The sequence below is a fragment of the Pseudoalteromonas sp. CO348 genome (assembly GCF_004208845.1).
In the GTDB taxonomy this organism is placed as follows: domain Bacteria; phylum Pseudomonadota; class Gammaproteobacteria; order Enterobacterales; family Alteromonadaceae; genus Pseudoalteromonas; species Pseudoalteromonas maricaloris.
The window spans coordinates 115,344-173,014 of the sequence record NZ_SGPI01000038.1 but is presented as its reverse complement, the minus strand read 5'-3'; the positions used below and the strand labels follow the sequence as shown (position 1 = coordinate 173,014).

Below are 57,671 nucleotides of genomic sequence, written 5' to 3'. Positions count from 1 at the left end.
TGCCAATGGTTCGAGCTTCAAAAGTGCTTGGTCGAGTTTGTCTAAACCTTCTGAAATCGTAATGTCACCACCGCTACACAACTCTTTAGCCTCGGCAACTTTAAGGACAGCATCACTCAAGTCTTCTTTTTGGTATTGGCGTTGATTATTCCTGAAAACTTTATGAAAACTCTGCACCCAAATATATATATACACAGAAATCGCAATTACTAGGATAAAGATCAAAGTAGCATACATTGAAATAGCTAAAGGTGTTGAATACCACGGCGCAGCCACGTTAAAAGTCAGCGCCGTAACGTCACCGTAGCGTCCCTTATTCTCAACCCTAAATAAAATATCGTATCCCCCTGGCTTTAGATTGCTAAGTTGCATTCCTGCAGCTAACAATTTTTGCCATCCAGTATCGTTTATGTTTGCTTCAAACGAGTTGACATGCTGATCTACAAAATTGTAGTCACTAATCGTTATTTCAATAGCTGAATGCTGACTAACCAGTTCAGAAAACTCCAAATAGGTTTTACCATCCAGAGTGACACTTGTTACCTTTGGAGCGTAAAGATCGACTGAAGGTGCCGTTGTGAGCTCAAATATAAAATCTGAACTAGCAGCATAAAGCTTATCGCCCAGAACCTTAAGACTTCCTATCGTAAAAGAGTGCGCTTTTGTTCCAGGTACCAATTTTGTATGATCCGCCCCCCTTTCTATAATGTGGACACCATTGTTGGTCGCTAAATACAAATTGTCATTAAACTCCACAAACTCCTTAACAAAATTTGGTGAACTTAACTTTTGCCAAACTCCACTATTGGGTTTAAACCAGACACCTTTTCCATAAGTCGCTGCAAATAGGCCTTCCTCTGTAACATAGCTATCAGTGACAACTACACCATCTTCAAATAGACTACGCGTCCAGTCTTGTGTATCAACAATCAACAAACCTTGTTTGGTGCTTGCATAGATATAGTTCCCACTATGATTAATGTCTAAAACTTCTAAACTAGGAAGCAATTGTCTAAGCTTTTTATCTACTATCAATTCTAAGTGTGAATCAACTTCTACAACCCCATAACCATTTGTCGCGATATGTAAATTATTATCGATCACTGAAAAATTTAGCACATAATCATCATGGACTTTTGTTACCTTCTTACTCGCTAAATCCACAAAATATGTACCCACATTGGTTCCTATCGCGAGACCGCGATTGAATAGTTGAAAGGCCGTGACCTCAAATGCCTGTGCAGATATTTGATTATTTAACCAAGTTAATGGCTCAAAATGATTTCTGTCGGCTTTTTGAAAAATGCCTTTTGTAGTGCCAACCCACAATTCTCCAGCAACGCCCTCAAGTACGTTGTATTTAGACCCTAAAGACAATTCAGAAGACTTAAGACCAACTTCAATAGGCTCGAATGTGTTTAGACCTAAACCCCACACCCGATTTTTACCATCTACATGTAACTTGCTGTAGTTTTTCTTCTTAGTATTGATACCGGTTCTCGTAATGTTTAGGTCTGAGAGTGTGATTTCATTGACACTATCGTTATCTGTAAAATAGATAAAATAGGGGGCAGCAAATACTATATTATCAGCATTGTGTATTTCCATATTTGAGATAAGCTGCTGCTGTAGGGTAGAGAAGTAACTCAACCTATTATTAACAAAGTAGACAACACCATGCGGTGTTGCCGCTAAATTTCCGTTATCAATGCTTAGTGCTTCAACGGTTTTAATTACACCATCTTGTACTATAAACACACCATCTCTGGTCATTAGGTAGGCCAAATTTGCAAACGCGTCAATGTCTAAAACTCGGCTTGAACTGCTGTATATTGTACTAACTACTCCAGAATCTAGATCAATCCTTTTAACATCATATTTTCCTAAAGTGAAAAGCGATGAATTTGTTAATGCTAGTTTTGTCGCTTCCACAGACGCTATTTTTTTCGATTCTAGACTTGTTAGATTCGTGACCCAAACGTCACCATTAGAGTACAAAGAAAACAAAGTCTTATGTTTCAGTTTAATATCACGAACTAAACCGCTTGGTAATCCAGCTGCTTTACTTAAAGGAAGAAAATGACGACCATCGTATCTATATACTCCATTGTGCGAGGACAAATAAAAATTATCGTTTGAGTCATGAACGACGCCATTTAGATGTTCAAATTGGAACGCTTGCAACTGCAATGAAAGGGCAGTAAGAAATAAAAATACGAAGATACGCATGAGACAATCCATTCATTAAATGCGGCCAACCACAAGAGCTGGCCTTACTTCCTAGTTGACCTCGTACGCATTGTGATCTCTTACACCACAACCCGCTACGACGATAGGCAAATCGATCTTAGTTTCTCCAGATGCCGTTTTATCAACTATATTACGCTCCATTGTAACACTCTTTAAGCCTTTGTTAAGTTTTTGATTGTCATCTTGTGATTTTTCCCAATCAAATTGCTTTTCACGCTCTGCAAGTACAAACAAATAGGTGGGTTTACGAGGATCAGATTCATTCTTTTTATTATTCCAAGAATGCATTACCGCTTCGCCGGCTTCAACACCATATAAATGTGTGTAGGCTGCCGCTAATAGCTGAGCTCCAGAATCACTCATCACCATAAGCGCCGTATTTTTATAGTCGCTACCACAATCGAATGACACGTCTACATTTAATGTAGAACCATCAGGCAACAGCAGATCGGCATTCATCCTAGAAACTCGAGCACGGTCTTCTAGTGGAGTTAGGGCGTTAGCCGCACTAATACAAAACATAGTTGCAGCGATTGGAAGTAGTATCTTTTTAAACATAGAGATTTCCTTTTAGTCATAAAATGCGTCCCTTCATCAACAGTTTCAACCAATACGTTATTGAGTCGTATCTAGAGAGTTTCTCCTACAACAATGACATGGATTGTTTAAGTGTTAGAAGGCCACGCTACGGTATGCAGATCTCGCATGAAAACATAATTTGCAAGGCCACATCTACCATCTTATTTGCAGCTAAAATATCTTCAACTACAAAAGTACTGTGAGCTTAATCTTTAAAGATCTTCTCTCTACTATTGTTGATCTGTAGAGCACCAACTGTAAACACTTAGTTAAGAGCTAATTTTTTATTTTATAATACCAACTCATAGTAGACGATGCTTTTTGCTAATGATTACTACAACGGCTAAAAACGTTACTAGCTTATGGAGATGCAACTTTAATTGTGCTCTGGACAACAGCATGACTGATGATATGAATACTAAAGTTGCTGTTGTAATGCGACGAAAGAAATTAGTGGTGATTTTTCAAGTATCTTCTTTAATTGCATCTTTGGTTGAACAACATCCGTCATTTTGCGGGAGTTTACACTATTTAACATAATATAAATTATAGGATTATTTATACAGTATTGCACAATACGTATCTGAATTACTATAATATGTCCAATACTAACCAATATCGGACTTACATGATTTTACCACTAGTTGATACCTTAAAGCAGCTAAGGTATCAAATCGCCCACCTTGAAGATGATACGCTTGCGCATGAGTATCCTGAACTGACAAAGTTCTTGGCTAGTCATGGTAAATCACTACCGGTACATAACGAGTTGCAGTTCTTATTTCAGTTTTTGTATGTTTACGGTCGTAAGTCTGAAGCAACTTTTAACCGTTTTCGTAATGAGCTTGAGCGCTTTTATTTATGGTCGTGGCTGGTTGCTGAGAAGTCAGTGTTTGAGCTAAAACGCGAAGACATCGAAGCGTATGTAGATTTTGTGGTAGAGCCAGATAAAGCATGGACGCAAACTTCTGTACAGTGGCGTTATAAGCAAAATCAAGGAATCCGTCAGGTTAACGAAAATTGGCGGCCATTTGTTCTCAAAGAAAACGGCGCTAGCCAGCAAACGTTGGCCGCGATGTTTACCGCGCTGAATGTGTTTTACAAGTTTGCTATTTTAGAAGAAAAGTCGTTCGCTAATTTTGTTCCGGTGGTTAAAAAAAATAGCCCTTATTTAGTTGTTCAATCGCAAATCAATCTTCCTGATACGCTGAGTGATTTGCAATGGGAATATGTTTTTGGTGTAACTCGTGATTTAAGTGAACAGCAACCAGACCTTGAACGGAATCTCTTTGTATTAGCTTGTTTAAAGGGTTTGTATTTACGTATTTCAGAGCTGTCAGATCGCCCTCATTGGTCACCGGTAATGAGCCATTTTTGGCAGGATCAAGATGATTTTTGGTACCTAAGAATTATGGGTAAAGGCAATAAGCTAAGGGATGTAACGCTTAGCGAAGACTTAATCAGCTATTTAAAGCGTTATCGGCAGTACCGAGGATTAAGCGCCCTGCCTCGCGTTGATGAGCCCTACCCCATTGTTCATAAACTAAGGGGCCAAGGCGGTATGAACGTTCGTCAATTACGCCGTATTGTTCAGCAAAGTTTTGACTTAGCAGTGGCTAAACTAAAAGAAGATGGCTTTACGGAAGAGTCAGAGCAACTCGAAGCCGCAACTTCACACTGGCTAAGACATACAGGTGCAACACATGATGCGCAACACCGCCCGCTAAAGCATCTATCTGAAGATTTAGGTCACGCTAAAATCGCAACAACAGATCAAATTTATATTCAAACCAATATTAAAGAACGCGCCAAATCGGGTTTGAAACGGAAGATTTAGGCTCTGAGCGTTCGGTCTGGATTTTAAGGAGTATATATGAGCTCAAGCTCATTGGTAATAATTGAAGATGACTTAGGCCTTGCGGAACTGCTTAGGCGCTTCTTTGAAAAACATGGTTTTATCGTGAGTATCCAAAATGATGGAGTGAGCGGATTGGCGCATGTCCTGCAACTTCAGCCAGATTTTGTATTGCTTGATTTGATGTTGCCAAATAAAGATGGTTTCGAGATCTGTAGGTCACTACAAAACAGGTACAATGGTAAATTGATTGTGTTAACCGCGAGTCACGATGATATAGACGAAATTACGCTATTAGAAATGGGGGCTGATGACTTTATTCATAAGCCAGTCAACCCACGAATTATCCTAGCGAGATTTCGAAAACTAGTTCGCTTAGCAGAAGAAAGTGAGAATAAACAGCAAAATGGGCACGTGATCCGTGTTGGCCCCTTCTCATTTAACTCATCGACAAGGCAAGCAAGCCAAGATGGTATACCGCTTGGTCTCTCAGACAGTGAATACACATTATTCCATTTTTTGGCGTCTAATGTTGACTCTATTCTAAGTCGCGACCAGATTTCAACTCAGCTGTACGGCCGCTCATTTGATGGTTTCGATCGTACAGTTGACAATAAAATAATGAAGATAAGAAAGGTTATCGGTGATGAAATGCCCTATCAACACCTCATCACTGTAAGAGGGAAAGGATATATTTTTGTAAATAGCAAGGAAACTGAATGACAAGCATACGTTTTGCATTTGCAAGCTTACTCTTTGTTAGTGTGTTTTTAGTGATAAACCCCCTTTTGACTTCTCTAGCTACAAGTTATTTCTCAAAAGAGCTGAAAAAGGATGTAGAGCTAGATTATCTAGCCTATGTTTATGCTTTAGATGCAGCTCGTCCTGGCTTGGATGATGCTCAGTGGCAAGCTTTACTTGCCCAGATCTCTGAAAAAAGTAATCTAAAAGTACAGACACTAGATAAACCTGCATTTGAGCAAACGACTAAGTTAGTCATCGAAAACGTTTATGATGAGGAATTACAAACCGTAATCGCAAAAATACAAGGTAAAGAGTTAATAGCGTTTTCTGCGCTTGGAGTGCAAGGCTCTGCTGGGGCAATCCTCAATTTTATTCAGTATGGTTTACCCTTAGGACTAATCTTAGTCCTATTTTTGTTGCACTCACTTTGGTTGCAATTTCGACTTTCTAGGTTAGAACATGCTAGTAAATTAATTGCACAAGGATTGTTATCTAAACGTGCTGATACCGGACTTTTAGCAGTCGGACGTGTCAATTACGCCTTTAATCAAATGGCTGAAAAATTAGAGTGTGCCTTTGCACAGCAAAGGAATATGATCAGAGCCGTATCTCACGAGCTCAAAACGCCATTATTCCGACTTCAGCTCAAGCTTGAGTTGCTTGATGTTCCACCAAAGAACAAAAATCTGGTTCGAGAGTTATTTGAGGAATGTGAAGAGCTTGAAATGCTGGTGCATGAAATTTTGGAGTTCAGTAAAGTAGAACAGTTTTCCGCGAAGACCAGCGTTTCCAATTTTGATTTGCGTACTCTAATTAATGAATACATCGTCAATTTAGAAAAGTACTGTAATCACCCTATAATTATAAATTGTCCAAACTCATTATGGATAAGAGCCTGCCAAACAGATGTTAAACGCGTGCTTCATAACTTAATTGTTAATGCTGATAAATTTGCAGTCGAGCAGATCCGTGTTTCACTAAGTTTATGTAACGCTCAACTTCTCTTAACTGTGGAAGATGATGGCATTGGCATTGCTGAAGATAAACATGAGTTAGTCTTCCAAGCCTTTTTTACGGTAGATGAAAGTCGCTCAGGAAAAAGACGAGGTGCAGGCCTTGGCTTGACCATCGTAAAAGAAATTTTATTGAACTATGACGCTGAGGTCTCGGTAAGCAGAAGTGAACTCGGTGGCGCATGTCTAACTATCAATTTGTCCTCAATATTGATCTATTAACTATGACAAACCCCTGACAAATCCGCGACAATCAAATTACTACTTACACTTTAAAATAACTTCATATTTTAATCGATAGGAAGTTATGATGAAAAAATTCAACTTAAGACCGATCACTTTAATCTTGTGTATCGGACTTCCTGGTTGCCACTTTGACGAAAATAAAAGCAGCGTAGAGGTTGTTCAACAAACGCAAAGAAATGAGCTTTGGTATTCGGAACATTATGGTGAAATAAAACAAATAGTTGATGAGCGTCTAGTGACCTGGCAAGTAACAGGCTCCTCTTGCTATCCAATTCTGACATTAGACCCTCTTCCGTTATTTGATGCGTTTAGCGCCAAAAGTGCAGGCTTGCTTACCTATAAACGACCCTACGATTCTGGCCCTGTAAAATACACTGAAATATCCAGTCTCGATGAAGTCTGTAAAGACGGATTTATATCTACCTCAGATAAAAGTGACTATACCTTTGACGCACAGGCAATCTTTGAACTTTTTTGGCTGGATATGAAAAATCACTATGCATTTTTCTCTGAGCGTAATATAGATTGGGACGCTGTTTATAACCAGTATGCTGGGCAGCTAAGTGATGCCAATGAGACAAAACTACTAGGCGTATTTCGTGAAATACTTGAGCTACTAAATGATGGTCACACCAGGCTTTATTTTAGCCTTGAAGAAGAACCGATAAATTTTGAAGCTAAACCTACCCTATCCAAAAGGTTAGAACGAGAAGCGGTTGCTCTAAACTTGAGTGGTGAACTTGCTGAAAAATATATTGAAACGCAAACGAATCAACTACAAATGACGATTGCACAATACCTGGATCAAGAGACAAAGCAAGACTTTATAATGCGTAAGCAGCAAAGTCCAAATGGCCCTAATTGGGGAGTGATTAACACTGGTGGTCAACATATTGGTTATTTGAAACTCTATCATTTTCAAAACTTTATTGATGTAGCAGGTATTGAGCGTCAAGATATTAGTTATGCCAATGCGGCTTTCAACGATTTACTGGATGAAATTTTCACAGACTTATCCCGTACTAATCAGCTGATTATTGATATTCGCGATAATGAAGGTGGCCATGACATACAAGCACTAGAATTAATCAAGCGCTTTATCTCACAAAATACGCTTGTTTGGGATATTAGTACATTTTATGCTGGGGCGTTACATCAGCTGACATCGGTTTATGCAGAGCCTGATAATGACAGGCCATATTATCTTAAAGATATTTATCTCCTAACCTCAAACGGTACTTTCAGTGCTGGCGAAACCTTTGCGTTGGCTATGTCTGCGCTCCCTCAAGTAACACTGGTAGGACGCGCTACAGCTGGTGCTACCTCTGATACTTTTCCACGGATGCTGCCTAATGGTTGGATTTATGAGCTGAGTAATGAGTACTATGAAAATAGTTTGGATTTGAATGTGGAAGTGCTAGGTGTTCCTGTTGACGTTGAAGTCGATCCCTTCGACATCACTTTTAGAAAAGAGAACAAAGATGCGGCGATTGAAAAAGTATTGTCACTACTAAGCTATGAGCCTTAACTATGAAAAAAGGACATCCACTGATGTCCTTTTTATCATTTAAGTGTTTTAGCAAAAAAGCGATGGATTGAACTACTACATTTAACTCAACTAAATAGCATCACTTACGCTTAAAACGAACAATCAACTCGTGCATTTCTTTAGCAGTCGATTCTAGGTCTTTACTCTCTTGATGCACTTTGTCCGCGCTATCTAGGCTGTTGTTTGCAAGCTGTGCAATGTTTACGACTTGCTGATTAATGTCATCAGACACGGTCGCTTGTTGCTCAACAGAAGTTGCAATTTGCATCGACATATCACTAATCTGGATAACAGCTTGGGTGATTTGTTGTAGCATATCGGTGCTTTGATTCAGCTGTTCAATACCATGGAGCGATTCTTCTTGGCCTTGCTGAGCAATATTTACTGACGCTTGTGTGCTGCTGGTTAGCTCTTCAATAATTGCATGGATCTCTTTAGTCGACTCTTGAGTACGCTGTGCTAGATGTCTAACTTCATCAGCAACTACTGCGAAGCCCCTACCTTGTTCACCAGCTCGCGCAGCTTCAATTGCTGCATTTAGTGCTAGCAAATTAGTTTGCTCAGCGATTTGTTCGATAATCTGTGCGGCTGCAGCAATTTTATCAGTTTGCTTAGAGACGCCTTCAACAGAATTGCGGATATCGGCAATGGTATTACTTAAATCACCAAAAGCAATTTTGGTTTTATTAGCGATCTGTTCTGTTTGAGAAGTCAAATCAAGGGAGTTCTGAGCATCTTTAGCACTCAATTGCACGCTGTTAGAGACATCGTTGATGGTTGTTGTCATTTCATTCATGGCAGTGGCAACAAGCTCAGTCTCAGTTTGCTGCTTTTGTAAATCGGCATAAGTTGCTCGCGCTTCTTTACTCGCCGTATGCGCTCCTTTTGATACGTTTTGCGCCGCATGTTCAACACGCGTAAGAATTGTATCTAGGTGTGCCCTTTCGCTCTTTAAGCGGACTTGGATTGATGCCATAGTACCATCCCAAGTCGAATAAACTTGCTCAGATATCTCATCGCAAAAACTGTGCGCCAACTCAAATTCTAGTCTTCTCAGCTGTTCTTTATCGCGCCAAGTTGCATAGGCTGAATATGCCAGCATATTTGCCATCAACCAAAAAAATCCTGCAGACTCAGAAGCAAAATACCAAAGTGCCAGTGACGAGACGATGTTAAATACTGGCCAAACGACACGTAATTTGGGAAGACTGAAACTGCTTCCTTTATTAGTATTTACGTTTGTATAAAGTTGACTTGCCCGTTCAACCGTAGCCCTGTCTGGGCAGCTTCTAACCGACTCATAGCCAATGATTTTGCCATTTTCTGTTATTGGGGTTACATAGGCATCAACCCAATAGTGATCGCCATTTTTGCAGCGGTTTTTTACGATCCCCATCCATGGCTTACCTGTTTTAAGCTGCGTCCACATGGTTTGAAACGCCACAGGTGGCATATCTGGATGTCGTACTATATTATGAGGTTGGCCAACTAACTCATCACGGGAAAATCCACTAACATCAATAAACGCTTGATTGCAGTCAACAATATTACCTTTCAGATCAGTGACGGAGATGAGTTTTACATCGCGAGAAAAGGTTTTTTCTCTTTGGGTTACTGGGTGGTTGGTTCTCATTAGACATGTCCAAAACTAACAAAAAATTGATTTTCCCTTAAAGATTTGCAGGAAAATACGCCCTCAATCCATGAATAGCAATAGAGAAGGGATTAATTAACGATAATTACAACTATAGTGTGAGTTAATTTTAGGCGCAAATTGATTTATGCCAGTTTAGATCGAAATTAGGCTTACTCCCGTATAGCCTTTCTTGTAAAATAATCCTATTAAAATGATAATCTAAGGAGCGTTAGGTGTCTCGCTTTTCAGCCATAACAGATAACCCCCATGAAGGCCGATTTAATTCCAAAACGGGTATTCTTATTACAAATTTAGGTAGCCCAGATGCACCAACGGCTAAAGCACTTAGAGTTTATCTCGCTGAGTTTCTTTCCGATCCCCGTATTGTCGAAATTCCAAGACTAATTTGGTTAATGATTTTGCATGGCATAATTTTACGCGTTCGTCCTAAAAAATCTGCACACGCCTATCAGTCAATTTGGACTGATGAAGGCTCACCTTTGATAACCATTAGTCGAGCGCAAACTGATAAAATAGAGAAGCAATTACGCAGTGAAGGTTTTGAAGGCATCGAAGTTGAGCTTGCCATGCGTTATGGCAACCCGTCAATTGAATCAGGGCTTGAGAAGTTAAGAGAAAAAGGCATCACACGAATTATCATTGTGCCGCTATATCCTCAATACTCCAGCGCGACAACAGGTTCAACCTTTGATCAGATCTCAAAGGTGCTAAGAGGTTGGCGCTGGGTACCAGAGCTGCATTTTATTAATGGCTATCACAAACATCCGCTTTATATTGAATCTTTAGCTAATTCAATTAGAGAAGATCTTGAGGCGAATGGAGAGCCAGATAAATTGGTTTTTTCTTATCATGGAACACCAAAGTTATTTTTAGATAGAGGCGATCCGTATCATTGTTTTTGCCAACAAACGACTCGCTTAGTCGTTGAAAAACTTAATCTTGATAAAGAAAAAGTGATGACCACCTTCCAAAGTCGTTTTGGTAAAGCAGAATGGTTGCAACCTTATACGGACAAAACACTTGAGAGTTTTCCGAGTCAAGGTATTAAAAACGTCGCAATTTTAAGCCCAGCTTTTAGTGCCGACTGCTTAGAAACACTCGAAGAGTTAGAAGTTGAAAACCGTGAGGTATTTGAGTCTGCTGGCGGCGAAAAGTATCGTTATATTCCTGCGCTAAACGACCGTGATGATCACATTAAAGCGATCACAGCGCTGATAAAACCACTGTTGTAATAAAGACGCAGAAGCAATCTGCTATTTCTGAGGTGTGATATCAAAATATCACACCTTTATTTTTCTAATGCACTTTGTGTTTGTTCAGCAAAAGCGTCTGTTGTGAGTAACTCAAGGCAGGCATCTATTGGTTTTGCGGGGCTGTAAAAGAATCCTTGAATGTGATGACAACCAAGCTCTCGTAACTTTTCGAGTTGAGTAAACTGCTCTACCCCTTCGGCTATCACACCAATTCCCAACTTATCACTGAGCTTAATGAGGCAGTCTATCATTACTTGTTTGTTGTAATCAGACATTAAGCTGTCGACAAAGCTCTTGTCTATTTTTAGGTAATCCACTTGATTTTCTATCAAGTTACTTAATGATGAATAGCCAGTACAAAAATCGTCAAGTGAAACCTTTATCCCATGCTCTCTTAGTTGATTAAGCGTTTTCCAAGTATAGCGATTTGTAGCAAGCGATTCGGTAACTTCAATGGTAATTGCTTCATACGGGATCTTGGCTTTTTCAATGGCAGAGGTGATTAGCTTCACCTGATTAATACTGGCTTTAAACTCACTAACAGAGCGATTAATAGAGATCCCAACCTCTGTAAAACCAGCTTGGTGGATTTTTGCTAAGTCTTGACAACTACGCTCAAGTACAAACTGTCCAACTAAATGAATAAGACCAAATTCTTCGGCGATAGGAATGAAAGTACTTGGTGATACCATTCCGTATTCATCATCAAACCAACGTACTAGGGCTTCAAACTTTGTGATGTGGTTGGTATCAGCATTAACGATCGGTTGATAATAAACAGTAAGCGCTCCTTCTTTCAGTGCCTGCTTTAACTTGTCTTTAAGCTTTATTTTATTTAAATAGGCATTTTGAATTGCTGCATTGTGTAATGCTACCTGTCCGCGCTCGGTCTTTTTCACGCTATTAAGTGCATGCGCTGCGTTTCTGAGTAAATTTGCTGCGGTGATCCGAGAGCCAGCTTCAAGCTGTGCAATGCCTGTAGAGCAAGTGACTTCTATGGTAATTTCATTAAATACATAGGGCTGAGAGAGTTTCTGTGAGAGCTTTTGAGCAATCTTTAGCGCGCTTTCTACATCGCTGCGCGTAAGTAGTAACGCAAACTCGTCACCACCGTACCTTGCGATAATATCATTTTGGCGAACCGCATTTTTCAATCGTTTAGCTACAGAAATAAGTACCTTATCGCCAATCTCCGGACCAAAAACATCGTTGACTTCTTTAAACCTATCCAAGCCAATAAAAAGCAGTGAGCAACTTGTATTGTTACTTCTTGAGCCCGATATTTGTTCTTCTAAGCGCTGCATAAAACTACGGCGATTTAATAGCGCGGTTAATGGTTCATGATTAGCGTAGAAGGTAAGTTGAGATTCATTACGCTTCCATTCAGTAATATCTCTAAAGATGCCGACGTAGTTAGCGACTTTACCTTGCTCATCCTTCACCACGCTCAGTGTTAATTCCTCTGGATAAATCTGACCGTTTTTGCGACGGTTGTGGATCTCTCCTTTCCAGTGACCAACCGTACTCAACGACGCCCACATTGCTTCATAGAATGATTTATCTTGCTTACCAGATGACAGCACCGCGGGGTCTTGGCCTAATAATTCGTAGCCGGTATAACCCGTTAGTCGCTCAAATGCACGATTTACCATAATGATTTTATTTTCATTGTTGGTGATCATAATGGCTTCTGTAGCATGCTCGAACACAACATTAGTGAGTTCGAGCTGTTTATTTAGCGATGAAATATAGCTAATATCTTGAATAGTCGCAGTGAATACAAGTTCATCGCTATGCTGCTCATCAGACTCTACTTGACCAATAATTCTTAATAACCCGTAGTGTTCGGTGCGAGAGGTCAACGAAACTTGTAAATCAACATGCCGAGTTCCACCTAGTTTGACTTTCTCTAAAGCTATCCGCAGTCGTTCACTATCTTCTATTGTGAGTTTATCGAGTAATAATGATAGAGATAGAGAATCAGTTTTTGTCTTAAGTAGATGATTAAGATGAGAGGAAAAGTAGTGTTTGTTCTGTTTAAGTTGCCACGTCCAAGTGCATAAGTCTGCTATTTGCTCGCCTTTTGCAAGTTGTTTGAGCAAAATTCCTTGTTTGGTCAATTCTAAATTATGGCTAAGCTCCGTTGAGATCAGGTGTCCTAATTCTTGAAACCATAGTTTTTCTTCTAGGCTGACTTGTTTTTCTTTATTAAACAAACAGACCATTATTCCTATGGGTGTATGATCTAATGCTCGCAAAGTTAAACCAAGATAACCCTCTATGCTTAAAACGCGAAGGATCTCATCCTCTTCATAAAGTTGCTGTAAACCACTTGTGACGCAACATACATCATTGCTTGCTTTAGCATCAAAACAAGGTGTCCCTTCAAGGTCATAAATAATATTATCGACTTCTTCACCATCCGCGAGGTACATCACGGTCTTTACACGCTTATCGTTATCGATAAATTTACCCACAAAACAATGATCCGCATCAAATCGTTCATACAACTGTTTCAATGCAAATTGATATCGCTGATTAGTGGATGTTAAATTGTAAAAATGGCTAAACGTTAAATTCATAGAAGTCTGTATGGCTCATTCCCGACCAAGATTTTTGTTTAATAAATAATAATAGCTTAATAAACTACATAGAATATAAATACAGATCAATAAATTTGCTTTGTGATGAGAAATTGAGTCTAGTGAAGGCAAGATAGCGCCGATTGGCGCTATCTAAGAAGAAAATTTGTTTATCTACAGTTGCGGTTGTACGTCCAAACCATAACCAAACATCACAGCGAGTACCAGTACAGTTGCCGCAGCGACCATGAGTTTAGCCATCAACGGCATACAGAATCTAAACCAATGTGTGTAAGGGACGCCAGCCATGCCGAGTATCCCCATTAATACCGCATTTGTTGGCACTATCATATTTGAGAAGCCGTCACCAAACTGATACGCAAGTACCGCAACCTGTCTTGGTACACCAACTAAGTCGCCTACCGGCACCATCAGTGGCATAGTCACATATGCCTGACCTGAGCCCGACGGAATGAACATGTTTAAAAGCGTTTGGATAAGTAACATACCAACGGCCGAAACTTCTGCAGCGACATAAGAAAGAGGAGTTGAAAGTCCATGCACAATCGTGTGAAGGATTTGACCATCTTCAAGAATAAGGGCAATACCACGAGCTACGCCAATAAGCACAGCAGTAGTGACCAAGTCTGAAACCCCCTCAATAAAACGGTTTGCAGCTTCGTCTGCTGAAAGTTTACCAAGAATTGAAATCACGACACCCCATGCGATAAATAAACCACCTAGCTCGTATAAATACCACCCCTGAGTGGCAATTCCCCAAACTGCACAAACAAGCGTCACAATAAAAGTAAGCAAAATAGTTCTATGACGACCGTTAAGCTGCGGATAGCTTGGCGCAGCCTGACCTGCCAGTGGGCAAGGCACATCTTTCATCATCGAGTGCTCAGGATTTTGTTGTACCTTTTTTGTGTAACTCCATACATGATGAAAGCCAATCAGTACAAATGGAACAAAAATAGCAAATCTTAACCATATACCCGAATAGACTGGTACTTCAGCAATTTGCTGGGCAATTAATACCGTAAATGGGTTGAATGCTGACACACCGTATCCAATACCGTAGCCTGCGATGATCATGCCAACGGCAGTCATGGCATCCAGCTTCATTGCCTTACAGAGCGCAACTAGAATCAGCACAAACGGAATGTATTCACCTGCAGTACCTATCGCACTTGAAGCGATTGCAAAACAAAACACCACCATAAAAATCAGCTTTTGTGGTTTATCGCCATTTTTCTCAAGTAAGCGACCGATCAATGCATCAACAGTGCCTGTTGCACGTGCAATTGCGAGTACACCACCCACTATCATCACAAAGAAGATAACGTCTTGCGCAGCAGCAAAAGCGCGAGGAATAGCTTTTAACAGATCCCAAGGAGTTAGTTGAACTGATTCTTCTGCAATGTGGTAGGTGCCAGCAAGTACAACTTGTCTGCCAGTGTCAGTGGTTGCAGTATCAAAAAAGCCTTGTGGAATAATCCAGGTCGACAGCAATGCAATTAACATCATACCTAGCAATAAGACTAGTGTATGAGGAACTTTCAATGTTTTTGCCATGGAAAGTACAGCTCCAAATTAGGTAACGGTAAAAATTGCAACGCATCTTACCGATATTCGGAGCAGATTTCACTTTTTAATATCGAATTTCCAATTATGCTACATTATGATTAGCTATAACGGCATGCTCTACTCGGTTTCTACCGTTAGCCTTAGCTTGATATAAACTACGGTCCGCTAGTTTAAGTGCGTGATGCAAATCCTCAGAGCACAGCGGCCAATGAGAGATCCCAAGAGAAATCGTGATATGTCCCGCCTCGCCAAACTCAGTTTCAGCGGTACATGCGCGCAGACGCTCAGCGATCCTATCTGCTTTGTCTATATCTACATGCGGTAGAAACATCAAAAACTCTTCTCCACCACTACGACATAGGTGATCTTGTTCACGTGCATTAGTGCGCATCAGCTCTGCGAGTTTTCTGATTACCACATCACCAACATCGTGGCCGTAAGTATCATTCACGTGTTTGAAGTGATCGATATCAAGCGCAATAATGCTAAACGGAGTTTGCTGCTCATAGGCATTCTCTAGCCACTTTTCCATTCCTCGTCTATTGAATAAATGAGTCAGCTGATCTTGCTTTCTTTCATCGTCAAAGCGCTGGATCTGTGCTCCTAAGTTCTTAACACTACTGTGCATTGCCTGATAAAGCCACGCGGCTTCATAATACCATGTGGATACATGTGGAAAATCGATGTTTCTGCCATCTTCCACTTGCTCTGATAACTTAGCTAATCGCCATAATGGCTTAGCAATTAAGGTTCCGAGTCCAAGCACACAAATTAACAAAAATACAGTAAATGGAATGGTAGTTTTGAGTACGTGCCGCATGGTGTTCGATAATTGTGACATCGTGACCTCTAATGGGCGTTGTGCCACGACCCCCCAACCACTCGTCGCTACGGAAGCATACCCAGCTAGCATTGCTACCCCTTGGGTATTGACGATTTGGGCGGAACCTGAAGTTTTGCTGAGTAATGATTCAACGACCTCATTTTTGGTGACGTCTTGCCCAATACGATGATCATCATGATGATAAATGAGTTTACCGTTGGGGCCGGTAACATAAATATAGGTTTTGTCTTGGTGATGATGGTTTGCTAATAATCGGCCTAAGATATTGTCACCTTTAAGATAAATCCCAGCTGCGATAAAACCTACGAATATTCCTTCTTGGTCAAACATTGGATGAGTTGGGCTCACCATCAAATTCCCAGCCGGCGAAACAAATGGACCTACAATAAAAGGGGCTTTTTCACGAAGTGGCAAAGTTTCGACTTCATTTTTGAGTGTAGCTCCTATCACACCAAGTGAACTTGGTTGGGCACCGATAATTTCACCTTTTGCGTTTACTAACACGATAGAGTCAAAACTATGTGTCCTTGTAAGCATTTGACTCAACTCTTTATTAACCACCTCAGGGTTATCTAGCTGCGTCGCAATGGTTTCGCTCGACGCTTTTAGTTGCATCAATACTGATTGCAAGAAGAGATCGGTAACATCTGCTAACTTAGTTGCATAGGCACGATTTGCCTCTAGCGTATCTTTTACCATCACCTGTTTTTGCACTTGGTAGCTCGAAAACAACGCGTTTAGTAACGATGTAAATACGCATAATGTGGCAAGAATGAGTATCAGCTTTTTAAGGTCTAACCAATGTTTTGCTTTATTTATTTGTACCACTAAAAATTCTCTTTAATGTACTTCCATGACATTTTAGCTATTCGTTTGAGTGAAACAGTTAATCTATATCAAACTCTGGTCAGACCAATAACGAATTAGAACGTCCACATTCTGTGTGCCCGTATTATAACCACATGGTTAAAAATATTTAGTTTTTTGAACGGATTATTGGTATTGTCTCAGCTATCAGGTGTAAAATAATCTGAACATAAATACAGCGAAGTTCTTAATGAAGAAAAAGACTACCAATCCACTAGTTGGCCACTTTACACTTGCTTGCCTTGCGCTTGCGGCGATATGGATGTTCGTATCTGATAAAGATGCATTGCTTGTCCTTAATTCCTTGGTTCTTGTCTATATTGTATTTGCTTTAGCAAAACGGTTGATGAAATCTTCCAATAAAAAGTAACTTACTCTACTCACCTAGTTCAGAGCTAAGTTACGCATTAGCCCTGAACATCATAAATAGTTTGTTTTACTGCCTAACCAGCTTTAATAGATTTTCTCCCCTACTATCAAGCTCATTAAGTGGCTTAAGCCCCATAATGTGTGTAAGTGTTGGGTAAACTTCTAAATTGCTAGCTTGTTCTATCGTTACACCCGATTTAAAGGCGGGGCCACTTGCGACAAAAAATGCGGCCATATCAGGTGTTACCTCATACCCATGTGTACCATAATAGCCTTGCTTGCCTTTCTGCATAAAGACAATAGGTGCTTTTGCTTGCAGGATAATGTCACCGATACGAGAGGACTCACCGCCATTAAGTTGCTGTTTTCGCTCACTACTCAACACCTCATAACGACCCTCCGCTTTTTCACGTAACTGCTGTATAAGTGCTTTTGCTTCAAGTTTTTCTTCGCCTAGCGCATAAAGCGACACCCTCGTTCCACTGTTTTTGATAGTCCATTCTTTAGGTATATCTAGCTCTTCGAGGATCACAGCTTTGTCTGGCTCTATACTTGCCATACCATGATCAGAAACGAGTACTAGGTTCACTTTAATTTTGTCCTTTTTCAAAGCAGCGACAAAATCTCCGATTAAGCCATCAACAAATTGTACTGCTTCTCTCGTTTTTTCATGGTCTGGTCCGTATCCATGACCCATAGAATCCACTAGAGAAAAGTAGCTAGCGACAAACAATGGTTTTTCGCTTTTTGGTAATTTTAGCCAATTGTGTATTTCATTAAGACGATTCTTGTAATCGGCTTTCTTTGAATAATGATAGTAATAGTCAGGCGTCATACCATTGATTCTAGCGTCTGATTCTGGCCAAAAATAAGCGGCAGATTTATATCCATGCATTTTTACAAGATTCCATAAGGGAATACCACTTATCCAAGAGCTATCCATTTTACCCATCCCCATCTTATAACACTCATCACGCTTCTTATCGCAAAAGTAATTATCGACGATACCATGATTGATTGGTTTTAACCCCGTAACAATAGACAGGTGATTTGGAAATGTCTTAGTCGGATATTGAGGCCATAGCTTAGTCGCTCGGACGCCCTGCTTCGCAAGATTTGCAATATTCTTTGCATCGTGTTTTTCAATGTAGTCCCATCTAAATCCATCGATGGAGATCAATATGGTTGTCGCGCGCTCAGCAAAGGCAGTGCAACTAAAGATAGATAAGGTGAAAAGGAGGATTCTTAGCATGTATAAATTCCCGTGTCATGTGAGTACCGCTGCAAAAGTAAGAGGCTGTGCAGCATAATCCGTGTGATTGCGGCCGCATTAAATCACAATGATTTGAAATTTATATTGATTTGCGGTCAGTGGATGGCAATTATAGATATTCGGGGAAGGTTAACTTTCACTATGTTGTAGTTGAGCTTAATTAATGCTTGATCTAAGTCAAAGTGACCTTTATATTAAAGTTTCAATAATTACTGAAAGTTTAGAACAATGAACTTATCACCAAAAATAGAAAATTTTGTACTTCATTGCGGCGAAATGGGAAGCCGTTGGGGTTTCAACAGAACTATAGGACAAATGGTTGGTTTGTTGGTTATTAATGAAAAACCATTAACAGCGAACGAAATCGCCGATGCGTTAAAAATTTCACGCGGTAACGTGAGTATGGGAATAAAAGAATTGCAATCTTGGCAACTAGTTAAGGTGCATCATATTCCCGGCGACCGTAAAGAATACTACTCTCCAAACGGCTCTATTTGGGATCTCGCTAACCGCGTATTTGAAGAGAGAAGAAAAAGGGAAATCGACCCAACACTCACTCTACTTCGTGACCAAATCCTAGATAGCGCCAACTCACCTGAAGAAGTGTATGCACAGCAGCAAATGCAATCCATTCATGACCTACTTGAAACCGTCACTAAGTGGTCAGCGGAACTTCAACGCCTATCACCAGAGCAATTGCAATCGTTGATGAAGCTCGGTTCTTCTGTGAGTAAAGTAATAGATTTAAAGGATAAATTATTACGTAAGTCTTAAAGTGCGAGGTGCGTCATGCTTGATACGTTGTTGTTGTCGCGAATACAATTCGCAGCAAATATTAGTTTTCATATTCTCTTTCCCACGATAACCATCGCGTTAGCTTGGTTTCTGGCGTTTTTTAAACTCAAGTATGACCTAACCGAACACCCGGTTTGGTTAAGAGCTTATCGCTTTTGGGTCAAAATTTTTGCATTGACCTTTGCTCTCGGTGTCGTAAGCGGCATTACCATGTCGTTCCAGTTTGGTACAAACTGGCCCGGCTTTATGGAGAAAGTCGGCAATATTGCAGGTCCCTTGCTCGGTTATGAAGTATTGACCGCATTTTTTATGGAAGCAACATTTTTAGGGATCATGTTGTTTGGCATGAAGCGCGTACCACCTAAAGTACATACTTTAGCCACTTTTATCGTCGCCATAGGTACAACGCTTTCCGCATTTTGGATCCTGTCTTTGAATAGTTGGATGCAAACCCCGACAGGCTTTGAACTTAGGGACGGTATCGTATATCCCACGGACTGGTTTGAAGTTATTTTCAATCCTTCATTCGGTTATCGCTTCTTCCATATGTTATTAGCTAGTGCGCTGACGGCTTCATTTTTGATAGCTGGTGTCAGTGCGTATCGGATGCTGAAAAACGATGAAAAACATGCCCCCAAGAAAGCACTAACCGTTGCATTAACAGTTGCGGCGCTGCTTACTCCATTGCAGGCTTTCGTCGGCGATTTGCATGGCCTAAATACGCTAAAACATCAACCACAAAAAATTGCAGCAATGGAAGGGGTTTGGGAAACAGAGAAAGGGGCACCACTATTATTATTCGCAATTCCGAATGAGGAAGAAAGACGCAACGACTTTGCGCTCGGTATTCCTAACATGGCAAGTTTTATTCTTACCCACGACGTTAACGGTGAAATTAAAGGGCTTAATGAATTTAAAGGTGAACACCCACCTGTTAAGCCCGTCTTTTTCGGTTTTAGAATCATGGTTGGGATGGGCATGCTGATGATCTTAGTTGCGTTTGTCACTCGTTTTACATTATGGAAAAAGGGCGAGTTACCTAAGTGGCAACTGAAAACGCTTGTTGCGATGACTTTCTCAGGCTGGGTGGCTACCCTCGCAGGCTGGTATGTCACAGAAATTGGCCGCCAACCTTATATCGTCAGTGGTATCTTAAGAGTTGAAGATGCAGTCACAACAATTGCCTCAGAAAACGTCTTATTTACACTCATTGGCTATCTGACGATATATGCAATCTTACTGTACGCTTATATTCGCACTTTGTTCCACACTGCTAGCAAGTCTGTAGAAGTGGAAGAGTACGACATGAAGGAATTTGCTGAGGAGGTGACTCGTGTTTAATCCGGAATATCTATCTCTCATCTATGCCGGTTTGATGGCACTCGCTGTGCTTGTTTATGCAATATTAGATGGTTACGACCTTGGCGTTGGCATGATGATCCCGCTGGACGATAAAGAAACCGCAGACACTATGATAGCCTCTATCGGTCCATTTTGGGATGCTAATGAAACGTGGTTAGTTTTAGCTGTAGGCCTTGCATTTATCGCATTTCCTCAAGCCCATAGTATGATCTTGCAGGCGCTCTACATTCCTGTTGTGTTTTTACTCTTTGGCTTAATTATGCGTGGTGTTGCTTTTGATTTCAGAGCAAAAGCGAGAGTTAAACGCCAAAGGCGGTGGGACAAAGTATTTAAATTTGGGTCGCTACTCACCTCGTTCGCGCAAGGGTATATGCTGGGGCTTTATGTCATAGGCTTTGAAAATACCCCTCTTGCCCATGCATTTGCGGTCTTTAGTGGAATTGGCGTTGTCTGCGCGTATGGCTTGATTGGTTCAGCATGGCTAATTATGAAGTGTGAAGGGCAATTGCAGCAAGATGCGATTAGCTGGTGCAAAAAATTTGCGAGAGTAGCCTTTGTTGGGGTGTTGCTCGTTTCTATCATCAACCCAGCGATTAATGAGTGGATCTATGAGCGTTGGTTTGACCTCCCGATGGCCTTAGTCGTATTACCAGCCCCGATTATTTGCTTGTCGCTCTTTGTAATTTTAGAACTTGTGTTACAGAAACTACCAAAGTCACCAGATAATGGAGCTTGGTTACCGTTCCTGATTTCAGCATTTATCTTTGTGCTTTGCTTCTTCGGCTTAGTTTATAGCTTTTACCCATTTGTAGTGCCTGGCAAGCTAACCATCTTCGAAGCGGTCGCTGACGCGTCAGCTCTTACTTTCTTATTATATGGCGTAGTCATTGTGGTGCCGACCTTAATTGCATATACGTTATTTTCGTACCGAGTCTTTTGGGGCAAGGTTCAACCTTTGTCCTACTATTGACACTTGCATACATTAGCCCAACCAAAAGGCAGCGAGTTGGACGCTGCCTTTTTTATTGCATTAAGAATAATACTCGCCTCAGCTATATGTCTTCCTGTTTACCAAGCTATATCCCCCAATAAAAAGGCATAAAAAAGCCCGTTGCTAGAACGGGCTAAATCAAATTTTCTAGGCTAAATTTTTGGATAGCCTATACGGTCAGATAAATACCCAACACTTGAGGCAAAATAATAAGATCTATTCCAGTTCATCAAGGCCTTGTAATTATCATAAGCTAGATACATACGGCCATTAGCGTCATCTGGCATCACTAATGCTGCTGTGATATTCACTTGTGGCAAGTCAGTGCCGTCCATTCTGCGAAGACCAAGCGCTTGCCACTCCTGCAATGAACGCTCTGATTTACTCCACTCCTTTAACCATTCGCTGTGCGTTTTAGTACCACGCTTTAAAATGTAGCTATTGTCAAAACCTTCAGGTAGCTTAACTTGGCGACCCCAAGTAAGATCATCGTTCCAGCCCACACTTTTCAGGTAATTGGCTATTGACGCAAAAGCATCCTCTTGCGTCGTCCAAATGTCCTTGCGACCATCTTTATTATAATCAACAGCATAAGACGTAAATGAAGTTGGCATAAACTGAGTTTGACCCATTGCTCCTGCCCACGATCCTTTGAAATCATCCAGACCGATGTGACCATCTCTTAAAATATCCAGCGCAGCCCACAACTGTCTTTTATACAAAGCTTCTCGACGACCATCAAAAGCAAGCGTCACTAACGCACTAATGACTGGATAGCCGCCTTGAATACGACCAAAGTTGCTTTCAAGGCCCCACAGGGCAACAATAAACCGTGCCTGTACGCCATATTCTTTTGCTATTTTTTCTAAAGATTCTTGGTGTTCTTTGTAGAGTTTGCGGGCCTGTTGGATTTTCCATTCAGGGACGCGCTTGGGTAAATAAGTTTCTAGTGTTTCGACAATTTCTGGCTGGGATTTATCAGCCTTAATCACCTTTTCCTTAAATACTGCTGTTGCAAAAGCCTCGTCAACTAATTGTTGTGTATAGCCCTTGTCAATCGCTTCTTGTTTTAAGTTTTTGAGGTATTCATCAAACTTCGCTTGAGTGTTAGCAAAGACTGATGTGGACAAGCAAACTGAGGCTACTAGTAGGGAAATTTTTTTTATCACGAATCTGTTACTCCGTTTTGCTTTCTAAATTCATCAAGCAAGCTTTCTGTATGCGGTGGAAGTTGCAAGTAAAACCCATCGTCAGTTAATTTTTGCTTAACCGTTTCAAGATCAGCAATTCCCAATTTTGTTCTTCTCGCAAGGTCAATAATCATGACATAGATAGGAGTGCCGAAAGTTTCCATTAACGGTGCAGGGACATTGGAAAAATCATCTCTTTTAGTTACAAAAAGATAGGTATCCGCTTTTTTTGGACTTTTGTATATGGCAGTGAGCATTATAAGCCTATAAATTCTTGCTAATCATGGGCGGTCACTATACCATGCTATTAGTAAGTTGTGGAAAGTTTTACTACGCGCTAAAGTCAGCTAGATAAGGCTTTAGCGGCGGTTGTAACAGAAATTTGAGTACATATGGCAAATCAAACATTCGAACTAAAAGGAAATCTATTTACACTCTCTGTGCTGCAGTTGTTTTCTTTAGATCTGACCAAGTTAAGGCAAGATCTTGATAGCAAAATTTCGCAAGCGCCTAAATTTTTTCAAGGTGCACCAATTGTGGTTAATTTAGCTGATGTTCAGGAGCAAACTGTAGAATTCAAAGAGTTAAAGCAAACACTGGTCGATTTACAGCTCAATCCAGTGGGTGTGTGTAGCGGTACTCAAAGTCAGCACGACTTAGCCAAAGAAGCCGGGTTTTCTGTACTAAACTATTCAAGGGATGTGCAACCGAGTACCCCATCACAATCTCAAGCAGCAGAAGTAGTAGAAAAACAAGTTTATCTTCCTGCTCAAATTGTGAACGGAACGGTACGTAGTGGTCAGCAAATTTATGCTAAAGACCGTGATCTGATCGTGCTAGGTGCTGTAAGTCATGGTGCAGAAGTTATCGCCGATGGTAACGTGCACATTTACGGTACTTTACGTGGTCGTGCAATCGCAGGTGCGCAAGGCCAAGAAGACACGAGTATATTCTGTCAGCGCTTAGAAGCTGAGCTGGTGTCTATAAACGGGAGTTATTGGATCAGTGATTCGCTGCAAGGTGAACACTGGGGTCAAGCTGCTCAAATAACACAACAAGACGAATCATTAAAAATTACAGCTTTGGTCAAAGGATAAATCAGATGGCAAAAATTATTGTCGTAACTTCAGGTAAAGGCGGTGTTGGTAAGACAACGTCAAGTGCAGCAATTGGTACTGGCTTAGCGCTAAAGGGTTATAAAACAGCCATTGTCGATTTTGATATTGGTCTTAGAAACCTCGACTTAATCATGGGATGCGAGCGTCGCGTTGTTTATGATTTTGTCAACGTTATCAACGGTGAAGCAAATCTAAATCAAGCATTGATTAAAGATAAGCGCGTTGAAAAACTTTATATTCTTCCAGCTTCTCAGACTCGTGATAAAGACGCCCTCACTCGAGAAGGGGTTGAGCGTGTGCTAAATGAAATGAAAGAAGAATTTGATTTCATCATTTGCGACTCACCAGCGGGTATTGAAGCAGGCGCAATGATGGCATTGTACTTCGCTGATGAAGCCGTGGTAGCAACTAACCCTGAAGTTTCATCCGTTCGTGACTCAGACCGTATTTTAGGTATTCTACAAAGCAAGTCGAAGCGCGCTGAAATGGGCCTAGAGCCGGTTAAGGAACACCTATTGCTTACACGTTATAACCCAGAGCGTGTAGATAGCGGTGAAATGTTGTCGGTAGACGATGTTAAAGAAATTCTAGCGATCGACTTACTAGGTGTAATACCTGAATCAAAAGCAGTACTTAATGCGTCTAACTCAGGGCAACCGGTTATCTTAGACCAAGAGTCTGATGCAGGCCAAGCATATAGCGATGCAATTAACCGCTTATTAGGTGAAGTCGTTGATTTCCGTTTCTTACAAGTTGAGAAGAAAGGTATCTTCAAACGGATCTTTGGAGGGTAAGGTGTCATTACTAGATTATTTTCGTTCTGAGAAAAAAAATAGCGCATCATTAGCGAAAGAGCGACTGCAAATCATCGTTGCGCACGAACGCTCAAAGCGTGGTACACCTGACTACTTACCACAACTTAAGCAAGACATCCTCGATGTTATTCGCAAATACGTAAAAGTAGATTCGGATGCCGTCAACGTCCAGTTTGAACAAAACGAGGATGATTTAGCAGTATTAGAATTGAACGTTACTCTACCTGATGATGAAAAGTAACAGTTTGAGTAAATGTAATAAGGGCTATTTCTATAGCCCTTATTTATTTCGTTTTGCCCATTCTAATTAATCTGTCAAGGGGCTTTACATTGCCCTACTCTTTGCTTAATTATCCGAACTTCAGGTCACTTATTCTTATTTAAGGACAAAGTACCTTTGACCCTTTTTGCAGGCTTAGTATTGTGTTTTGGGCTTGACTTGCGTTTGTTGTGACTGTGATTTTGTTCACCATTTCGCGTTTTTGGCTTAGGCTTAACGCTATTTTGCTTGTCGAGTTCATCTGTTCGATCTTTGCTGTTATGCGCTCGCCTATCTTGCTTTGGACGACCAACCTCACTAACTTCACTTCTAGGCTTATCATGCTGTTTTCCCGCACCAGCACCCGCTGATGCCTCTTGTGTTTTACTCGATGACTCTGTTGCGTGATTGATCGCTCGCATTTCGTTTTCGTTAAGGTGACGCCACTTACCAGAGCTAAGACCAGTTAGATCGATATTCATTATCCGAATACGTTTAAGGTGTGTTACTTCAAATCCTAGATATTCACACATTCTGCGAATTTGACGATTTAAGCCTTGCGTCAATACAATGGTAAATGACTTAGCCCCGGTTTTACGAACTTTACAAGGCTTTGTGACAGTGCCAAGGATTGGAACACCTGAGGACATACGTTTTACAAATCGCTCATCAATAGGCCTATCGACCACAACCTCATACTCTTTTTCATGGTTATTGCCGGCGCGAAGGATTTTATTGACCATATCGCCTTGGTTGGTCAAGAAAATTAATCCTTCGGATGGACGGTCTAAGCGACCAATAGGGAAAATACGCTCAGGATAGTTAATTGCACTGACAATATTACTTCTGATTTTACGCTCGGTGGTACAAGTTACACCAACAGGTTTATTATAAGCAATAAATACAGCCTTTGGCTTTGCTTTCAGAGGCTTACCATCAATGATGATAGTGTCAGCATCAGACACTTTAGTGCCCATTTCTGGTAGAATTCCATTTACTTTGACACGGCCTGAGGCGATTAAGTCATCAGCTTCTCGACGACTGCAGAATCCAGTTTCACTGATGTATTTATTGAGGCGCTTTTGCTCTGTCACGATACAACCACTTTGAGTAAAAACCCGTATTGTAATCGCTTCAACCGCTTTACACTACTGCATTTCTACTTTTGCAAACTTTTTCTTAATAGCTCAGGAGAAAAATGATACTGCTCTTTAGGTTTTCCTCTAAGGCTCATTGCCTTGTAATCAATAGATTGCCAGTTTTTCGCTGACTTTATCCAGTAATAGTCCGCTAGATTTTCCTTGGTGATTACGCTTAAGTCAAACGCAAGTTCAGTGTTATCCCTCCAAAAGGGGTGTCCATAATAATGATCGTACACCGAAATCAACGCCCAAGCCCCCATCATAAAGTGCCCGCCAACGGATGCTTGCATCTCATGATGTTCAATAAGCTCAAAAGTATCCGACAACCAATCAAATCCGCCAAACACTATTTGTGAGGTGCTTGATGCAGCTGCGGTGATAGCTCCCATCGCCATCAAATCTGACGCACGCCAAATAAGGTTTGTTTTTGGATAGCGGTGCAACAATTTCTTAGTCTTATCAAGCGCTTGCTCTTTTGACCACCCAGCGTAGACAGTTTGCTGAACCACCACGCCAACTTCATCAAAAAAGCGCTTTGCACCGTTGCTTCTAATATCTGACTCTGTGCCATAGTGACCATTGATAGCAATAGGATAAATTGTCTCATGACCGTTAGTTTTAGCTTGTTGGTATAGTTTCTTTGCCAGATCGTAACCAGCTTGGTCATTATCATGATGCACTTCCCCAAGCCAATACTTATAGTGTTCTTTTGGATTGCCTATCGCGAGCCTTTCAGGGCCAGAAATCGTTTCTTCTAAAGTAATATGATTGATCCCATATTTTTCTAAAAGCTTTAGGCTTTCTTCGGCACCACCAGGATAATTAATGAGGATTACATAATCGGGAGTAGCACGATAACTCAAATATTTTTTAAGCTCAGCGAGCTGTATAATTCGGTTTCCTTCTCCATAGATCACATCTAATCTTATATCGAATTGATCCGCTGCCGCTTCTGTAATGCCTTGGACGCGCTGCCAAAATGGTTCACCAGGCACAGAAGGATTAACAAACAGTACATTTAAAGACTGTTTAGCATTAACACTAAAACACACCATCCATAGCACTAACCCAATAAGTACTTTTTTAATCATAGCGGGCTCTTCGTAGCACTAGTACCTTCAATAACTTCTCAAATGGACCTTGCTTAAACAGCTTACAATATACCACCGCAAGGGCTAATTGAATTATAGACGCAATTACAAATGCCGCGAAATAATCCACCCGCTCCCAAATGCTGATAGCGCTCGGGTTTATAAAGTAAAAATAGCTTACAAACACCATTGACTGGAGAAGATAAAGCGAAAGCGCGAGACGCCCAACACATTGGAGACTCCAAAGTTGATGTTTTGTACCTCGCATTGCAGCCTTGATTACGACGACATAAAACAACGCAACGGGTACTGCAAGGATCCAATCTATTCCTTCAAAAAACTCCACGCCTAGCTTACGTTCAAGAACAAAGCCGACAAATGACAAAATAATGGCTATCACGGCAAACAAGTTAATTTTATGAACAGGTTCAGTACGCTCTAAATCAAACATTCCACTTCGATATAAACGCATACCGAGTAGCATTAACCCCGCGGTATACCACAAAGTAATAACCGGGATAAGTAAACTGATAATGATAAAGTAAAGACCATTAAGGGTGAGCAGTTCTAGGTAGTTTTCTGGAATTTGCTGCAAAAACTCGAGGTAGACTTCAGAAGTTCTATTTATTTGTGGTTCTGGATCAATTAACAGCAATAAGCTGATAGCAATAGAAGGGACTAAAATGAATCCTATTGCATAGCGGTTTAACTTTTGGTCGCTCGCATCAATAAATTTAAGTGCAACCAATCCACTCAACGCATAATTGAATAAAATATCTCCAGGCCAAATCAACACGCCGTGTAATACACCAAAGATCATTAACCATGTTAGTCGATACATTGCAATGCTCTGATCATCCGTCTTTGCTACCTGAATACATAATGCCGCTCCAAATAACATTGCAAATAAGGTTCTGAATCGACCATCAAAGAAAATACTATTAACCATTGCTAAGAACGGATCAAGATAGTGGGCTGTTTGGGCTGGTACATAGCCCAACTCAAAATTGGCCATATGTACCATATTCATGGAAAGCAAGCCAAGCAGCGCGAATCCGCGGATCGCATCCATCGCAATAATTCTATTCATCAATATACACGGTTTTTATACATATCAGCCCAGTTTATCGCAGCAGCATGAAAATCGGGAAGATTTTCGTCTTTGTAGTTTAGATAACTGCACGCATCCTGCAGTGTCCACCAGCTTCCAGACTCATAGGCTCTAACGATATTTAAAATATAATATAGCGTGTTGGGTTTGCCTATCAAAGCATCATGGAGTTGCTCAGGAAAAGGGAGTTTGTTTACAACCTGCTCCATTGGCCTGTCTAGAATGGCATCAAGCAGAGAAAATAAACCCGTCATAAAACTCATATTGGCAAGTCCTGGCGAAATTTGCTGTGCGATAAGCTCACAAAATCGCGAACGAACGATAGAAAGGCGTGTTAATTCTGTCGGTTTTCCCTCGGCTACGTGGGCTGTCATAATTAAGTTTACAAACTTTTTTACACGCTCGTTTCCTAAATATACCAAGGCTTGCTTTAAAGATTCGATACGACTTTTGATTGGAAATACGCCGGAATTAATTAGCCTTAGCAGTTTGTACGCAAGCGCAGTGTCCTGAGCAAACAATTCGGCTAATCGCGTAATACTCATATTCGGTTTAAGTGCTTCTTCATAAATGAGCATGACAATCACATAATTAATAGTAATGTCTTTTTGCTCAATCATCTTTGGTTTTGCAAAGAAGTAGCCTTGAAAGAACTGAAACCCCATCTTTTTAGCTTGCTCGAATTCTTCTTCGGTTTCGACTTTTTCCGCTAGTAGTTTGATGTTCTTTCGCTCTTTGATCATGTCAATTACTGGCACTATAGTATCCAGCGGATTTTCCATGACGTCGAACTTAATCAACCTAACGAGCTTTAAGAAAGGTTCCCATTCTTTTGAGTATTCAAAATCGTCCAACGCGAGTCTAAAGTTGCTGTGAAATAAGCCTCTTATCCGCTCATAATTTTGTTTTGTTGGCGGAATAGTCTCCAATAGCTCCAAGATCACATCATTTGCAGGGAGAAACTCACACAGCTCCTGACGTAACGAGTCTGGACCAATATTAATTAGCGCTTTCTTTCCCGAAGTGAGATATCGCATGCCGAGGTTAAGTTGATTATTCATTATCAGCTTGGCTGTCGCTGCATCATCTGCAATATTTGGAAAGCTATTTTTTACACCATCGCGAAACAACAATTCGTATGCAACAACTTGTTTTTTACGATTAAATATGGCTTGGCGGGCCACAAAAACCTTCAAACAAAAACTCCTTTGTACCTAAAGTGAACAATCACACTTTTGGTTTAGCAATTTTTAGATTTTAACCCTTTATGATGATAAAGAAAATCAACCTAAGCTATTAAGAATCAAAATAATAGCTTAAAAGATAATGCAAAATGATAAAAAAGAAAGGCCAAAGCTATCTTTTGATACCTTTGACCTAGTTTTTTGTTTAGCAACTGAGCCAATTGCTAAATACTTAACACAGATGCGAAAATTTTTTTATCTACATTTTCGCTATCTATATAATTGTTCGCAGTATTTTTGTGCAACATCAGACCAGTCAAAGCGCTGCATACGAGCTTGCAGCCTGAGTTGTTGATATTTTTCGCTATCGTTCATCAGATCAGCAAGCGCTAATTCAAAAATCGCAATAAACTGACTACCTTGCTCAGCGAGTGTTTCTCCTTCAAAGCAATAGCCTGTTTCATTGTGTTTTACCGTATCATATAGTCCACCCACTTTATGCACGATACAAGGTTGTCCTGCACGCATCGCAAGCATTTGGCTGATACCACAAGGCTCAAAGGAGCTTGGCATTAAAAATAAATCACCTAACGGGTACAGTTGTTCGCCGAGTGCTTTACCATAACCATTTAAAAACAAGACATTGTTATGGCGTGCCATTACTTCGGTAAATAGCTGCTCAAGACTTGGGTCACCAGAGCCAACAATCACAATACGTGCTCCTTGGTGCTTGGCTATTTTTGCGATGTCATCGAGCACAATGCCTGACTGGGTAGGCTGTCTTAAAATAAGTGCTTTTTGATCGGTGAGACGACCAACACTTGTAATTAGCTTGCCACTAAAGGCTTCACCGCGCCAAGCGAGTATGCGTTGGTGGGCAATGTAAAACCGAGATAATACTTGGCTAGACTTCGCCATCCATTGAAACACATGCTGCTCAGCAAGCGCCAAATAGTCAGCAAGAGTTAGATTCTCTTCGTCACCTGACTCATCATACACACAACCGTTTAAAATACCTGCTAACCGTCCCTCATAAGAAGCATGCTGCATGTCGCTCTCTAACCCTTCGCCACCAAAAAACCCAAGCTCCGGATGACTTGGGATCATTACCTCTTTGGCGTAATTAGGAGAAACAACATGCACTTTGTCTGAAAGAGCAATAGCCGCTCGCATCGGATTAAAGCAGTGAGGATATTTAGGATCGCAAATACTGAGTCCATCATAGGTGAGTGTCGGAAACCAAGACTCAAGGCTGGAAAAGTCATGATTAAAAGGCCGGATCCCTTGAAGTGCAAGGTTATGCACAGTATAGACTGTCCTCAGCGTCTTTAAGCGTTTGAATCTTGGACTAAACTGACGAAGTACCGCAACGACAGCAGCATGCCAGTCATGTAGGTGTACAACATCTATCTCTGCTATCAACTCATGTTCAATAAGTTCAGCAACTGCCGCACTAAAAAACGCAAATCGATTTGCATCCGTGGCAAAGGGCTGGTGAGGATCATTACAGTAAATAGCGCCATGATGCTCACTAAACAATGAATGTGAAATGACATACTGAGTGACATTGGCACTTTCTTCAACAGACCAAAGAGTCGCCGTTTCTAGGTGTTGACGAAAAGGGACGGCAATATCAGCGACTAAGTTTCGATTTAAAGCAGCTTGGCCATAGTCAGGTGTCACCACCGATACTTTAATGCCAAGCTGCGCCAATGCATAAGGCACGTCACGTATTACATCTGCGACGCCCCCTACCTTACAATTTGGCAACCGATCATTTTCGGCTGCCACTAAAATTACATGCATAGTACCTCTACATGGATCATTTATTATTTTTTTCCGCAAGCTCTGCGAGCATATCTCGGGTCACCAATACGATCCCCTTATTCGACACTCTAAAGCCATTCTCTTTGTCTAAGTCAGTATCGTAACCAATTGTCATCCCCTCTGGTATTTGACAACTGCGGTCAATGATTGCGTTTTTGATTTTGCAGTTACGCCCGATTTTGGCACCAGGCAACACAACGGCTCCTTCAATTTCACAATACGAGTGAACATGCACATTGGAAAACAGCAATGAACGCTTAACCTTAGAGCCAGAAATAATACAGCCACCAGAAACCGTTGAGTCTACGGCCATACCGCGTCTATCATCATCATCAAATATAAATTTAGCTGGTGGTAACTGTTCCTGATAAGTCCAAATTGGCCAATGAGGATCATAGAGATCAAGTTGTGGTTCAGGAGAAACCAACTCCATATTTGCTTCCCAGAATGAATCAAGCGTCCCTACATCTCGCCAATATGGCTGCCCTTCATGTGATGGGTCGCAAAATGGATACGCATATACATTATGCTCTTCTATGATGGATGGGATAATATCATGACCAAAGTCACGACCAGACCCTTCTCGTTCCGCATCCTTTTTTAACTGCTCGAATAAAAACTCAGTGTTAAACACATAGTTACCCATAGAAGCCAAACATACACCTGGCTTTCCAGGAATTGACGTCGGATCTACCGGTTTTTCATCAAAGCGACGGACCCGGTTGCTTTCATCTACCGTCATGACACCAAACGTTTTTGCCGCCTCTTCACAGGGCACTTCAATACAACATACGGTCATATCTGCACCTGTCTCAACGTGCTTTGCAAGCAAGCCACCGTAATCCATTCTGTAGACATGATCACCCGATAGGATCATAACGTATTTGGGAAGCTCATGACGAATAATATCCATATTCTGGAAAACTGCGTCTGCTGTGCCGCAGTACCATTCATCACCATATCGCTGTGATGCTGGCAATATCTCTACAGATTCTCCCAGTTCCTTTTTAAAGTGTCCCCATGCGCGATTAACATGACGAATAAGGGAGTGCGACTTATATTGCGTGGCAATGCCAACCCGACGGATCCCTGAGTTAATGCAGTTAGACAGTGGAAAATCGATAATTCGATGTTTGCCGCCAAAATAAACAGCGGGTTTCGCTCGCCAATTGGTGAGCTCGTGAAGGCGCGAACCTCTTCCACCCGCAAGTATTAAAGCATATGTTTCTCGAGTGAGGGTACTAATATAACGATTCGCATAATTAGGCATTATTTCTTCTCTCCATAACTTTTTTGCGGTGACTACTGCATTGGGCTCAAGCGCCAAATATCATCGCTGTAATCTTGAATTGTTCTATCGCTAGAAAATTTTCCACTTGCTGCGGTATTGAGAATACTCATGCGCAGCCAATGTTCCTTGTCTTTGTATGCTTGAGCCGCATGCTCCTGGCTCTCAACATAGGAAGGAAAATCTTGTGCCACTAACCAAGGATCGGTACTACTCTTAATTGAGTTAATTACGTCATCAAAGATATTAGGCTCAAATAGGTTAAAGTGCCCACTTTCGAGCAAAGCCATAACACGTTTAAGGTCATTGTTGCTTTCTATTATCTTAAGGGGCTGATAATTTTGGCGCACTTGCTGTGCTTGTTCAGCAGTTACACCAAATAAGTAAAAGTTGTCTGCACCAACGCATTCTCGTATTTCAATATTGGCACCATCTAAGGTGCCTATGGTGATTGCACCATTCATCATAAACTTCATGTTGCCTGTGCCAGACGCTTCTTTTCCTGCGGTTGAAATTTGCTCTGATAAGTCTGTTGCAGGACAAATCACTTCCATTTTTGAGACATTGTAATTGGGCATGAAAGCCACTCGAAGATAGGGCCTCGCCGCGGGGTCATTGTTGATAACATTGGCAACATTATTGATTAATTTAATGATCTTCTTCGCCATGTAATAACCGGGTGCAGCCTTACCTCCAAACAGTACGCAACGAGGAACGAGCTCTGCCACATCACCACGACAGATCCGATCGTAAAGATGGATAACGTGCAATACGTTAAGTAGCTGACGCTTGTATTCATGAATACGCTTGACTTGAACATCAAACATCATAGTTGGATCAAACTCTACCTGACATTCATGGGCAATTAGCTCAGCAAGACGTTGTTTGTTGTTTTGTTTGACTGTTAACCACTGCTTTTGGAAGGCGTGGTTATCGTAAAAACGACGTAGTTCACTAATTTTAGAAAAATCAGCTTGCCAGCCGTCGCCTATTTTATCGCTAATCAATTGCGCCAGTTCTGGATTACAGTGCGATAACCAGCGTCTTGGCGTCACCCCATTCGTTTTATTATTAAACTTCTCTGGGCACAGTTGATAAAAATCGTTAAACAAGCCAGCTTTTAATAGCTCGGTATGAAGCGCAGCAACACCATTGACAGAATAACTGCCTACGATCGCAAGATACGCCATGCGAATTTGAGGATGGCTAGACTCCTCAATAAGTGACAGCGCGCGCTGCTTTTCGATATCACCGGGCCATTTCAGTGCAACTTCCGACAAAAAGCGGGCATTGATCTCATAGATAATTTCTAGCAACCTTGGTAACAAGCGCTCAAATAAACTCACAGACCAGCGCTCTAATGCTTCAGGCAATAAAGTATGGTTGGTATATGCCATGGTTGATGTCGTTATCTTCCACGCGGCATCCCACTCCAGCTCGTAATCGTCTAATAAAATACGCATTAGTTCAGCTACGGCAATACTTGGATGGGTATCATTGAGTTGGAATACGTGATAATCCGCAAAATCACTAAAATCATCGCCGTATTGCTCAACCCACGTTGCGATCACGTCTTGCAAGCTCGCGCTGGATAAAAAGTACTGCTGCCTTAATCTCAACTCTTTACCATTTTCACTGGCATCATTGGGGTACAGCACCATCGTTATCTGCTCAGCGAGATTCTTTTTAGCCACCGCTTCTGAATAACTACCGGCATTAAATTCGTTGAGGTCAAACTCATCGGTTGCCTCTGATTTCCATAGTCTTAATGTGTTTACCACCTCATTACGATATCCAGGCACAGGAACGTCGTAAGGCACGGCGAGAATATCTTGCGTATCAAGCCACTCACGATGCTGCCTACCATTTTTGTCGGTATGTACTTCAACATGACCAAAAAACTTAACTCTCCGGGCTTGTTCTGGTGCGGCAAGCTCCCATGGATGACCTTCACGGAGCCAGTTATCTGGCTGTTCTACTTGGTGACCCTGTTCACAGGTTTGGTTAAACATCCCAAATTCGTAACGCAAACCGTAACCAACAACAGGAAGGGCTAATGAAGCACAACTATCCAAAAAACAAGCTGCAAGACGGCCTAAACCACCATTACCAAGACCTGCATCATGTTCAGCCTGCGCGACCTCTTCAAGCTCAGTACAGTATTCTTGTAATGCCGCTTGAACTTGTTCTTCTAAGTCTAGATTTAACACCGCATTAGACAGTGCTCTACCCATTAAAAATTCCAACGAGAGATAGGCTGCTTTACGCGTCTTTTTACTCTTAATGTGCTCTTTGGTTGCCCGGCAACGGGCGACTAATCGGTCACGAATAGTCAAGGCTAATGCATGGTACAAATACAGTCGCGACTCTCCTACTTTGTCGCGACCTAAGGTGTAGTAAAAGTGACGAGTCAAATCATCACTCAAGGTGTTTTCATCTATCTTTGGTGCATCTTGCCAATGTTTTACCACGCATACTGGCGCACTTTTATTAGCCATGCTTTTCATCCCCTTTGATTGATGTAAATATCCATGCTGACTTAGCTGGAACCTGTAAATAAGAATCTAACTCTGGTCGATGCGGCTCAACCGCAGTGGTGATTGCTTGCTGCCAATGAGATGAAAATGCACTAAATGGCAGCTTTATTTGCAATGCACTTTCACTGGCGTTCAGAATTATCAATAAGCTTTGCCCTAACTGCTGATCGGTAATGGTGTAACTCAACCATTTGCGGCTCGGCTCTCGCCATTGTTCAGGCGATAACGGCTTTGCTTGTTCATTAAACCAATTCACCGCAAAACGACTGTCACTGTCATGGACATAAAATGAGTGAGAAAACGCAGCAAATTGCTTACGAAGCGCAAGTAAATCTTGGATAAAAAAAGTTAAAGTATGGTGTTGCTGGTGGTTTTTCCATGCCAGCCAGCTAGTGCAGTTGTCTTGGCAGTAAGCATTATTGTTGCCACTTTGCGTATGTGCCATTTCGGTTCCCGCGCAAATCATCGGGATCCCTTTGGACAAAAACAAAGTGAGTAATGCATTTTTCTGCATACTGAGACGCAATTCATTGATTTGAGGGTCTGCACTGAACCCTTCTACCCCACAATTAAATGAAAAGTTTTCACTGTGGCCGTCTCTATTTGCCTCACCGTTTGCTTCATTGTGTTTATGCTCGTAAGCCGTCCAATCAAACAATGAGAAGCCGTCATGACTGGTAAGAAAATTTATGGAGTTCAAAGGGCCCCGTAAGTTATGTTCAAATAGGTCACTGGAGCCATGAATACGCATCGCAAGCTCTGGCAATACTCCCTCATCACCACGCCAGAAGCGCCTAACGGTATCTCGATATTTATCATTCCACTCACGCCACGGAGAAGGAAATTGTCCAAGTTGATACCCACCAGGACCAATATCCCAAGGCTCGGCAATCAGTTTTACTTTGCTAAGCACTGGGTCTTGATGGATCGCTTGCAAAAATGCATGTTGATTTGAAAATCCCGAGGCTTGACGAGCAAGGATCGTCGCCAAATCAAAGCGAAAACCGTCCACCCCCATGTATTCCACCCAATAGCGCAAGCTGTCCAAGACAAGTCTTAATACCACAGGGTTCGAGATATTCATTGTGTTTCCACAACCCGTGTCATTAATGTAGACATTGGGCTTACTCGGCAAGGTGCTGTAATAAGTCAGGTTATCAAACCCTTTAAAGCTTATTGTCGGGCCATCCAAGCCACCTTCCGCAGTATGGTTAAACACCACATCCAAAATAACCTCAATACCGGCTTGATGGAGCCGCTCTACCATTACCTTAAATTCGTTGATGTCGCCGTTAACGAGATAACTTTTGTGTGGCGTAAAAAAGTTGAGGCTGTTATATCCCCAGTAATTTTTTAGTCCTTTGGTCGTAAGAAATTGCTCATTGATAAACGCATGCACAGGTAGCAGCTCAATCGCAGTAACACCAATATGCTTGAGGTGTTCAATAAAGGTTTGTTCAGCAATCCCTAAATATTTTCCTTGGTGTTTACTTGGAATGTCTGGGTGTCGAACAGTTGCCCCTTTAACATGGCATTCATAGATCACCGTTTTACTCCACGGAGTCTTGGGTCGCTTCCCTTGATACTTCTCAATCGCCGTCACTTTACTCTTTGGCATATCACAGGCGTTATCAGATGGGTTTATATGGCCTACTGGCAAATGGCAAAAATGCCGTTCACTCCAAGTAAACTCACCGAAAAAGTCGCGGCAATATGGGTCTAAGAGTAACTTATTGGCATTGAAAAGTAGCCCTTTTTCCGCACTATACTCCCCGTCTACCCGATAGCCATATAAGTCTCCGACTTGTGCTCCCTCGATAAACAGTGACCAATTTCCGCCCTCATGCCGAAACATCCCTATCCGATTCACTTCGCTATGGCCGCTTTTGTCGAACAGACACAGGGTTACGCGTTTTGCTTTCGGTGCATAAACACAAAAGTTAACGCCTTTATCACTGGCCGTTGCACCCAATAATTGATGATCGCCGCGATAACTGGTTAGCATGTGCCACCAGAGATCAGCTGCAAATACACTGTTGCCAAAGGCGGAACGGTTATATCGATACTTTGCTCAAGGCCATGGCTTGCTATGTTTTTCGATTCAATGAGTTGTTGTTTATGTGCAACGACTCCAACGCCGCTCCCCCAAAATGCTTTGTCATCCGTGTTTAAGACAACTTGATACACACCCGCTGACGGCACGCCTAAGCGGAATTGAAAATGGGTTTGTGGCGTAAAGTTCGCGATCACCACCAGCGGTGTAACACCATCTCGTCCATAGCGTACAAAACTAAATATGCTTTGCTCCGCATTCCCACCATCAATCCAATTAAATCCTGTTGATTTGTTATCGCACTCGAATAATTGCGGCGTTGATTTATAGGTCGTATTGAGCGCTTTGACACACTTATACACGCCTTGATGCGCTTCACTTTCAAGCAACTTCCAGTTGAGTTGTTGGTTATGATCCCACTCCTCTCGGGGGGCAAGTTCGGCGCCCATAAACAGCAACTTTTTACCTGGGTGGGCAAACATAAAGCCATAGTAGGCACGTAAATTAGCGAATTGCTGCCAATCGTCTCCTGGCATTTTGCTCAGTAGCGCACCTTTGCCATGTACCACTTCATCGTGACTTAATGGCAAGATGTAATTTTCAGAATAGGCATACACCATCGAAAAGGTCATTTCATGGTGATGGTACTTGCGATGAATTGGGTCTTTGGACATATAGTTTAGCGTGTCATTCATCCACCCCATATTCCACTTATAACCAAAACCCAAACCATCGTGTTCAACACTGCGGGTAACACCGGGCCAAGCAGTGGATTCTTCAGCGACCATCATAATACCTTCGTCAACGCCATAACATTTGGTATTGACTGATTTGAGGCATTCTATTGCGCCTAGGTTTTCACGGCCGCCATATTGATTTGGCACCCATTCCCCTTGTTTACGGCTGTAATCCAAGTAAAGCATCGATGCCACGGCATCAACTCGTAATCCATCGATGGTGTATTCTTTTATCCAGTACATCGCATTCGACAACAAAAAGCTTTTTACTTCAGCGCGGTCGTAGTTAAAAATATAGGTGTTCCAATCTGGGTGAAATCCTTGCCGCTTATCAGCATGTTCAAATAAATGCGTACCATCAAATTTATGTAAACCATGAGGATCTGATGGGAAATGTCCCGGTACCCAGTCGATAAGTAATCCGAGCTCTTCACGATGACAGCACTCAACGAAGTAAGCAAAATCCTCCACGCCACCAAAGCGACTGGTTGGCGAGAATAACCCCACTGGTTGGTAACCCCAGGAGCCATCAAAAGGATATTCACTAATAGGCATCAGTTGCAAATGAGTAAACCCCAGTGCCTTTACATAGGGGATAAGGTCGTCCGCTAACTCTCGATACGTAAGATAGCGATTACCTTCTTCCTCTCGGCGTTTCCAAGAGCCCAAATGCACCTCATAAATACTAATGGGTGCATTGATTTTATTACGCAGCGCCTTTTTATCATGATCAGCTTGGCTCAACGCGAAGGCGGCTGGTCGAGCCTGAGTTATACTCGCCGTGCCCGGAGCTTGTTCCATTTTAAATGCAAAGGGGTCGGCCTTTTCTATGCGCTCCCCCTCAAATGTGGTGATTGCAAATTTATAGCAGCAGTCAACCTCCAGAGCCGGAATAAAAAGCTCCCATACACCACTGGCTGGATGTAATCGCATTGGATGCTGCACGGCCTGCCAATGGTTAAACTCACCTATCACAGAAACAGACAACGCATTTGGCGCCCAAACACCAAATCGAAACCCAACTGCACCCTCTATTTCTACTTGATGTGCTCCTAAATGCAAATAAGCTTGGGCTTGTGTTCCTTCATTGAATAAGTACAAAGCATCATCAGCCAAGCAACTATCAAAACTATATACATCCCTCGCAGTGACGGTTTGCTCTGGGTAGTGCACTTCAAGCTGGTAATCTTTGCTGATGTCATCCGCTTTAAAATCTAATGTAAATAGCGCACTTTTGCGAAACCGTTCAAGCGCATAGCTGCTATTGTTGGTAAGCACCTTAACTTCTGTCGCACCAGGAATAAAACAGCGCACGACTGAGCGCTTCGCATCTAGCTGGTGTAGCCCTAAAAAGGCAAATGGGTCGCGACACTTACCGGCTTCCAAAGCGGCTAATTGACTGATGTAGTCATCTACTTGGGCGTCTTCTATTTTTGCTCTTGTATTCATCTATTCTTTCCTGCTGGTTACCGCATCTCGGATCAGCGGCCGAGAACTTGCAATAATTTCCGCTGATGTCTGATTAAGTCGCCTTCTCCAGTTTGGATACTCTTGGTCAGTACCAGGAATGTTCACTGGTAACTTCTGTTCGTCGAGGTCATCAAACTGAATTGTCAGCATTTTTGCAGGCGACTTGGCGAGCACATTGATAAGCGACTGATACACATCACGGGCTTCGCTCGCAAGGCTGACACTTACCTCACCATAGCGACTAAGCCAATGACAAAGCTTCTCTCGCTCGGATGTTCGCTCTTCATCCGCTTTTGTTAGTTGGGGTTCGCTCAATAACTGATATTCGCGTTTCAACCTAAGGTCATCATGGCTCCACCAGCCAAAAAATGGCGGGACGTCATGGTTAGCAACCATGAGTAACGCATTGTGCTTATAGTGCGTAGGTGCTAAAAACTGACCGTGATAATCCTTCTCGAAGTAAAAAAGAATATTGCTGTATATATGAGACTCAGACATTGCTTCTTTGATTTCGATTGGAACAACCCCTAAGTCTTCACCAATGATCATTACTTGATGTTTGACAGACTCAATTTTAAGGATCGCTAAAAGGTACTCAAATGGATAATATACATAGCAACCTGTTTGCTGCTGATCTTGATAAAAGCACCACCACAACCTTCTTAGGCCCATCACATGGTCAATTCTTAATGCCCCAACACCGGTGATGTTCGCTTGGATCAGCTGTTTAAAAAATGCAAAGCGCTGCGCTTTTAACTTAACGGGATTTAACGCTGGTAATCCCCAGTTTTGACCGAGCTCTGCCCAAGGGTCTGGAGGCGCGCCCACGCGAGCATGTTCGGCATACAAATTTTTATTGCTGTTGTATTCACTGGAGCCGTCAGCACAACCAACGGCTAAATCATTGATTAAACCTACAGCCATACCGGCATTCAGTGCCGAAGACTGGCATTGCGTTAATTGTTCAAACGCAAGCCATTGCAAAAATTTAGCGAAGTCATCGTCCTCAAATGCCTTAAGCTCTTGCTGCTTAGCCTGGCAAAATCGAGTAAAGTCTGCACGCCACGCTCCAGTTTGTTCACACAATAACTGCCACGCAAAACGTAACGCGTTAAGCTTACTTTCCATACAGTGGGTCATATCAAGATATGTCGCGTTCAAGTTACTCTTTGAGACGTTTAAATAGCCGGCGAACACACTCACATCTAAGCCAAATTGTTCACAAAAAAGCTCGATAGAAATGTAAAAAGGGTGCAGTAGGCGGCGGTCATTTGGGCTGTACGGGCTGGCTTTTTCTGGTTCATCAACAAACAACAAATGCAGTGGGTTTAACAAAATGTAGTCAACCCCTTCAGCTGCGCTAGCCTCAACTAATTGCTTTAGCTCATAAAAATCCGCACTTAGCTTGCTGCCAGCAGGCTTTAACGAATATAGCTGAATAGACAATCCAAGGAGCTTTTTATGTTGTTCAATCGGGTCATAGCACTGTCTAGGCGTCACCCAAAGTTCTGTCTCAAACCGCGCACCATTTAATATTACCTCAGCGCTATGATAACCGACTTCAATCGCGTTTATTGGCACTTTAAGTTGAACATAACGTGTATCTTGATAGCGGTAATCCCCAATCGCTACTTGATTGTTTGGATCGCAAACACAGCAATAACCCAATGTAGGGATCGACACAGTTAATTCGTTAATTTGCAGGCCAGCATCCACTCTTATCGTAATAGTTGGCATCTCTTTGCAAACCAAAGTAATGGCTTCAACTGGCGTTAACCACTTAGCAATATCCAACTCAAAGTTGAGCGTATTTATTTCATCTAGATTGCTGACATCAACACCGCACTCCTGCAATGCCTGTAGGCGAGTTTGGTGATCAAATACCACATGATCACCCGTGTATTTATGGTATTCATAACCAATACCATAGAGATAAAGAAGCTGAGCAATGTTGTCCATTTATAATGTTACGCTCTCGCTGTGGACACAACACTGTTGTCTTCTCCAAAGCCGTTGGGCACATAATCATCTGCTTGATGATCGTTGTCCCAGACTTCACCATCAATCAAATATCTGAAGTGGTAATCTTTGTCGGTTGGTAAACGGTGTTTGAGCTTAAACGCACTGTCTTTTTTGATGAATTTCATCGGCTCAGGTTGCCAATCATTAAAATCACCAGCAAGTTCCACCGTTTTCGCTTCTGGGTGTGAAAATGAAAATGTAATTTCTGCTTCGTCTTTTGTTTTGAAAAACCGTTTAGTGAGCATATAACCCCCGTTTACCTTTTGTGAGTCCTTATTTCACAGTGACGTACGCTAATACTGCAAACGACTGGTAACTGTGTACGATTTATGTCGAGCATCTTGAGATTTAAGTGAAATTAAATTGCAAAATTAAAATTTAATTAGCTGGCAACTCACCGTTCGCTTTAAAAATCAACAGCCCTAAGTACAGCAAACAAATATTGAGTTTGTATGACAGTACAAATTTGGTGCAATTTTGCACCGCTTTGGCGCAATCTAAATCAGATAAGCAGTGATTTCAGTTTGCTATGAGTTCCTTGCAATCACTGAGCCAATCACATTAAGAGTCAACAAGAAAGCTAGTTAAGAATGGTTATCATGTAAAGTGAATTTAACTAATAATTGATCCCGCTCATATAAAGCAGTCTGCAAAGTGAAATTTTTAGTACTTTTGCACGATGAAGTTTGCAACTGAATGCTAAAGTGTGTAAAAAACTAGGTTAGCAACTATAATTTCAGTTTACATTTTTTGCGATGAAGATCGCATCTGCATTCAATTACTCCGTAATATGCAAGAGTCTGAATTACTAAGGAAAGCCTATTCATGCCAAACGCGATAAGACTAACAAGTACCCTACTTCTGGGCACATTATTTGTTGTCATATTGCTGCATCTGTCTTTTAAGGCCCACGTGCTTGAGCTGATCGCTACAACCCCGTTAAATGAGCAACTTACAGTATCAATGGTATCACCTTGGTATTCCCCACTACTGCACGGTTTGAACTTTGCAGCAAACGGAAACCACACTTATGTTGCGGTAGAGTCAACACTCGGAATACCCAAATATCTGGATGTAAATACAGTCTGGTATGCCGTATTTACTTCTCCAATCACTCTCATTTCAATTGCAACTTTACTCGCGATTGTTGCGTATCTTTTTAAATCAGAGCGCCGCTACCGTAATCAAGATGAAGATATTAGCGAGGTGAATAAGGACGTTGGAGGAATATTGACACGTCTAGAGGTTGATAGTGCGCCACTACATCATAAGTCCTCTCTAGCCAAGCTCAGCCACGCGATCCACGACTTGTCTAGCCATCTTGCTCGCGTAAAACGCCATTCAGAGTCTCAAATTTTTCAAGACAAGCTCACAAAGCTTATAGATAGACATGCATATATTGACCATATTGAGGCAAAGTTAAAGCAAGCTGAGTTGGCGCAACAAAAATGTGGCCTGCTATTTATTGATTTGGACGGCTTTAAACAAGTTAATGATTCATTTGGCCACAGTTTTGGCGACGAAATTCTGATCCAAGTTGCTGCTCGGCTCTCAAAAGTGGTTCGCCAATATGGTTTAGAAGATCGCCACCCTATTCATAGCCTTGAACAAAACCTTTCAAGACTCGGCGGCGATGAATTTTCGCTATTTATTCCCAAATTAAACAATCCAAGTTTGTGCACAGAAATCGCCCAGTCCATTCTTAGTGATATAGAGCGTGATTTCTTGCTTGGCAATAAGCTTGTCAAAATTGGAGCAAGTATCGGTATCGCGGTATACCCAGATAGTGCAGCAACTCCGAACTCGTTATTGCAGATGGCTGATGTTGCCATGTATAGAGCAAAAACGGATGGTCGTGGAATTTTTAAAGTTTATTCCCCCGAAATGGGGTCGAAAATGCGACGTTATCACTACCTCCTAGAAGAGTTACGACTCGCTATCTCTGCGCAAAGCTTTTATCTGTCATTCCAACCAATAGTGCATGTTGAAGATTGTGCTATCGACTATTTTGAGGCGCTTATTCGTTGGAACCACCCAATAGAAGGACAAATTCCACCAGCCGAATTTATTCCAATTGCAGAAGAGTCTAATTTAATTTTAGAGCTTGGTGATTGGATCCTACTTGAGTCGTGTAGGCAAATGTGTGCATGGCATAATGCAGGGATGAAAAAGGTAAAGATCTCGGTTAATGTTTCTGGAATACAGTTAAAGCACAGAAAGGTCTTTGAATGGGTAAATGCTGCCCTAGAGAAAACCGGCTTACCAGCCACCGCTTTGATGTTGGAGATCACTGAATCCACTCTTATCAAGGCCAGCAATGAAACGATTTCACAATTGCAACAATGCCGAGATGCAGGAATAAGTGTCGCGATTGACGACTTTGGCACAGGTTTTAGCTCACTAAGCACCCTCGCCGATTTACCTATAGATGTAATAAAAATCGATAAACTGTTTATCACTCAAGCCAATAGCAACCCTAAGTATCGTAAGATCCTCAATTCCATCAGCGAACTTGGACAACAGTTAGAATTAAAGATTGTTGCCGAGGGCGTTGAACAAACCGAACAATTTGAACTAGTTAAAAACTTAGGAATTAGCTGTGTACAGGGGTATTTAGTTAGCCGGCCTGAAAGCTCAAATAATGTAGGTAGCAAAGTGCTAAATGGCAATGTGAATCATATCGCAGCCACCGGCACCAGCATTTGGTTACCAGAGCAAGTTGGGTAGCTGCTGTTAATAGTTAAGCGAAAAAAGAGAGCTATATACTGCACCTTCCACGCTAGGCAACCTATTATGCTAAAAGTGGGTGCTTGGCGGATCGTGATGAACGCCCACAGTATTTATCCAGACTAGGTAAGGTTATTTATCGCTTAAATTTGGTTTCTAGGATAACCGACGAGTTGGTACGCTCAATCCCCTCTAAATTACCGATTTCATCCAGCAGATGACTCAACTGCTCCAAACTCTGTGCTTCAACAATAGCAATCAAGTCATATTCCCCACTAATGGCATAAAGCGCAGAAACATTTGGCAACTGCTGCAATGCTAAATTCGCCTTTGTCGTGAGTTTTTGTTTTACTTTAATAGAAACGTGTGCCGATACTAAATCGTCCATATACTGCTCCGCGAACTCTACGCGATAGCCTTTAATTACTCCATTTTGCTCTAATTTTGCGATACGATTTTGTACTGTGGTTCTGGATAGGTCTAACTTACGTGCCAACTCAGAGATGCTCTCTCGTGCATTGTTACGCAACAGTGCAATGAGCTTTTCATCTTGTGAACTAATCATTTTGCAATTTAACCATGTTAATTTGACATAAATGATAGCAAATATGTGAATTATTGCACTGCAAATTATTACAAAAGCGCGTAATAATGAAGAAATAGCAAGTTGGCTGTGAGCAGAACAACAAGTAATCAGCTTCTGCCCGACAGTAATACCGCACAATGATAACAATTTAGGAGAAAGCGTCATGCAAGCAAATCGCGAATTATTCGATGAAGTCATGGTTCCAAACTACAACCCGTCAGCCGTTATTCCTGTTAAAGGCCAAGGCTCTCGCGTATGGGATCAGACAGGTAAAGAGTTCATCGATTTTGCAGGCGGTATCGCCGTAAACTGTCTAGGCCATTGTCACCCTGCGCTCGTCTCTGCACTTAAAGAGCAAGGCGAAAAAATTTGGCACTTATCAAATGTGATGACCAACGAGCCTGCGCTTCGCCTTGCCAAAAAGTTAACTGATGCAACGTTCGCAGAAAAAGTCTATTTCGCAAACTCAGGCGCTGAAGCAAACGAAGCGGCACTTAAACTTGCGCGTCGTTGGGCACTGGATAAATTTGGTGCAGAAAAAACGCAAATTATCGCATTCAACAAAGGCTTCCATGGTCGTACTTTCTTCACGGTAACGGTTGGTGGTCAAGCAGCCTATTCTGATGGTTTTGGTCCAAAACCTGCTGATATCACTCATATCGACTATAACGATTTAGCTGCATTTGAAAAAACAATCTCAGACAACACTTGCGCAGTCATGATGGAACCGCTTCAAGGTGAAGGCGGGATCATTTCTCCAAATGCTGAGTTTGTCCAAGCTGTGCGCGAACTATGTGATAAGCACAACGCGCTACTTATTTTTGATGAAGTACAAACGGGTGTTGGCCGAACTGGTGATCTATATGCTTATCAAGGACTGGGTGTAACACCTGATATCCTAACTAGCGCAAAAGCACTAGGTGGCGGTTTCCCGATTGGCGCGATGCTTACTACCACTGAAATTGCAGCTCACCTTAAAGTAGGCACCCATGGCTCAACTTATGGTGGTAATCCACTAGCCTGCGCGGTAGCGGAAGCTGCATTTGACACAGTAAATACAGAATCGGTGTTAGCTGGCGTAAAAACCAAAGAACAACTATTCAGAGATGGCCTAAATGCTATTAACGACAAATACAATGTATTTTCTGAAGTGCGCGGTAAAGGTCTTCTTCTTGGTGCAGTACTCAATGATAAATTTGAAGGCCGTGCACGCGACTTCCTGGTAGCAAGTGCAGAGCACGGTTTAATGTCGTTAGTTGCTGGCACTAACGTAGTTCGTTTTACGCCTTCTCTTGTGATCACTGATGAAGAGATCCAAGAAGGTCTAGCACGCTTTGAACAAGCGGTTGCTGCAGTAGTAAACGGCTAAGGAGCTGGGGACCTCGGTCTCCTCTTTCTCATGTTAGTATTAAGACCAATACAAAAAACTGACTTCGACGCGCTAAAAACCATTGCGGTTGAATCTGGCCATGGGTTTACCTCACTGCCAGTAGATGACGAATTGTTGTCTAATAAAATTAACCGCTCGGTTGAAAGCTTTGCGAAGTCAGTATCAAAACCATACGACGAAGGCTATTTATTCGTTCTTGAAGACACACAAACGGGCGAAATTATAGGCACCACTGCGATTGAAGCAGCGGTCGGTATGTCTGTGCCTTTATATCACTATCATCTTGGCAAAACAGTACATCACTCAAGAACTTTGGGTGTCTATAATACCGTTGATATTCTATCGATGTGTAACGACTACACCGGAAGCTCTGAGATCTGCACGCTATTTTTACGTGAAGGTCATCGCCAAGGGTTAGCTGGTCGCTTTCTTTCAAGAAGCCGTTTCTTATTTATGGCGGAACATGCTGAGCGTTTTAGCGATACCGTTATTGCAGAAATGCGTGGTGTAAGTGACGAACATGGCCATTCGCCATTTTGGCAGTGGCTGCAAGAGCACTTTTTTAGCATTGAATTTCCGCAAGCAGATCACTTGGTCGGTCTCGGGGACAAAGTTTTTATTTGTGAACTTATGCCCAAGTATCCCATCTATGCAAACCTACTAAGTCCAGAAGCACAAGCTGTGATAGGTAAAGTGCACGAGAAAACCAAGCCTGCTTTGCGTTTATTGCAAAAAGAAGGGTTTGAACACCGTGGCTATGTTGACTTGTTCGACGCGGGTCCAACGGTAGAAGCCAAACTAGACAACATTAGAACGGTTAGAGAGTCGTTTAAAGGTGAGGTTGAAATAGTCGCTTCGCTACCTGACAAGCTCCCTAGTCTTGCTATTTCAAATGGTCGATTAGACGCGTTTAAAGCCACGTTTACCGATCAGGCTTATCTGTGCGAAGCAGAAGAAAAAATTCAGCTGACCACGGAGGTGGCCAATGCGCTTGATGTCACTCAAGGTGAACTGATAAACGCATTTAAACTATAGATTTCAATGTCGTGCTGATACCAATTGGTATAAAGTTTAACAAGCTGTCACCAAGACAAAAAATTAGGAAACCATTATGCACAACAACGTAGATACACTATTTGAACACCTGTGGGACAACTACCTAGAAGTAACACCTTCTGCAGTTAAAGTTCATGAACTTCTCGGCTCAACGCAAAAAGACGACGTGATCAATGACCACATCGCATTGCGTACCTTTAATATTGAAAAAGTAGGTCTAGAAAAGCTCGCTGCACATTTTAAAGCAGTAGGTTACACCGAGTGTGGCGAATACCATTTTGAAGCGAAAAAGCTTTATGCCAAGCACTATGAACACCAAGATCCAACTAAGCCAAAGGTGTTTATCTCTGAGCTGCTCGTTGAAAAGTGTTCAGAAGAACTACAAGCTATCGTTAAAGACATGGTTGAGCAAATAGACGAGGCAGCAGTAACAGCTAAAAACTTCCTGTACTCTGGCACCCACTGGCGCGTTTCTCACGAGACATACAAAAAGCTACTCGCTGAGAGCGAGTATGCCGCATGGATGTCTGCATGGGGCTACCGTGCAAACCATTTCACGGTAAGCATCAACTACCTGAAGAACTTCACCACAATTGAAGCTGTAAACCAAGCGCTCAAAGACAACGGTTTTGAACTAAACACATCAGGTGGCGAGATCAAAGGCTCTCCAGAAGTGTTACTAGAACAATCTTCAACGCTTGCTGATCACCAAAACGTGCAGTTTAACGACGGTGAATTTAGCATTCCAAGCTGCTTCTATGAGTTTGCTCTGCGTTATGCCAAGCCTGACGGCGAGATCTATACCGGTTTTGTTGCAGCTTCTGCTGACAAAATCTTTGAAAGTACTAACGCAAGATAATCGCGTTTAAAATCAGTGCTTGCCTAAGCACTCTGCCCAAATTGTAAAGCAGCCTTTATGGCTGCTTTTTTATACCAATTTGCTTAATTAAGTGCGCTATTTTGAGGCGAGAAAATCTTGTCGATAACTAGGCAAAACTTTTGCTATTTAACCTGAGATTTGGATAAGAAATGTTCCAACCCATTGCTTTTAAAGAACAACTTAGTTTTTTCCTTGTCTAGCCAGAGAGTTTTAGGGAAAACAAGGCGAATTTACGCACCAATAGCTGGCTATTGGAAGTGAAATCAACGCAGTTAGCGCTAAAACTGGCTGCTAGAAAGGCATTAATTATCCGCAGCTCAGGTTATTTAGTTGTTCTAAATAAGAAATTTTTAACGCCGTTAGCGTCAGATTTACTCCTTCAAATTGAGCAAGTATTAAGATAAATTGGTATTAGTTAATATTAGCCACAACTCCAATCAAACTCGCGGTTTACCAAATCAAGCATACCTATCCCTCCGCCAAAGTTATGCCCACCTAAGATCTCTTCGAATTCGATGTAGTAAGGTGTAAGAAAATCTGGGATCCCTTGACCGTTTAAACTCGTCCCGCCTAAATGGTTTGGCGAAACACTCTCTAACCACTCAGGGTCGCCTTCGTACGGGTCAATATAACCTGTATCTTCATATTCGCTGGGCGTCTTACCCGCATTAGGATCACTAGGGTTGGCAACAAGCGTAATTGCACGGTTAAAACTCACTGTTTCTGGGGGAATTCCACCAAGCTCGCGATATATTTGGTACTCTTCAGCTGGCAAACTGAGGTACTGGGAATAGTTCATTTTCCAAAAGCAACTCGCCCCACCCTCGACTAACCATTCAGGGACGCAAACATCATCTTCAAAATGTCGTTCAATAATAGTTGGCGGTGAACAGAGCTCGCCGTAAAACTCAGCTTCACTAAGCAGGAGCGTTGCGTAATAACAATCTAGCGTATCCGCTGCAAACTTACAGCTAGGATGAACCGTTTGCATCGCCTGCCAAAAGGGTTTGAATAGCGGTTCATCTGGCAACTGCTCAGCAAATAACGCCTCTTCTAACCCTTCAATATATTCAGGCCCGCCATCATTGTGATCAACCGCGATTGCAAAAAAGCTCACCGCAAATGCATTCTCATCAGTGCGATAGCCCTCTGGCAATCTTAGTGTAAAGCTGTGTTTTAGCGGGTAGCCGGTATGTGGGTCCAGCGGCCATTGATTGGCTTTAATTCCAGGAGGCAAACCAAATACCCAGCCATCAAAGCGTGTTTTATCGTCAATGGATTGTTTCAATATTTCGATATTATAAGCATTCATTACTATCTCCTTATTAAATAACGTTGCTTACTCGTAAGTTAGGGCCTGTTTATCTTTCAAGTTTGTTTTTGCAGCAGCAAAGAACAACAGACCCTAGTATAAAAGTATTAACTCCACAATTGAAATAGGTAATTAGACTTTTACAGTGTTTGAGACACTTAAAAATATTGCTTATATTCATTACCTGTTGGTGAAAAACCAGTAGGATTAGACAAGGATAATAGTTATGAATTATTTTGGAACGTTTGGTTCAACAGAAGAAGAGGCACTTCGCCTTCTTATGCCTGTTGTCGACAGCGCTTTGAAAGCGCATGAGAGAGGAAACTATCAAGCATATTTATCTGTAATAACCACCGACTTAGCCAAAAAGGTTTCTGAGGAGGGATTTTTGCGGGCATACCGCGAAATCGCGCCGCAGCTTGGCCGCTTAAAATCTAAAACCTTGTTAGCGTCTCTTCGAAGAGGTCAGGATCCAATGCTGATATTTGCAGCGAAATACGAGAACACACAGGACGATATCGTAATTAATATCACATTTAAAAACGCGACTACCCCGCCTTTAATTGCATGGATGTGGATTGAATAGTCCATTGGTTCAAAGGCTTAGATTAAAACTTATAGGAGGACCGTTTCCGGTTTGCTTCACACTTGTGTAATAACATGTATAACCCTTAACAGCCGGTCATTAGGACGAGTAAGTGAAAACAGTGACAGGAAATGGTAATCCCTCAACAAAACTAGACTGTATCAGTCACCTAAAGCAATAATTTTGGCAGTAGACACCGCGGATATTTTCACTCCAAAACTGGAGATACTTGGCAGTGTGGCATTATGATGTATTCTTATTTGTTCACCTGACATGTGCTTTTTGCAATGTGTGGTATGGGCATCCGCCACTATTGTAACTGCATAACCCAAACCCGCGGCTCGCCGACTCGTTGTATCAACACAAAACTCTGTAGCATAACCACAAACATAAATATGTTGAGTTCCATGTTCTTCAAGTATGTTAGACAGATTTGTGTTTAAAAATGAATCTGGGGTGGTTTTACGCACGAACTGATCATTGGCGTCAACTTGAAGTACTGACTGTAATTGCCAACCTTCACTACCATACTCAATCGCAGTACCGTTTTGCTCATGTTGAATATAGATCACTGGCACGCCTTGCTTTCGAGCCCAATCTGTCACTAAGTTAATTTGGCTTAACACCTCTTCACTTGCATACGGTTTGGGCTCTGGATCGAATAAAAGGCTCTGTACATCAATTACCAATACTGCAGATTTCATAGCATACTCTTTTTGGGCATAATCTTGCTTATAAATTCAAAAGCCGCCAACACCTTGAACAGCATTCATTCTTTCAAAGGGTTGTAGTGCCCAAGCAATATAAATTACAAGCGTTATATTGTCATGTTAATATTTATACATTGGTCTTACTGCCACATTGGCTATGTTTCAATACAGCTAAACAAGTTATGATAAATGTGTATGCAAATACCTTATGGATAGCACACTTATGGACAAGATTGATCACCAGATATTACCCCCTTTAGCGACATTACTATGCTTGGTCATAAGCGGGTGTGACGACCTAAGCCAACAAATAGACGTGCTTACTGGCGAACAAGACAAACAAGTACAAGCACTTATTAAGCGCACTAAAGCCCAAATGGTATTTGTTGAAAGCGGCAGCTTTATGATGGGCGATGGCGGTGGTCCAAATAACTTGCCTTGGACCATAGCCCGCGACAATAAACCCGCTCATAAGGTGACCCTTACCAGCTATTCGATGGGCGCTTATGAGGTAAGCTATGGCGATTTTGATTTATACACCGCGGTAAACGACCTACCAAAAACCATGTGGACAAAATGGGATAAAGATGAATTCTGGCGCGCCCCTGAATTCCCTGCGGGAGTGAGTTGGTATGACGCAAAAAACTATTGTTCATGGCTGGCAAAACTCACACAGCTCCCAATTGATTTACCCACTGAGGCACAATGGGAGTTTGCAGCACGAAACCGTGGTAAAAATATTTTGTTTGCCACCAACACTGGTATGCTTGAACTCGGTGTAAATTACTCTCTCGCCGAAGAGCCTGAACCGCATATTAGTGGAACCTATCCTCCTAACCCATTAGGGTTTTATGACTTAAGCGGCAATATGATTGAGTGGGTCAATGACTGGTGGGCTGAGGATTACTATCAACACTCACCAGAACTGGATCCTAAAGGGCCAAAAGAAGGCACAAAAAAGGTTATGCGAGGAGGAAGATTTTTAGAGTCTCCTCGCGGTAGTAATGTATATACACGGCAAGAGTCAGATGAGCTTGATGAAGCGTATCGTGCTAAAGGTTTTCGTTGTGCTCTAAATCAAGCGAAGCCAATTCCTGTTCAATCAATTAACTAGCTCATTGCCATCGCATTTATCACCGTAAAAGTCAGCGTTTATTCAAACTACTAACTTTATGCTGTGGCAATTTTGATTTCGCCTGTACGCTTGGTATGCTTGAGCTGCACTAAGGATAAATAAGTAACATACGGAAAGTCACCATATGGAAAATAAACGGATACATTCACTCCCCCACTTTGCCAACATTAACCGCCGCAATATTATCACCAATAAATACACAGCCGTTCCCAGCCTCGCAGTACTGTGTGTGGTAATGACTGGGTGCGAAGACCTTGGCCAACAAATAGACGCGCTTACTGGCGAGCAAGACAAACAAGTGCAAGCACTGATTGAGCGCACTAAAGCCCAAATGGTGTTTGTCGAAGGCGGCAGCTTTATGATGGGCGATGGCGGTGGTCCAAATAACTTACCTTGGACCATAGCCCGCGATAATAAACCCGCTCATAAGGTGACCCTTACCAGCTATTCGATGGGCGCTTATGAGGTAAGCTATGGCGATTTTGATTTATATACCGCGGTAAACGACCTACCAAGAACCATGTGGACAAAATGGGATAAAGACGAAATTTGGCGTGCACCTGAATTCTCTGCGGGGGTGAACTGGTATGATGCCAAGAACTATTGCTTATGGCTGGCAAAACTCACACAACTCCCAATTGATTTACCAACCGAAGCACAGTGGGAATTTGCAGCACGAAACCGTGGTGAAAACATTTTGTTTGCCACCAATACTGGTATGCTTGAACTCGGTGTAAATTACTCTCTCGCCGAAGAGCCTGAACCGCATATTAGTGGCACCTATCCACCTAACCCATTGGGGTTTTATGACTTAAGCGGCAATATGATTGAATGGGTCAATGACTGGTGGGCTGAGGATTACTATCAACACTCCCCAGAACAGGATCCTAAAGGGCCAAAAGAAGGCACAAAAAAGGTCATGCGTGGCGGGATGTTTTTAGAGTCTCCCCGCGGCAGTAATGTATATACACGGCAAGAATCTGAGAAACTAAAAAAGGCATACAGGGCAACTGGATTTCGCTGCGTGCTCAATCAGTCTATGCCTTTAAATGAGCAACCAAAGTAGCTAACTTTGGTTGCTCATACGCTGTTATGCCAGTGCTACAAATGGACTGATATTAAGCATCGCGACAGCAACCGAACCGGAGCGAGCTCGGCTTGGTAGTTTGCGTCGCCATGCATCAAACTCTCGCTGCTGAGCACCTTCTAAAATACTATTAAGCTGAGATAAGCCCTCTTCTTGGCTACACTTAGTTCCTCCTTTACCCATATGCTGCAACACTTCGTCTAATTCCTCTGTGCAAAGTATATGCTTGAGTATGATAATAATCGTATTTTCGCGCTGCTCATTTAAGCCCTGCCAGCTGTAGGTATCTGAGTCGATAAGGCTAGCGAGGTTAGGGTTCGCTAATAAGTTTAGAAATGCCCCCTTGGACTCAGGTACCGTAAACTTCAACATTTCGGGTGCTTGTTCAACTCTTTGCATGATAGCCTTGGCTTGTTCATGAATTATTACTTTAGTTCGCCACCATTCATCTATGTCTTTAGCAGTTCCACCAACAAACTCAGTAATATCTTTACCTGTTGCTATATGCATGGCTACTGCTTTATAAAGCACGTTAAATGCCAATGGCTGTATAAACTCGAGATAATCATAATCATTATTTTTAAGCTGGTGATAAACAAATTGGGCAAGCGTGACGATTTCATCGACACCTATCTCACAGACTAACTCTCCGCCAGCACCTACGCCCCAGATAAGTCCCAATTTCGCGCGAAGTATAAACCTTCCGTCTTCATAACCAATAAAACACCCGGCATGTGCACCGGCGCCAAATGCGCCTTCTGCCTTTCCACCTAATTTAGCTAAATCACAAAAGCTAGATTTACCAGATTTTTCTGGGTTATCCCATTGCAAAGCACCTGTTAACTCACAGCCTGCGGATACCCCAGCAAATGCACTGAGCTCGCCTTTTACAGGTTCAAACTTGCGATCGGCGCGGCTAAGTGCTTTTACTTGTTCAGGGGTTAATCCCTCAAGCATCATTTTACCTTGCTTTACTGTGCAGCCTACATTTGCCGCCGCTTGTAATTTCGCTCCTGCATAGCCAAAAAGGGCAATGGTCGCATTTAATCGGATCGCGCCTAAGTTTATCTCACGCTCTTTGGTCGTATTTTTAAGTGGCATCATAAACTTAAATTCATACCCATTTTTATTAGGGTAGTAACCACTCATTGCTGCTTTTGCTTCACCAACTGCAAAATCGACTTTGCCATCAGCTTGAAATGAAAAGACACCATCCTTTGGGCTAAAGTTTGCCGCAATGCCTGCACCATGGGTATAGCGCATTAATCGCGCCTCTGCACTGGCATCAAAATAGTCGCTTTTTTCAAACCTTTTTATATTTAGATCTTTATTAAGCTCCCTAGCCCATTCGCCCCATATGGTTGTATACGTGTCGACGAGCTTCTTATCATACTTAAAATTGACCTTTAGCTTGCTCAAATCATTTTTAAGCGCTTTGTTCAGTTTCTTACGGTCTAAGTTGCCATTCGCATCGCTAAAACGACGACCGTTTCGAATGTCCGTATCAATTTTATAGCGTCTAAAGTGGTTTGCCATTTTATCACTACGCACATAGGTATACTTTCGGCCTTTAAAGCCAATGACTTCGGTAATCTTATTAGCGGTAGGGCCTGAAACAAGTGGTTTTAGGGTCTCGTTTAACGCCTTTTTTGCGTCAATTACTTTATCATCTTGTTTCGAGAGGTCTTGTTGTCCAGCCAGCGCTTGCTTTAACTGCTCCATGGGAGGGTTAAGTACTTCCATTTCTTGCTCTAAAATATCGGCAAGTGACTGGGTGACCGCTATAAAGCTGTTATCTTCTGGAATATATATAAAATCAATAATTTCCAGTTGGTCTTCGGATTCTTCAACCGAAAAACTCACGGAGTGCGTCGCACCTCCGGCTTCAGCGGTTAATGTGTATTCCCCCGCCACAAGCGGTAGCGCCAACTCCCAATCATAACCTCTGTCTGGTATGTAGTTGCCATTAACTTGCTCCAATATGGCTGATTTTGAACCTGACGTTGGCCCTTTCCAGATTAAGTTAACGCTGTTGCTGTTATAAAATTGTCCTTTAACTAATACGTCAAAGCCGGTATTCACCCTGACTTTATCACCCGCTTTGGGAGGATTTTTTATAGTAAACTGAGGATGGTTGAAGCCATATATACGGCTTTCATTTGGTGTGCCAGTATACTGCTCGACAACACTCGCGGCAGTTTCTCCCGGCCCTAATACATGATTTGCAAAACGTCTTTTAGTGGCTTGGTTTTGCTCTAGTTTTACGATTTGCTTTGGATTAGGTTGACCAATAATGACAGATGGCGCAATAGTATCTATGGGTTGTGCTGTACTTTCTAGCTTAGTGGGTGTTTTTTTAATGCCAGCGTTACTCTTACCCATTGACGGTCGCGTTGTACCTGCTCCTTGGCTGCTATTGAAGCCCACACCATCATTTTTTGAGTAATCGCTTGTAGCAGCATATTTAGCTGCAGCACCTAAATGTGCACCGTTTTGGCTTAACTCTCCCGCCCCACCCGAGAAGCCTTTACTGCCACTAGAACTGAACTGACCTTCCACTTTAGCCTCAAGCGCTGACTTTTTAATAAACGCAAAGATCTCCTTTATATTGCCTTGAGAAACCGTTTTGAGACGTTGTGCTTGGTTATTTGAAATAACAAGTAGTTGTCTATCGTCATGGTGATGAAGTCCACCATGCCAGTAACGAGCTTCTTTTGGGTCAATACGAATATAGTCAGTGTGATGGGGGTTAAGTGCTTTAAGAATGATGGTGGGCACTTTAGCCATCGGCAACTTGGTTGGTTGTGCCGAATTTTTTACGTCTGAATCTGACTGAAAAAGTGAATCATCGAATGTACCTTGCTGTGCGTCTTGCACAAGCGCAGGCCACTTGTCAAAAGGCTTCATGCCAATCCTTCCTTGTTTATTCCGGTTGTTCCTCATCAATGCACTTTGCTACTCATCAATGAGCGCGAGATAGTATTCGGGGTAGATTTTATACTGATGGAGTCAGTTATTCAATCAAGGAAAAATTTTGCTATTTAACCTGAGGTTTGGATAAGAAATGAACTAACTAATTGTTTTTAAAATAATATTAAATTATTTCCTTGTCTAGCCAGAGAGTTTTAGGGGTAATTAGGCGAATTTACGCACCAATAGCTTGCTATTGGAAGTGAATTCAACGCAGTTAGCGCTAAAACTGGCTGCTAGAAAGGCATTAATTATCCGAAGCTCAGGTTATTTACCTGTTCTAAATGATGAGAAATTTTTAACGCCGTTAGCGCCTGATTAGCTCCCTCAAATTAAGGAAGTGTAAGATAAAGTGGTATGACATATCATTGTCAAAAAGTCCCTGTAGAGTTTAATCTAGGTTACTCTAACACGCTCAAAAGTTAGTTGGTGCGGTAATATTTTCGCGTTGAACAGCACTTTGACAACAACAGGGCCAACTTAACCAAAGGCGATTAAAGGAGTTAGCATGACCAGTTATGTATCAGAAATAAAGGCGCTAAATCGCGGGCTAAGTGTTAAGCCACCCATAACACATCCTGCTATTGATTCAAAAAAACACTACAAAAGCGAGTTAAAGTACTGGCAAACCCAACTATTACATGTGCAACAAGCCTATTTTCATCAAGGAAAGCGCGCTATTTTAGTGTTTGAAGGCTGGGATGCGGCTGGTAAAGGAGGCGCGATTCGCCGCATGACAGAAAAGCTCGATCCGCGCGGCGTTAAGGTCTACCCAATCGCAAAACCAACACCGGAGGAACAAGGCCGGCATTACCTGTATCGCTTTCAAACTAAGCTACCACCTCGGGGCACTATGACTATTTTTGACCGTTCATACTACGGCCGAGTGTTGGTAGAACGGGTTGAAGCATTTGCTAATGAGCAAGAGTGGCACCGCGCCTATCAAGAAATCAATGAATTTGAGCGTCTGCTGACAGATGATAACGTCCGCATTGTTAAGCTATTTTTACACATTAGCGAAGACGAACAACTCAAACGCTTTACAGAGCGTTTAAATAATCCGTATAAGCGCTGGAAACTAACGAAAGAAGATATTCGCAACCGCCAAAAGCGACAAGATTATGAGCAAGCAATTGATGATATGTTTGCTAAAACCGATACCAATTTAGCGGATTGGCATTTGATCCTCGCGGAACATAAATGGTATGCCCGCGTACAAGTGATGAAAACCATTGTCGAAGCGTTAAGCAAGGGGGTTGATATTAGTCCCCCACCTATCGATAAAGCCGTTGTAAAACTGGCAGAATCTCAATTGGGTATTGTTCAAAGGGAGGACTAATCCATGAATCGTCACGACTATCTTGCATCTTACTTTAATGAGCGGGAAGGCATTCACGTAAGCAATGAGTGCAGTAAATTCGACAAAATGAGACTCAGTCCATTTCGGTTCTTCCGTGGTAGTGCCGCGCTTATGTATAAGGACTTACTGGAGCAACAACTACAGTTACCTGAAGCGGCCACCAGCCTGCCACTCACCTACGTAATGGGCGATTGTCATACGGGCAATTT

The 57,671-nt window shown here is 42.0% G+C and carries 44 protein-coding genes (2 of these 44 cut by a window edge); 20 read left to right on the top strand and 24 right to left on the bottom strand.

All coding sequences use genetic code 11. The features are described 5' to 3' along the window. Nucleotides 1-2,229: the 5' portion of an ATP-binding protein gene (locus EXT48_RS19870; RefSeq protein WP_130165499.1), read on the bottom strand. 468 nt of this gene lie to the left of the window's left edge; the window shows 2,229 of its 2,697 coding nt (coding positions 1-2,229); the start codon lies at nucleotides 2,227-2,229; its stop codon lies off the left edge, out of view. A gap of 51 nt (nucleotides 2,230-2,280) precedes the next feature. Beyond that, entirely contained in the window at nucleotides 2,281-2,808 is a 528-nt protein-coding gene (locus EXT48_RS19865) for a hypothetical protein (RefSeq protein WP_130165498.1), read from the bottom strand. Nucleotides 2,809-3,457: 649 nt separating this feature from the next. On the opposite strand from EXT48_RS19865, the gene EXT48_RS19860 reads away from it, so the two are divergent. From EXT48_RS19860 to EXT48_RS19845, 4 genes are all read left to right on the top strand, one after another. Next, on the top strand, nucleotides 3,458-4,666 hold the full coding sequence (locus tag EXT48_RS19860; protein ID WP_130165497.1) for a site-specific integrase: 1,209 nt from the start codon (nucleotides 3,458-3,460) through the stop codon (nucleotides 4,664-4,666). Nucleotides 4,667-4,702: 36 nt separating this feature from the next. After that, complete coding sequence (locus EXT48_RS19855) at nucleotides 4,703-5,407, top strand: response regulator transcription factor (RefSeq protein ID WP_130165496.1); 705 nt, start codon at nucleotides 4,703-4,705, stop codon at nucleotides 5,405-5,407. Beyond that, on the top strand, nucleotides 5,404-6,663 hold the full coding sequence (locus tag EXT48_RS19850) for a cell wall metabolism sensor histidine kinase WalK (protein WP_039495178.1): 1,260 nt from the start codon (nucleotides 5,404-5,406) through the stop codon (nucleotides 6,661-6,663). The genes EXT48_RS19855 and EXT48_RS19850 overlap by 4 nt, the downstream gene beginning before the upstream one ends. Before the next feature lie 85 nt (nucleotides 6,664-6,748). Continuing rightward, nucleotides 6,749-8,215, top strand: coding sequence for a S41 family peptidase (locus EXT48_RS19845; protein WP_130165495.1), 1,467 nt, complete (start codon nucleotides 6,749-6,751; stop codon nucleotides 8,213-8,215). A 100-nt stretch (nucleotides 8,216-8,315) separates the two neighbouring features. Here the strand turns inward: EXT48_RS19845 and EXT48_RS19840 are convergent, their stop codons facing one another. Then, nucleotides 8,316-9,869, bottom strand: a complete 1,554-nt coding sequence (locus EXT48_RS19840; protein WP_130165494.1) for a PAS domain-containing methyl-accepting chemotaxis protein — start codon at nucleotides 9,867-9,869, stop codon at nucleotides 8,316-8,318. 236 nt (nucleotides 9,870-10,105) lie between these two features. Between EXT48_RS19840 and hemH the strand changes: the two genes are divergently transcribed. Then, the gene (hemH, locus tag EXT48_RS19835; RefSeq protein ID WP_069019249.1) at nucleotides 10,106-11,125 is read left to right on the top strand and encodes a ferrochelatase; all 1,020 of its coding nucleotides are present in this window, start codon (nucleotides 10,106-10,108) and stop codon (nucleotides 11,123-11,125) included. A 56-nt stretch (nucleotides 11,126-11,181) separates the two neighbouring features. Here the strand turns inward: hemH and EXT48_RS19830 are convergent, their stop codons facing one another. From EXT48_RS19830 to EXT48_RS19810, 4 genes are all read right to left on the bottom strand, one after another. After that, entirely contained in the window at nucleotides 11,182-13,728 is a 2,547-nt protein-coding gene (locus tag EXT48_RS19830) for a bifunctional diguanylate cyclase/phosphodiesterase (RefSeq protein ID WP_069019250.1), read from the bottom strand. Between the two features lie 174 nt (nucleotides 13,729-13,902). Continuing rightward, the gene (locus EXT48_RS19825) at nucleotides 13,903-15,306 is read right to left on the bottom strand and encodes a YfcC family protein (RefSeq protein ID WP_017216779.1); all 1,404 of its coding nucleotides are present in this window, start codon (nucleotides 15,304-15,306) and stop codon (nucleotides 13,903-13,905) included. Between the two features lie 94 nt (nucleotides 15,307-15,400). Next, nucleotides 15,401-16,990, bottom strand: a complete 1,590-nt coding sequence (locus EXT48_RS19820) for a sensor domain-containing diguanylate cyclase (RefSeq protein ID WP_130165493.1) — start codon at nucleotides 16,988-16,990, stop codon at nucleotides 15,401-15,403. A 475-nt stretch (nucleotides 16,991-17,465) separates the two neighbouring features. Then, nucleotides 17,466-18,650 (bottom strand): ectonucleotide pyrophosphatase/phosphodiesterase, encoded by a 1,185-nt coding sequence (locus EXT48_RS19810; RefSeq protein ID WP_130165492.1) that lies wholly within the window; start codon nucleotides 18,648-18,650, stop codon nucleotides 17,466-17,468. Between the two features lie 249 nt (nucleotides 18,651-18,899). Between EXT48_RS19810 and EXT48_RS19805 the strand changes: the two genes are divergently transcribed. The 3 genes from EXT48_RS19805 to EXT48_RS19795 are packed head-to-tail and all read left to right on the top strand — an operon-like array spanning nucleotide 18,900 to nucleotide 21,798. Next, nucleotides 18,900-19,445, top strand: coding sequence for a GbsR/MarR family transcriptional regulator (locus EXT48_RS19805; protein ID WP_010605404.1), 546 nt, complete (start codon nucleotides 18,900-18,902; stop codon nucleotides 19,443-19,445). A 15-nt stretch (nucleotides 19,446-19,460) separates the two neighbouring features. Further along, the gene (locus tag EXT48_RS19800; protein WP_130165491.1) at nucleotides 19,461-20,807 is read left to right on the top strand and encodes a cytochrome ubiquinol oxidase subunit I; all 1,347 of its coding nucleotides are present in this window, start codon (nucleotides 19,461-19,463) and stop codon (nucleotides 20,805-20,807) included. Beyond that, on the top strand, nucleotides 20,800-21,798 hold the full coding sequence (locus tag EXT48_RS19795; RefSeq protein WP_010372949.1) for a cytochrome d ubiquinol oxidase subunit II: 999 nt from the start codon (nucleotides 20,800-20,802) through the stop codon (nucleotides 21,796-21,798). The genes EXT48_RS19800 and EXT48_RS19795 overlap by 8 nt, the downstream gene beginning before the upstream one ends. A 173-nt stretch (nucleotides 21,799-21,971) precedes the next feature. Here the strand turns inward: EXT48_RS19795 and EXT48_RS19790 are convergent, their stop codons facing one another. After that, on the bottom strand, nucleotides 21,972-22,988 hold the full coding sequence (locus EXT48_RS19790) for a lytic transglycosylase domain-containing protein (protein ID WP_069019253.1): 1,017 nt from the start codon (nucleotides 22,986-22,988) through the stop codon (nucleotides 21,972-21,974). After that, nucleotides 22,985-23,266, bottom strand: a complete 282-nt coding sequence (locus EXT48_RS19785; RefSeq protein WP_010372955.1) for a YcgL domain-containing protein — start codon at nucleotides 23,264-23,266, stop codon at nucleotides 22,985-22,987. The genes EXT48_RS19790 and EXT48_RS19785 overlap by 4 nt, the downstream gene beginning before the upstream one ends. 135 nt (nucleotides 23,267-23,401) lie before the next feature. On the opposite strand from EXT48_RS19785, the gene minC reads away from it, so the two are divergent. Genes minC through minE form a run of 3 tightly spaced genes read left to right on the top strand, consistent with a single transcriptional unit; the run spans nucleotide 23,402 to nucleotide 25,183 of the window. Further along, nucleotides 23,402-24,106 (top strand): septum site-determining protein MinC, encoded by a 705-nt coding sequence (gene minC / locus EXT48_RS19780; RefSeq protein ID WP_010372958.1) that lies wholly within the window; start codon nucleotides 23,402-23,404, stop codon nucleotides 24,104-24,106. Between the two features lie 5 nt (nucleotides 24,107-24,111). Next, nucleotides 24,112-24,921, top strand: coding sequence for a septum site-determining protein MinD (gene minD, locus EXT48_RS19775; RefSeq protein ID WP_010372960.1), 810 nt, complete (start codon nucleotides 24,112-24,114; stop codon nucleotides 24,919-24,921). 1 nt (nucleotide 24,922) lies between these two features. Next, nucleotides 24,923-25,183: a cell division topological specificity factor MinE gene (gene minE, locus EXT48_RS19770; protein ID WP_010372964.1), complete on the top strand. Its 261-nt coding sequence runs from the start codon at nucleotides 24,923-24,925 to the stop codon at nucleotides 25,181-25,183. Nucleotides 25,184-25,308: 125 nt separating this feature from the next. Here the strand turns inward: minE and rluF are convergent, their stop codons facing one another. The 11 genes from rluF to EXT48_RS19715 form a co-directional block, all read right to left on the bottom strand. Then, a complete protein-coding gene (gene rluF / locus EXT48_RS19765) occupies nucleotides 25,309-26,295 on the bottom strand; it encodes a 23S rRNA pseudouridine(2604) synthase RluF (RefSeq protein WP_130165490.1) in 987 nt (328 codons plus the stop codon). A 65-nt stretch (nucleotides 26,296-26,360) separates the two neighbouring features. Further along, nucleotides 26,361-27,434 carry an ABC transporter substrate-binding protein gene (locus EXT48_RS19760; protein ID WP_130165489.1) on the bottom strand — a complete coding sequence of 358 codons (1,074 nt, stop codon included), beginning with the start codon at nucleotides 27,432-27,434 and terminating at the stop codon, nucleotides 26,361-26,363. Next, nucleotides 27,427-28,524, bottom strand: coding sequence for a DUF418 domain-containing protein (locus EXT48_RS19755; protein WP_240703412.1), 1,098 nt, complete (start codon nucleotides 28,522-28,524; stop codon nucleotides 27,427-27,429). The genes EXT48_RS19760 and EXT48_RS19755 overlap by 8 nt, the downstream gene beginning before the upstream one ends. Further along, nucleotides 28,524-29,741, bottom strand: a complete 1,218-nt coding sequence (locus tag EXT48_RS19750; RefSeq protein WP_010605397.1) for an EAL and HDOD domain-containing protein — start codon at nucleotides 29,739-29,741, stop codon at nucleotides 28,524-28,526. Before EXT48_RS19750 ends, EXT48_RS19755 begins: the two co-directional genes overlap by 1 nt. Nucleotides 29,742-29,999: 258 nt before the next feature. Next, nucleotides 30,000-31,535, bottom strand: coding sequence for a glycogen synthase (locus tag EXT48_RS19745; protein ID WP_130165488.1), 1,536 nt, complete (start codon nucleotides 31,533-31,535; stop codon nucleotides 30,000-30,002). A gap of 16 nt (nucleotides 31,536-31,551) precedes the next feature. Beyond that, on the bottom strand, nucleotides 31,552-32,826 hold the full coding sequence (gene glgC, locus EXT48_RS19740; protein WP_010372983.1) for a glucose-1-phosphate adenylyltransferase: 1,275 nt from the start codon (nucleotides 32,824-32,826) through the stop codon (nucleotides 31,552-31,554). A gap of 32 nt (nucleotides 32,827-32,858) precedes the next feature. Further along, entirely contained in the window at nucleotides 32,859-35,342 is a 2,484-nt protein-coding gene (locus EXT48_RS19735) for a glycogen/starch/alpha-glucan phosphorylase (protein ID WP_039495153.1), read from the bottom strand. Continuing rightward, complete coding sequence (gene glgX / locus EXT48_RS19730) at nucleotides 35,335-37,386, bottom strand: glycogen debranching protein GlgX (RefSeq protein WP_130165487.1); 2,052 nt, start codon at nucleotides 37,384-37,386, stop codon at nucleotides 35,335-35,337. Before glgX ends, EXT48_RS19735 begins: the two co-directional genes overlap by 8 nt. Then, nucleotides 37,380-39,620, bottom strand: coding sequence for a 1,4-alpha-glucan branching protein GlgB (gene glgB, locus EXT48_RS19725; protein ID WP_130165486.1), 2,241 nt, complete (start codon nucleotides 39,618-39,620; stop codon nucleotides 37,380-37,382). Before glgB ends, glgX begins: the two co-directional genes overlap by 7 nt. Further along, the gene (gene malQ / locus EXT48_RS19720) at nucleotides 39,621-41,600 is read right to left on the bottom strand and encodes a 4-alpha-glucanotransferase (protein ID WP_130165485.1); all 1,980 of its coding nucleotides are present in this window, start codon (nucleotides 41,598-41,600) and stop codon (nucleotides 39,621-39,623) included. It lies immediately after the preceding gene. A gap of 8 nt (nucleotides 41,601-41,608) precedes the next feature. After that, nucleotides 41,609-41,908, bottom strand: a complete 300-nt coding sequence (locus EXT48_RS19715) for an isoamylase early set domain-containing protein (protein WP_010372991.1) — start codon at nucleotides 41,906-41,908, stop codon at nucleotides 41,609-41,611. A 580-nt stretch (nucleotides 41,909-42,488) separates the two neighbouring features. On the opposite strand from EXT48_RS19715, the gene EXT48_RS19710 reads away from it, so the two are divergent. Further along, nucleotides 42,489-44,390: a bifunctional diguanylate cyclase/phosphodiesterase gene (locus EXT48_RS19710; protein ID WP_130165484.1), complete on the top strand. Its 1,902-nt coding sequence runs from the start codon at nucleotides 42,489-42,491 to the stop codon at nucleotides 44,388-44,390. A 136-nt stretch (nucleotides 44,391-44,526) separates the two neighbouring features. Here the strand turns inward: EXT48_RS19710 and EXT48_RS19705 are convergent, their stop codons facing one another. After that, a complete protein-coding gene (locus EXT48_RS19705; RefSeq protein WP_010372995.1) occupies nucleotides 44,527-44,955 on the bottom strand; it encodes an Lrp/AsnC family transcriptional regulator in 429 nt (142 codons plus the stop codon). A gap of 184 nt (nucleotides 44,956-45,139) precedes the next feature. On the opposite strand from EXT48_RS19705, the gene EXT48_RS19700 reads away from it, so the two are divergent. The 3 genes from EXT48_RS19700 (at nucleotide 45,140) to EXT48_RS19690 (ending at nucleotide 48,281) form a co-directional block, all read left to right on the top strand. Further along, entirely contained in the window at nucleotides 45,140-46,345 is a 1,206-nt protein-coding gene (locus tag EXT48_RS19700; RefSeq protein ID WP_130165483.1) for an aspartate aminotransferase family protein, read from the top strand. A 30-nt stretch (nucleotides 46,346-46,375) separates the two neighbouring features. Beyond that, nucleotides 46,376-47,401 (top strand): arginine N-succinyltransferase, encoded by a 1,026-nt coding sequence (gene astA / locus EXT48_RS19695; protein ID WP_130165482.1) that lies wholly within the window; start codon nucleotides 46,376-46,378, stop codon nucleotides 47,399-47,401. Between the two features lie 76 nt (nucleotides 47,402-47,477). Beyond that, nucleotides 47,478-48,281, top strand: coding sequence for a DUF1338 domain-containing protein (locus EXT48_RS19690; protein ID WP_130165481.1), 804 nt, complete (start codon nucleotides 47,478-47,480; stop codon nucleotides 48,279-48,281). Nucleotides 48,282-48,723: 442 nt separating this feature from the next. On the opposite strand, the gene EXT48_RS19685 is transcribed toward EXT48_RS19690, so the two are convergent. After that, nucleotides 48,724-49,614 (bottom strand): hypothetical protein, encoded by an 891-nt coding sequence (locus EXT48_RS19685; protein WP_130165480.1) that lies wholly within the window; start codon nucleotides 49,612-49,614, stop codon nucleotides 48,724-48,726. Nucleotides 49,615-49,840: 226 nt separating this feature from the next. Between EXT48_RS19685 and EXT48_RS19680 the strand changes: the two genes are divergently transcribed. Beyond that, a complete protein-coding gene (locus tag EXT48_RS19680; protein ID WP_130165479.1) occupies nucleotides 49,841-50,200 on the top strand; it encodes a hypothetical protein in 360 nt (119 codons plus the stop codon). A 161-nt stretch (nucleotides 50,201-50,361) separates the two neighbouring features. Here the strand turns inward: EXT48_RS19680 and EXT48_RS19675 are convergent, their stop codons facing one another. Beyond that, on the bottom strand, nucleotides 50,362-50,904 hold the full coding sequence (locus tag EXT48_RS19675; RefSeq protein ID WP_130165478.1) for a cysteine hydrolase family protein: 543 nt from the start codon (nucleotides 50,902-50,904) through the stop codon (nucleotides 50,362-50,364). Nucleotides 50,905-51,133: 229 nt separating this feature from the next. Here EXT48_RS19675 and EXT48_RS19670 point away from each other — a divergent pair, with 229 nt between their 5' ends. Then, the gene (locus EXT48_RS19670) at nucleotides 51,134-52,024 is read left to right on the top strand and encodes an SUMF1/EgtB/PvdO family nonheme iron enzyme (RefSeq protein ID WP_239359063.1); all 891 of its coding nucleotides are present in this window, start codon (nucleotides 51,134-51,136) and stop codon (nucleotides 52,022-52,024) included. Between the two features lie 145 nt (nucleotides 52,025-52,169). After that, nucleotides 52,170-53,111, top strand: a complete 942-nt coding sequence (locus EXT48_RS19665) for an SUMF1/EgtB/PvdO family nonheme iron enzyme (protein ID WP_130165476.1) — start codon at nucleotides 52,170-52,172, stop codon at nucleotides 53,109-53,111. A 24-nt stretch (nucleotides 53,112-53,135) separates the two neighbouring features. On the opposite strand, the gene EXT48_RS19660 is transcribed toward EXT48_RS19665, so the two are convergent. Continuing rightward, the gene (locus EXT48_RS19660; protein ID WP_130165475.1) at nucleotides 53,136-56,039 is read right to left on the bottom strand and encodes a hypothetical protein; all 2,904 of its coding nucleotides are present in this window, start codon (nucleotides 56,037-56,039) and stop codon (nucleotides 53,136-53,138) included. A 571-nt stretch (nucleotides 56,040-56,610) separates the two neighbouring features. Here EXT48_RS19660 and EXT48_RS19655 point away from each other — a divergent pair. Together EXT48_RS19655 and EXT48_RS19650 are read left to right on the top strand one after the other, a co-directional pair. Next, nucleotides 56,611-57,441: a polyphosphate kinase 2 family protein gene (locus EXT48_RS19655; RefSeq protein ID WP_130165474.1), complete on the top strand. Its 831-nt coding sequence runs from the start codon at nucleotides 56,611-56,613 to the stop codon at nucleotides 57,439-57,441. A 3-nt stretch (nucleotides 57,442-57,444) separates the two neighbouring features. Then, nucleotides 57,445-57,671, top strand: partial view of a DUF2252 family protein gene (locus EXT48_RS19650; protein WP_130165473.1) — the 5' end (the start) only. The gene runs 1,087 nt beyond the window's last position; only the first 227 of its 1,314 coding nucleotides appear in the window; its start codon is at nucleotides 57,445-57,447; the stop codon falls past the right edge of the window.

Bases quoted from the DNA above. Each gene is read 5' to 3' on its own strand.
- EXT48_RS19865 (WP_130165498.1), bottom strand. From the start codon at position 2,808: ATGTTTAAAAAGATACTACTTCCAATCGCTGCAACTATGTTTTGTATT.
- EXT48_RS19860 (WP_130165497.1), top strand. From the start codon at position 3,458: ATGATTTTACCACTAGTTGATACCTTAAAGCAGCTAAGGTATCAAATC.
- EXT48_RS19855 (WP_130165496.1), top strand. From the start codon at position 4,703: ATGAGCTCAAGCTCATTGGTAATAATTGAAGATGACTTAGGCCTTGCG.
- EXT48_RS19850 (WP_039495178.1), top strand. From the start codon at position 5,404: ATGACAAGCATACGTTTTGCATTTGCAAGCTTACTCTTTGTTAGTGTG.
- EXT48_RS19845 (WP_130165495.1), top strand. From the start codon at position 6,749: ATGATGAAAAAATTCAACTTAAGACCGATCACTTTAATCTTGTGTATC.
- EXT48_RS19840 (WP_130165494.1), bottom strand. From the start codon at position 9,869: ATGAGAACCAACCACCCAGTAACCCAAAGAGAAAAAACCTTTTCTCGC.
- EXT48_RS19830 (WP_069019250.1), bottom strand. From the start codon at position 13,728: ATGAATTTAACGTTTAGCCATTTTTACAATTTAACATCCACTAATCAG.
- EXT48_RS19825 (WP_017216779.1), bottom strand. From the start codon at position 15,306: ATGGCAAAAACATTGAAAGTTCCTCATACACTAGTCTTATTGCTAGGT.
- EXT48_RS19810 (WP_130165492.1), bottom strand. From the start codon at position 18,650: ATGCTAAGAATCCTCCTTTTCACCTTATCTATCTTTAGTTGCACTGCC.
- EXT48_RS19805 (WP_010605404.1), top strand. From the start codon at position 18,900: ATGAACTTATCACCAAAAATAGAAAATTTTGTACTTCATTGCGGCGAA.
- EXT48_RS19800 (WP_130165491.1), top strand. From the start codon at position 19,461: ATGCTTGATACGTTGTTGTTGTCGCGAATACAATTCGCAGCAAATATT.
- EXT48_RS19785 (WP_010372955.1), bottom strand. From the start codon at position 23,266: ATGCTCACTGCCATATACAAAAGTCCAAAAAAAGCGGATACCTATCTT.
- minC (WP_010372958.1), top strand. From the start codon at position 23,402: ATGGCAAATCAAACATTCGAACTAAAAGGAAATCTATTTACACTCTCT.
- minD (WP_010372960.1), top strand. From the start codon at position 24,112: ATGGCAAAAATTATTGTCGTAACTTCAGGTAAAGGCGGTGTTGGTAAG.
- EXT48_RS19760 (WP_130165489.1), bottom strand. From the start codon at position 27,434: ATGATTAAAAAAGTACTTATTGGGTTAGTGCTATGGATGGTGTGTTTT.
- EXT48_RS19755 (WP_240703412.1), bottom strand. From the start codon at position 28,524: ATGAATAGAATTATTGCGATGGATGCGATCCGCGGATTCGCGCTGCTT.
- EXT48_RS19745 (WP_130165488.1), bottom strand. From the start codon at position 31,535: ATGCATGTAATTTTAGTGGCAGCCGAAAATGATCGGTTGCCAAATTGT.
- glgC (WP_010372983.1), bottom strand. From the start codon at position 32,826: ATGCCTAATTATGCGAATCGTTATATTAGTACCCTCACTCGAGAAACA.
- EXT48_RS19735 (WP_039495153.1), bottom strand. From the start codon at position 35,342: ATGGCTAATAAAAGTGCGCCAGTATGCGTGGTAAAACATTGGCAAGAT.
- glgX (WP_130165487.1), bottom strand. From the start codon at position 37,386: ATGCTAACCAGTTATCGCGGCGATCATCAATTATTGGGTGCAACGGCC.
- glgB (WP_130165486.1), bottom strand. From the start codon at position 39,620: ATGAATACAAGAGCAAAAATAGAAGACGCCCAAGTAGATGACTACATC.
- malQ (WP_130165485.1), bottom strand. From the start codon at position 41,600: ATGGACAACATTGCTCAGCTTCTTTATCTCTATGGTATTGGTTATGAA.
- EXT48_RS19715 (WP_010372991.1), bottom strand. From the start codon at position 41,908: ATGCTCACTAAACGGTTTTTCAAAACAAAAGACGAAGCAGAAATTACA.
- EXT48_RS19710 (WP_130165484.1), top strand. From the start codon at position 42,489: ATGCCAAACGCGATAAGACTAACAAGTACCCTACTTCTGGGCACATTA.
- EXT48_RS19705 (WP_010372995.1), bottom strand. From the start codon at position 44,955: ATGATTAGTTCACAAGATGAAAAGCTCATTGCACTGTTGCGTAACAAT.
- EXT48_RS19700 (WP_130165483.1), top strand. From the start codon at position 45,140: ATGCAAGCAAATCGCGAATTATTCGATGAAGTCATGGTTCCAAACTAC.
- astA (WP_130165482.1), top strand. From the start codon at position 46,376: ATGTTAGTATTAAGACCAATACAAAAAACTGACTTCGACGCGCTAAAA.
- EXT48_RS19690 (WP_130165481.1), top strand. From the start codon at position 47,478: ATGCACAACAACGTAGATACACTATTTGAACACCTGTGGGACAACTAC.
- EXT48_RS19685 (WP_130165480.1), bottom strand. From the start codon at position 49,614: ATGAATGCTTATAATATCGAAATATTGAAACAATCCATTGACGATAAA.
- EXT48_RS19680 (WP_130165479.1), top strand. From the start codon at position 49,841: ATGAATTATTTTGGAACGTTTGGTTCAACAGAAGAAGAGGCACTTCGC.
- EXT48_RS19675 (WP_130165478.1), bottom strand. From the start codon at position 50,904: ATGAAATCTGCAGTATTGGTAATTGATGTACAGAGCCTTTTATTCGAT.
- EXT48_RS19670 (WP_239359063.1), top strand. From the start codon at position 51,134: ATGGACAAGATTGATCACCAGATATTACCCCCTTTAGCGACATTACTA.
- EXT48_RS19665 (WP_130165476.1), top strand. From the start codon at position 52,170: ATGGAAAATAAACGGATACATTCACTCCCCCACTTTGCCAACATTAAC.
- EXT48_RS19660 (WP_130165475.1), bottom strand. From the start codon at position 56,039: ATGAAGCCTTTTGACAAGTGGCCTGCGCTTGTGCAAGACGCACAGCAA.
- EXT48_RS19655 (WP_130165474.1), top strand. From the start codon at position 56,611: ATGACCAGTTATGTATCAGAAATAAAGGCGCTAAATCGCGGGCTAAGT.